Origin of the sequence: Pedobacter lithocola, assembly GCF_042650845.1 — a bacterium.
In the GTDB taxonomy this organism is placed as follows: Bacteria; Bacteroidota; Bacteroidia; order Sphingobacteriales; family Sphingobacteriaceae; genus Pedobacter; species Pedobacter lithocola.
Window position 1 is genome coordinate 1441789 of sequence record NZ_JBHSBW010000007.1, and the last position, 57671, is coordinate 1499459.

The 57671-nt window shown below is 36.1% G+C and carries 46 protein-coding genes (2 of these 46 only partly in view); 23 read left to right on the forward strand and 23 right to left on the reverse strand.

All coding sequences use genetic code 11. From position 1 onward, the window contains the following. From ACFOWA_RS08515 to ACFOWA_RS08560, 10 genes are all read right to left on the reverse strand, one after another. A protein-coding gene (locus tag ACFOWA_RS08515) for a glycoside hydrolase family 35 protein (protein ID WP_378983981.1) crosses the window boundary here: on the reverse strand, positions 1-818 show its start. The gene continues 1021 nt to the left of window position 1, outside the view; 818 of the gene's 1839 nt are visible here — the first part of the coding sequence; it begins with the start codon at positions 816-818; its stop codon lies off the left edge, out of view. Between the two features lie 83 nt (positions 819-901). Then, on the reverse strand, positions 902-2014 hold the full coding sequence (locus ACFOWA_RS08520) for a glycoside hydrolase family 43 protein (RefSeq protein WP_378983983.1): 1113 nt from the start codon (positions 2012-2014) through the stop codon (positions 902-904). A gap of 100 nt (positions 2015-2114) precedes the next feature. Then, positions 2115-3740: a RagB/SusD family nutrient uptake outer membrane protein gene (locus ACFOWA_RS08525; RefSeq protein ID WP_378983985.1), complete on the reverse strand. Its 1626-nt coding sequence runs from the start codon at positions 3738-3740 to the stop codon at positions 2115-2117. 10 nt (positions 3741-3750) lie between these two features. After that, on the reverse strand, positions 3751-6744 hold the full coding sequence (locus ACFOWA_RS08530; protein ID WP_378983988.1) for a SusC/RagA family TonB-linked outer membrane protein: 2994 nt from the start codon (positions 6742-6744) through the stop codon (positions 3751-3753). Positions 6745-7096: 352 nt separating this feature from the next. Then, entirely contained in the window at positions 7097-8350 is a 1254-nt protein-coding gene (locus tag ACFOWA_RS08535; protein WP_378983991.1) for a DUF2264 domain-containing protein, read from the reverse strand. 16 nt (positions 8351-8366) lie between these two features. Next, entirely contained in the window at positions 8367-9491 is a 1125-nt protein-coding gene (locus ACFOWA_RS08540) for a glycoside hydrolase family 88/105 protein (RefSeq protein WP_378983993.1), read from the reverse strand. Further along, complete coding sequence (locus tag ACFOWA_RS08545; RefSeq protein ID WP_378983996.1) at positions 9488-11659, reverse strand: family 43 glycosylhydrolase; 2172 nt, start codon at positions 11657-11659, stop codon at positions 9488-9490. Before ACFOWA_RS08545 ends, ACFOWA_RS08540 begins: the two co-directional genes overlap by 4 nt. A 1-nt stretch (position 11660) precedes the next feature. Continuing rightward, entirely contained in the window at positions 11661-13070 is a 1410-nt protein-coding gene (locus ACFOWA_RS08550) for a BNR repeat-containing protein (RefSeq protein ID WP_378983998.1), read from the reverse strand. Positions 13071-13132: 62 nt separating this feature from the next. Beyond that, complete coding sequence (locus ACFOWA_RS08555; protein ID WP_378984001.1) at positions 13133-14101, reverse strand: glycoside hydrolase family 43 protein; 969 nt, start codon at positions 14099-14101, stop codon at positions 13133-13135. Positions 14102-14187: 86 nt separating this feature from the next. Continuing rightward, positions 14188-18228, reverse strand: coding sequence for a hybrid sensor histidine kinase/response regulator transcription factor (locus ACFOWA_RS08560; RefSeq protein WP_378984004.1), 4041 nt, complete (start codon positions 18226-18228; stop codon positions 14188-14190). Between the two features lie 212 nt (positions 18229-18440). Here ACFOWA_RS08560 and map point away from each other — a divergent pair, with 212 nt between their 5' ends. The 5 genes from map to ACFOWA_RS08585 all read left to right on the forward strand — a co-directional run bounded on the left by map (position 18441) and on the right by ACFOWA_RS08585 (position 24176). Then, complete coding sequence (gene map / locus ACFOWA_RS08565) at positions 18441-19235, forward strand: type I methionyl aminopeptidase (protein WP_378984006.1); 795 nt, start codon at positions 18441-18443, stop codon at positions 19233-19235. 342 nt (positions 19236-19577) lie between these two features. Further along, positions 19578-20666, forward strand: coding sequence for a glycosyltransferase family 4 protein (locus ACFOWA_RS08570; protein WP_378984008.1), 1089 nt, complete (start codon positions 19578-19580; stop codon positions 20664-20666). Next, positions 20663-21802, forward strand: coding sequence for an acyl-CoA dehydrogenase family protein (locus ACFOWA_RS08575; protein ID WP_378984010.1), 1140 nt, complete (start codon positions 20663-20665; stop codon positions 21800-21802). The genes ACFOWA_RS08570 and ACFOWA_RS08575 overlap by 4 nt, the downstream gene beginning before the upstream one ends. Next, entirely contained in the window at positions 21786-23117 is a 1332-nt protein-coding gene (locus ACFOWA_RS08580) for a bifunctional PIG-L family deacetylase/class I SAM-dependent methyltransferase (protein ID WP_378984012.1), read from the forward strand. Before ACFOWA_RS08575 ends, ACFOWA_RS08580 begins: the two co-directional genes overlap by 17 nt. A gap of 3 nt (positions 23118-23120) precedes the next feature. Next, a complete protein-coding gene (locus ACFOWA_RS08585) occupies positions 23121-24176 on the forward strand; it encodes a glycosyltransferase (RefSeq protein ID WP_378984015.1) in 1056 nt (351 codons plus the stop codon). On the opposite strand, the gene ACFOWA_RS08590 is transcribed toward ACFOWA_RS08585, so the two are convergent. Both ACFOWA_RS08590 and ACFOWA_RS08595 read right to left on the reverse strand, forming a co-directional pair. Continuing rightward, positions 24173-24991, reverse strand: coding sequence for a glycosyltransferase (locus ACFOWA_RS08590; protein ID WP_378984018.1), 819 nt, complete (start codon positions 24989-24991; stop codon positions 24173-24175). The two genes, ACFOWA_RS08585 and ACFOWA_RS08590, sit on opposite strands and share 4 nt — an antisense overlap. Positions 24992-24993: 2 nt before the next feature. Beyond that, on the reverse strand, positions 24994-26193 hold the full coding sequence (locus ACFOWA_RS08595) for a glycosyltransferase (RefSeq protein WP_378984020.1): 1200 nt from the start codon (positions 26191-26193) through the stop codon (positions 24994-24996). Between the two features lie 476 nt (positions 26194-26669). On the opposite strand from ACFOWA_RS08595, the gene glf reads away from it, so the two are divergent. Genes glf through ACFOWA_RS08610 form a run of 3 tightly spaced genes read left to right on the forward strand, consistent with a single transcriptional unit; the run spans position 26670 to position 30099 of the window. Then, positions 26670-27791, forward strand: coding sequence for a UDP-galactopyranose mutase (gene glf / locus ACFOWA_RS08600; protein WP_378984022.1), 1122 nt, complete (start codon positions 26670-26672; stop codon positions 27789-27791). A gap of 14 nt (positions 27792-27805) precedes the next feature. Beyond that, a complete protein-coding gene (locus ACFOWA_RS08605; protein WP_378984024.1) occupies positions 27806-28951 on the forward strand; it encodes a glycosyltransferase in 1146 nt (381 codons plus the stop codon). Further along, on the forward strand, positions 28873-30099 hold the full coding sequence (locus tag ACFOWA_RS08610; protein WP_378984026.1) for an amine oxidase: 1227 nt from the start codon (positions 28873-28875) through the stop codon (positions 30097-30099). The genes ACFOWA_RS08605 and ACFOWA_RS08610 overlap by 79 nt, the downstream gene beginning before the upstream one ends. Positions 30100-30147: 48 nt before the next feature. Here ACFOWA_RS08610 and ACFOWA_RS08615 read toward each other — a convergent pair whose 3' ends face one another. Further along, positions 30148-30912: a DUF72 domain-containing protein gene (locus tag ACFOWA_RS08615; RefSeq protein ID WP_378984028.1), complete on the reverse strand. Its 765-nt coding sequence runs from the start codon at positions 30910-30912 to the stop codon at positions 30148-30150. 14 nt (positions 30913-30926) lie between these two features. Further along, complete coding sequence (locus ACFOWA_RS08620) at positions 30927-31574, reverse strand: response regulator (protein WP_378984030.1); 648 nt, start codon at positions 31572-31574, stop codon at positions 30927-30929. A 226-nt stretch (positions 31575-31800) separates the two neighbouring features. Here ACFOWA_RS08620 and ACFOWA_RS08625 point away from each other — a divergent pair, with 226 nt between their 5' ends. Next, positions 31801-32289: a DUF4385 domain-containing protein gene (locus tag ACFOWA_RS08625; protein WP_378984033.1), complete on the forward strand. Its 489-nt coding sequence runs from the start codon at positions 31801-31803 to the stop codon at positions 32287-32289. Positions 32290-32459: 170 nt separating this feature from the next. On the opposite strand, the gene ACFOWA_RS08630 is transcribed toward ACFOWA_RS08625, so the two are convergent. The 4 genes from ACFOWA_RS08630 to ACFOWA_RS08645 form a co-directional block, all read right to left on the reverse strand. After that, a complete protein-coding gene (locus tag ACFOWA_RS08630) occupies positions 32460-33620 on the reverse strand; it encodes a zinc-dependent alcohol dehydrogenase (protein ID WP_378984036.1) in 1161 nt (386 codons plus the stop codon). 61 nt (positions 33621-33681) lie between these two features. Beyond that, positions 33682-33861, reverse strand: a complete 180-nt coding sequence (locus tag ACFOWA_RS08635; RefSeq protein ID WP_378984038.1) for a hypothetical protein — start codon at positions 33859-33861, stop codon at positions 33682-33684. A 281-nt stretch (positions 33862-34142) separates the two neighbouring features. Further along, entirely contained in the window at positions 34143-35432 is a 1290-nt protein-coding gene (locus ACFOWA_RS08640; RefSeq protein WP_378984040.1) for an MFS transporter, read from the reverse strand. A 382-nt stretch (positions 35433-35814) separates the two neighbouring features. Further along, a complete protein-coding gene (locus ACFOWA_RS08645; RefSeq protein WP_378984042.1) occupies positions 35815-36687 on the reverse strand; it encodes an SDR family oxidoreductase in 873 nt (290 codons plus the stop codon). A 105-nt stretch (positions 36688-36792) separates the two neighbouring features. On the opposite strand from ACFOWA_RS08645, the gene ACFOWA_RS08650 reads away from it, so the two are divergent. Beyond that, positions 36793-37149, forward strand: coding sequence for a winged helix-turn-helix transcriptional regulator (locus ACFOWA_RS08650; RefSeq protein ID WP_378984045.1), 357 nt, complete (start codon positions 36793-36795; stop codon positions 37147-37149). Between the two features lie 412 nt (positions 37150-37561). Then, positions 37562-37783: a hypothetical protein gene (locus ACFOWA_RS08655; RefSeq protein ID WP_378984048.1), complete on the forward strand. Its 222-nt coding sequence runs from the start codon at positions 37562-37564 to the stop codon at positions 37781-37783. A 349-nt stretch (positions 37784-38132) separates the two neighbouring features. On the opposite strand, the gene ACFOWA_RS08660 is transcribed toward ACFOWA_RS08655, so the two are convergent. From ACFOWA_RS08660 to ACFOWA_RS08680, 5 genes are all read right to left on the reverse strand, one after another. Continuing rightward, on the reverse strand, positions 38133-39623 hold the full coding sequence (locus tag ACFOWA_RS08660) for a redoxin domain-containing protein (protein WP_378984050.1): 1491 nt from the start codon (positions 39621-39623) through the stop codon (positions 38133-38135). A 36-nt stretch (positions 39624-39659) separates the two neighbouring features. After that, positions 39660-41048, reverse strand: coding sequence for a RagB/SusD family nutrient uptake outer membrane protein (locus ACFOWA_RS08665; protein ID WP_378984052.1), 1389 nt, complete (start codon positions 41046-41048; stop codon positions 39660-39662). A gap of 12 nt (positions 41049-41060) precedes the next feature. Next, positions 41061-44354 carry a SusC/RagA family TonB-linked outer membrane protein gene (locus tag ACFOWA_RS08670; protein WP_378984055.1) on the reverse strand — a complete coding sequence of 1098 codons (3294 nt, stop codon included), beginning with the start codon at positions 44352-44354 and terminating at the stop codon, positions 41061-41063. 280 nt (positions 44355-44634) lie between these two features. Further along, positions 44635-45783 (reverse strand): FecR family protein, encoded by a 1149-nt coding sequence (locus ACFOWA_RS08675; protein WP_378984058.1) that lies wholly within the window; start codon positions 45781-45783, stop codon positions 44635-44637. A gap of 85 nt (positions 45784-45868) precedes the next feature. Further along, positions 45869-46462, reverse strand: a complete 594-nt coding sequence (locus tag ACFOWA_RS08680) for an RNA polymerase sigma factor (protein WP_378984060.1) — start codon at positions 46460-46462, stop codon at positions 45869-45871. Between the two features lie 245 nt (positions 46463-46707). On the opposite strand from ACFOWA_RS08680, the gene ACFOWA_RS08685 reads away from it, so the two are divergent. The 12 genes from ACFOWA_RS08685 to ACFOWA_RS08740 all read left to right on the forward strand — a co-directional run. Continuing rightward, entirely contained in the window at positions 46708-47805 is a 1098-nt protein-coding gene (locus tag ACFOWA_RS08685) for an XdhC family protein (protein WP_378984062.1), read from the forward strand. A gap of 10 nt (positions 47806-47815) precedes the next feature. Continuing rightward, entirely contained in the window at positions 47816-48406 is a 591-nt protein-coding gene (locus ACFOWA_RS08690; RefSeq protein ID WP_378984065.1) for a nucleotidyltransferase family protein, read from the forward strand. Beyond that, a complete protein-coding gene (gene moaA, locus ACFOWA_RS08695) occupies positions 48403-49383 on the forward strand; it encodes a GTP 3',8-cyclase MoaA (RefSeq protein WP_378984067.1) in 981 nt (326 codons plus the stop codon). Before ACFOWA_RS08690 ends, moaA begins: the two co-directional genes overlap by 4 nt. A 4-nt stretch (positions 49384-49387) precedes the next feature. Continuing rightward, a complete protein-coding gene (locus ACFOWA_RS08700; RefSeq protein WP_378984071.1) occupies positions 49388-50566 on the forward strand; it encodes a molybdopterin molybdotransferase MoeA in 1179 nt (392 codons plus the stop codon). Positions 50567-50574: 8 nt separating this feature from the next. Then, positions 50575-51315, forward strand: coding sequence for a sulfite exporter TauE/SafE family protein (locus ACFOWA_RS08705; protein ID WP_378984074.1), 741 nt, complete (start codon positions 50575-50577; stop codon positions 51313-51315). Between the two features lie 30 nt (positions 51316-51345). Continuing rightward, entirely contained in the window at positions 51346-51579 is a 234-nt protein-coding gene (locus tag ACFOWA_RS08710; protein ID WP_378984077.1) for a MoaD/ThiS family protein, read from the forward strand. A 7-nt stretch (positions 51580-51586) separates the two neighbouring features. Next, the gene (locus ACFOWA_RS08715; protein WP_378984078.1) at positions 51587-52702 is read left to right on the forward strand and encodes a ThiF family adenylyltransferase; all 1116 of its coding nucleotides are present in this window, start codon (positions 51587-51589) and stop codon (positions 52700-52702) included. Further along, positions 52699-53142, forward strand: coding sequence for a molybdenum cofactor biosynthesis protein MoaE (locus tag ACFOWA_RS08720; RefSeq protein ID WP_378984081.1), 444 nt, complete (start codon positions 52699-52701; stop codon positions 53140-53142). Before ACFOWA_RS08715 ends, ACFOWA_RS08720 begins: the two co-directional genes overlap by 4 nt. A 1-nt stretch (position 53143) precedes the next feature. Then, positions 53144-54049, forward strand: a complete 906-nt coding sequence (gene moaCB / locus ACFOWA_RS08725; protein WP_378984083.1) for a bifunctional molybdenum cofactor biosynthesis protein MoaC/MoaB — start codon at positions 53144-53146, stop codon at positions 54047-54049. A 111-nt stretch (positions 54050-54160) separates the two neighbouring features. Next, on the forward strand, positions 54161-54940 hold the full coding sequence (locus ACFOWA_RS08730) for a 2Fe-2S iron-sulfur cluster-binding protein (protein ID WP_378984085.1): 780 nt from the start codon (positions 54161-54163) through the stop codon (positions 54938-54940). Between the two features lie 19 nt (positions 54941-54959). Continuing rightward, entirely contained in the window at positions 54960-55973 is a 1014-nt protein-coding gene (locus tag ACFOWA_RS08735) for an FAD binding domain-containing protein (protein ID WP_378984087.1), read from the forward strand. Positions 55974-55989: 16 nt separating this feature from the next. Continuing rightward, positions 55990-57671 carry the 5' portion of a xanthine dehydrogenase family protein molybdopterin-binding subunit gene (locus ACFOWA_RS08740; protein WP_378984088.1) on the forward strand. It continues 445 nt past the right edge of the window, so 1682 of the gene's 2127 nt are visible here — the first part of the coding sequence; the start codon lies at positions 55990-55992; its stop codon lies off the right edge, out of view.

The window sequence follows — 57671 nt, forward strand, 5'->3', positions numbered from 1 at the left end:
TCTGCAGGTACGGTGTGATGTGGTGTTCCCCACCAATCGAACCAGGCCGGGTACCATTCTGCAATAAAATACGGACCTTTACCATTATGGTATTTATCAATCATTGCTTTTACGCGTTGTGGATTATCTTGACCATTAATGGCTGGCAATAAGCCAGATAAGTACCCTCCTTTTATATCAGCTTCTGGGTCGCAGGTGTATAATAAACCATCAAAACCAGCCTCAATAAACATTTTTCTGTTGATATCTAAATATTCTTTATCGGCTGCGTAAGAGCCGTATTCATTTTCTACTTGCACCATAAGCACGTTACCGCCATGGTTTACCTGTAGTGGCGCCAGTTGTTTTCCAACCTCATTTATATACTTTCTGTACTCTTCCAAATACTGAGATTCTTTACTGCGAACCACTAAACCGTTCTCTGTTTGCAACCAGTACGGATAACCGCCAAATTCCCATTCTGCACACACGTAAGGACTTGGCCTTAAGATAACCCACAGTCCTTCTTCCTTTGCAATTTTTACAAATTCTGCAATGTTATTGTTCCCCGAGAAATCAAATTTTCCTTTTTGAGGTTCGTGCAAATTCCAAAAAACATAAGTACCGATGGTATTTAAACCCATGGCTTTAGCCATTTTCATTCTATCTCGCCAGGCTTCTTTAGGTACTCGTGGATAATGAATTTCTCCGGAGATAATTTGAAACGTTTTTCCATCGAGCAAAAAATCATTATTGCCCAATTGAAATGTATGTTTCTGCTGCGTAAATCCGTTTAGTGAAAAACACAGGCAAATAATTAATAATATATTTTTTTTCATTTTGATTTTTAGGTAGCTGATTTTAAGGCAAAGTTTAAACACAACTTTGATATGTTTGCCTTACAATAATGTTGTGCCTTTACTTATTTAAAAACACTCATGTCCCACTTATCTTTCCATTCGATTTTTAACTTGTCATCTTCAAACTGAATTGGTAGCCATAAATACCTTCCGTCTATTGCATTTTTAGGCTCCCATTTATCGGCCATGAAAATAAATGCATTTTTTCTGCCAGGCGCAGGAAGCACATAAGTACTCTGTCCGCCAAACGTTTTATCGGCTCCGGGACCAACACAAGGATTTCCCATATATTCCCATTTACCAAAAAGAGATTTCGCTTTAAACCATCTTGCTGGGTTTGGTGCCCATCCTGTGCATCCCGAACCTACCATATAGTAAGTTCCGTTTTTCTTAAATAAAGCAGGTGCTTCGGTTTGTTCGCCAACGTAAATACGGATAAACTTTCCGGTGTGACCTAAATAATTAGGTGTTAATTCTGCCAGATGCAAAGTAAAATTCTCTTCAGATGAAAATATGTGATAGGCTTTCCCATCATCATCAACAAAAACAGTCATATCTCTGGCCATTTGCCCACCTGGTAAATCGCGACAGAAAAATCCATCGCTTTTATTAGCGGGCTTATCGCAATTAACTTTTTCGGTTTCTGGTGTTTGATCTGAATAGAACGGCATTTTGCCGGCATTTGGGCGATAGCTTTTAATAAAAGTATATGGTCCTGTAACTTTATCGGCTGTGGCTACGCCTGCACGTGCAGCTTCGTAACCTTTGCCTAAAAGTTCTAAATGAAACCACATTACATATTTTTTGGTCTTTTTGTTATAAACAACTTTTGGTCTTTCTAAAATACAGCCCTTAGCAATATCACTTTTTAAATCTTCAGAAACTGAAAGTGCAATGCCTTCATCTTTCCAGTTGTATAAATCTTTTGATGAATAGCAATGCACACCCACTTGTGCTGTGTTGCCTTTTTCGCCTGCTATTTTATGCTCGCCAAACCAATAATAAACACCTTTGCTTTCTACAATACCACCACCGTGGGCATTAATATGAATACCATTATTATCTTTCCAGATTTTACCAGGGGTAAACGCTGTGTAGGTTTCTTGTGAAAAAACCTGAAAACCAATAAAACAATAAATAATTAAAGTGCAGATAAATGGAATAGGCTTGTGCATAAAAACGATTTAAGGATGAATAAAAAATTGAAGATAGCAATTGAGTTTTAAAAAATCGGGTCATCCAAAGACGACCCGAAAAACTAACCATAATATTTTTTTAGTAACCAGGATTTTGTGTTAACACAGCATCCTTATTTAACTGTATTTCACTTAAAGGAATAGGCAACAACAATGCTTTTGATGTTAAACCAGTAATTGGTTTCGACGCATCATTTGAATTTAAACGCAATGCTCTTTCTACCAAAGTACCTGTTCTCATTAAAGTCATACGTCTGTTTTCCTCGCCAATTAGTTCTCTTGCTCTTTCATCAAGAATAAAATCTTTAGTCATTTGAGCAGCTGTTACCTGATCGGCGTTAGCTCTTGTTCTAAGTACATTAATAGTAGCAGCGGCTTCGGCTGTTTTACCTTGGGCAACCTGAGCTTCAGCAAGCAATAGGTATGTTTCGCCCAAACGCATCAAGATAAAATCTTTAATCATTGCGTATCCAAATGTATCATTCGGATCGAATGCACCCCACTTGGTTGTGCTTGGGCAAATATTTATTAACGTATCAGGACCAGTAAACGGAACTTGTTTACCAAATCTCGCAGCATAAATTGGATTTGGGTCGTTGTAATAATATCTTCTACGGATATTGTATTGAGAATTACGCATATCGTTTCCTTTGTACAAACCATACAGCACCCAGTTGCTTAAACGTAACCTACCAACGGAACGACCGCCTAGTGAATCTGCCAAAGCCATACCTGCAATGTTATAATATGCAGCACCAAAAACTCTTCTCTGTTGCGGGCTATCACTTATGCCGCCAACAACACTTGCAGGATTTTCTTGCTCCAAAACCCAAATTGCTTCGGTGTTGCCTTGTACTCTTCTTTGGTTTCCATATTGAAACATATCAGAATAATAATCACCTCGCTGACTGGTTTTAACACCATAACGGTTTCTTATCAAACTAAATTTACCGCTGCTGATAATGGCTTGTGCTTGTTGTTCAGCCAAATCTGGTTTGCCCATTCTTAAATAAACCTCTGCTAATAATTGCATTGCCATAAATTTATTGGCTCTGCCATACATTTTGCCTTTAGTATTTGTTTTTACAGCTTCAATATCAGGAAGATTTGTAACTGCATAAACCAAATCAGATACGATTTGATTGTTGACATCGGCTATTGGTGCTCTAACAAAATCGGTTTTTGGACCAGATAATGCTTGAGTTATTAATGGTACACCGCCAAATAGTGTTGCTAAGTTATTATATGCGTATGCTCTAAAAAATTTAGCTTCGGCACTAACCAATCTTTTACCATTAGCACTTAAAGTAGTAACACTTGGGTTTTCAATGCCATCTACAATGATGTTGGTTAAATTAACCATGATGTAATTTCTGTTCCAGGTACGTGCAGCACCATTGTCAGTAGGCGTTAGTGTTGCGTAATTGTAATAAGGAATTTCTACGCCTTGTTGGTTATTTGTAGCATTTGCAACATCCGTACCAACTTGCCATACGCTTGGCCAACCTTGCTGGTCGGACCATGTAAAAATAGTACTGGTGTGGTTATACAATCCAATTAACGATGCTTCGAACCCTAAAGAATCTGTAAGTGTTAATGGTGTATATGATGAAAATGGTTTCTCATCCAGAAATGCTTTTTTGCATGATGAGAATGCAATAAACAATACGGATAGTGATGCGATTATGGTTATATATTTTTTCATGATGATTATATTAACGTAATGAAACATTTAAACCCAGTACGAATGTTCTTGTTATTGGATAATTATTTACCCAATCGCCCGAACCTCTAGATGAGTAATTATTTTCTGGATCCCAACCTACCCAATTGGTAAACGTATGAAGGTTACGCCCACTTGCATAAACAGTTAGGCTACCTAAATGCAATTTATCAAGAATATTTTGTGAGAACACATAGCTTAAAGTAACATCCTTAATTCTGGTGTAACTCGCATCAGATGCATATCCATAACCCAAAGTATTGTTATAAGACAATGCCGGACGAGTTTGACTCATGTTTTCTGGTGTCCAGTAACCAATTTCTGCAGGGGTATTCCTTCTACCAGTTTCATCACCATAAGTTAAATCCTGGTTATTTTTAGTCATGCCTTGAGCAGTTTGAATAAACACACTTAAGTTGATGTTTTTGTAATGAAAGGTATTGGTTAAACCACCTGTCCATTTAGGATCTATTTGTCCTAAAATAGTTCTATCGTCTGCGGTAATTCTGCCATCACCATTTAAATCTGCAAATTTTAAGCTACCTGGTCTGGCTGTAGGATCTTGCTTAGAAACATCTTCACCTGTTTGCCAAATTCCAGTCATTTGATAATCGTATACAACCCTAATTGGCTTGCCTAAAAACCATCTGTTACCTAAATCATCTTTGCCATCGCCATACAAATCGGTAATTTTATTTTTATTGGTTGCAAAAACTATCATGGTTTCCCAGCGAAAATCTTTCCCAGCGAAGTTTTGAGTATTTAAAGTTATTTCTAAACCTTTGTTGCTTGTTTTACCTATATTTTCAAACACGTTGCTGTAACCTGTAATTATCGGCAGGCTTCTTCTTAATAATAAACCGCTGGTTTTATTTTGATAGGCCTCTACAGTACCAGAAATTCTGTTGTTTAAAATTCCAAAATCTAAACCAATATTTGCGGTTTTTGTAGTTTCCCATAATAATGAAGAGTTACCTAAATTATTAGGAATTACACCAATTGTACTTATACCATTAAAAGGATAGCGTACAGAGCCTTCGGTTGTAATGGTTCTGTAAACATCAACAGCTTCATTACCGGTTTTACCGTATGATAATCTCAATTTTAAATTGTTGATTAGCTTCACATTTTTCATAAAGCTTTCATTGGTAATGTTCCAACCCACTGCAGCCGATGGAAAAACACCATATTTTGTAGTGTTTGCACCAAATACCGATGAACCATCTCTACGAGCTGTTAAGGTTAAAAGATAACGGCTATCATAAGAATAAAATAAACGAATCATTTGCGAATTAAGTCCGTATCTATCTCTATAAGAACCACTAGTTTGTGTTGCTCCAGCACCTATGTTATCTAAACCCAATTCATCATTAATAAAGCCTACAGCGCCTGCAGTAGTTTCATTATATTTCCGTTCTTGTGCACTGTATAGCGCAGTTACATCAAAATGATGCTTTTTTATGTCTTTAGAGTAGGTTAAAATGTTTTCTAATGTGTAGCTATTTGTTGATGCATTAAAGCTTCTTGCTGTACCATTTAAATCATTAGCTAATCGGCCAATATAACTGCCTTCTCTTCTTGGTAAATATGTGTAACCTGCGTTTAACCTGAATTTTAAACCGGTTAACGCTCCGGGGAATTTAATTTCAGCATAGCCATTTCCATTGAGATTTGTAGATCTACTAATTCTTGTAGTAGTTAAACCTAATAATGGATTTGTATATAGTTGCTCAGGCTCCATAGGAAAAATTTTGTATGTGCCGTTTGCATTATATTCTTGTCCGTAAGGACTCATTGCTGTTGCGAACAATAAATTTGCTCTTCCACCATCATCGTTATTACTGGTTAAAAATAAAGATGTACCAACGGTTAAGAAACTAGTTATATTCACATCTAAATTAGAGCGTAAACCAATACGTGTAAAATTGTATCCTTTTATAACACCTTTTTGATCTAAGTAATCGCCAGAGATGAAATATTTAACTTCTGGCGTTCCACCTGAAATACTAACATTATGATCTTGAATAATGCCTTGCTGTGTAGCCTCCTTTACCCAATCGGTAGTTGTACCCGCATTGTAAGCTGGTAACTCGCCAATATTTGGTACTGGGCGTTGTTGTACCTGACCAGTTTGTTTCAGAAAGTCGGCATATTTTTGTGCGTATTCTGGTCCGGTACGTGGCTCTAAAATATTGGCTAAATTATCTATACCTGCATATCCGCTATAACGTATAACAGGCTTACCAGTTGTACCTCTTTTGGTTGTAATTAAGATTACACCATTAGAACCATTTGTACCATAAATTGCGGTAGCACTCGCGTCTTTTAAAATCTCAACCGATGCGATATCATTTGGATTAATATCATTTAAAGAACCGCCTGTTTTGCTTAATGGCACACCATCAACCACTACATATGGTCCGGTACCTGCGGTAATAGAGTTTTGCCCTCTAATTAATGCACTTGGCTGAGAGCCTGGAACAGATGAGGTTGTAGTAACATTTACACCAGCAACAGCACCTTCGATAGATTGTAAAATGTTGGTAACAGGTAGCTGCGATAATCTTGCTTTTGGAACAGAAACAACCGAACCCGTAACATCAGAACGTTTTTGAGTACCGTAACCAATTACAACAACATCGTTTAATGTTTTATTTGGCTCCTCGGCCAGGGATACATTAACCTGTGTTTGGTCGCCCGCAACAACTGTTTTTGAGGTGTAACCTATAAAGCTATACACCAATGTTTCGCCTTTTAAAGCGGCAATTCTATATCGTCCGTTTCCATCGGATATTGCGATTTTTGATGAGGTTTGATTTTTGATGGTTACCCCTGGGATTGGGCCACCTTTTGCATCTAATATAACACCTGTTACATCAGTATTTGCTGTTTGTGCATACAAGTGATTTGGGTTTATTTCAGCAATAAGAAATACTGCAATTAATACCAGAATGCACCTTAATGGTGATAGTAAATTTTTTAGCATAATAGTTATTTGGTTAGTTTGTTCTATACTTTGCGGATTGATTTCCTAAATCAATCTATTTTTAAAACCTTTCAGGTTTTAAAAATTATTGGCCATGAATGGCATCGGTAGTTATGGATGACTTTCTTTGCTCATAGGCTTATTTTATAATTTGGTTAAAACAAATAACAATAAATTATCTGCTTTGAATGAGGGGTAATACGGTAATTAATAGGGGTATAATTGTTATTTTACAGCACAAATTGACATTTAAAGACAATATTGATTAATAAGTTGCAAATTTTAAACGTAAAAAACACGTTTATTTAATTGGCTAAAATAGCTTCATCAATCGAAAAATTGAGAGATGAATTTATCTTAAATCGGCGCTGTGATCGTTAGGAAAATCTTCACCTGCCCAGATTTTTTGCGAACTCCATTTTGCTGGTGGATTTGCCCAAAAAGCATCTGTTGATGGCAAACCTAAGGGAAGAAAAATATTTGTGCAGATGTATGGACTCCCTTGGTTATTATAAAAATCGCCCAAATCTGGTTGGGAACCGTACAAGCCAATGGTTAGCCATCCGTTTTTATAGGTTGTAGGACTTTCTAAAGTCTTTTTAATTACTGCAGTTAAAGCACAACGAACTTGCTCAAGACTAAGCTGCTTTGGTAAAACCTTTCTTAAAGCCATATCTGCTAAATGATGAAATGCACCACCGCGATGCACTATTGAACGCCCGGTTGCCGGGTAAGTCCCATCCGTATTGATTAATCGCTCTTGAATAATTGCATAACGTTCATTCCGTTTTCTGATTTTTTCAAACAGGTTGTTATAATCTTTGGTTTTGCTTCCTATAATCGCAGCTATGCCAGCCAAATATGGATGAATTACATAACTATTGTAGTAATCAAATGCATAAGTGCTGCCATCTTTATACATGCCATCGCCAACATACCATTGTTCCATTTGTTGCATGGCGTAATCAACACGCATAGGATCCCAAGTGTAGCCAAACTTTGCCAAGAATGCTTCGTTCATTGCAGAAAACAATAACCAATTGCTAAACACTGGTTTAAATTTTCTGGTAGTAACGATAGATTTCATCATTAGCTCCTGATTTTTTTTATCCAAATTTTCCCAAAGCCATGGTGCACGAATAAATGCCAGTGCAACATAAGAGGCATCTACCAACTGCTGACCACCAATATCATAGTTCATAAAATCTTTTGCGTTCGAATCCAACGAATTTTTTAAACCCTGAATTACCCACTGTCTGTATTGATTTCTTAAGGCAACTTCAGCAGCATCTCCACCTTCTAACTGTAGCCAGGGTGCAATTCCGCTTAAAACCCTACCTAAAACCTCAACATACTGAACTTTAATTCTATGCTCTTTGTTATCAATATGGATTGATGTAACCTTTGGCATATTTATGCGTAAACTATCTTTTGCTAGATTATACAAAACGGGTTTCACCATTTTATCCATCTGTTGCAGCCAGAATTGCCTATCGCTTAAAACTGCTGTCTTTTTACTGGTTTTCTTTTGCTGAGCAAATACAGATATTGAACAGCAAGCAAGCATCAATATGGTAAGCGATAATTTCTTTATAGGGATATTCATGAGTATTTTAGTTCGGTTATTTTTTTAAGTACCTGTACATCTCGCAGTTGGCCAAAAGAAAAGCACCAACGCCAAAATTTGCAGTTGAGTTAGCATCTACAATTTGTCCGGGTATCGCCTTTTCTCCAATCGGTTGAACGTAGCCAACTTTTCCATTATCTTGTAGAGCTGTTTTTGTTAAATAATTCCAACCTTCTAATGCAGCTGGTAAATAGGTTTTTTTATCTAAATGGCCATTGTTTATTCCCCATAATAATCCATAGGTAAAGAATGCCGTTCCGCTGGTTTCACGCCCTGGAGCATGCTCAGCATCTAGCATACTTCGTGTCCAATAACCTTCTTTCTGTTGGCTTTTTAAAATGGCATCGGCCATGCCTTTGTATTTTGCTATATACTCATTTCTGTGCCTATCCGATTTTGGCAAATCTTTAAGCACTTTGGCTAAACCTGCAAATACCCAACCATCGCCTCGGGCCCAAAAATCTTTCTTACCATTTGTGCTCTTATGTTGCGGATAAACATATTTAGCATCCCGATAGTAAAGTTTCGCTTCCGCATCGTACATGATGCTGTTCGCATAGGTAAAATATTCATAAAGTTTATCCAAATACAAAGTGTTGCCTGTGGTTTTGTACAGTTTTGTCATAACCGGCATCACCATGTACAAGCCATCCGCCCACCACCAATAATCGTTTTGCGGAGTACTCATTTCATATTCCATCACTTCTTTTGCCCTGGCAATTTTATACGCTTCGGGTTTTAAATGGTATAAATCGATGTAAGTTTGAAAGCATATTTGCCAATCGCCAAATAAAACGTGTTCATCGGTTTCGCCGTATTTATATTTCCATACACCTTTATCGGTCGATTTTGCACCCATCCATTGGTTATGTATGGCCCAATCTTCTGAGTATTTGCGATACGTTTCATTTTTGGTTAATGCAACAACTTCCATATTGCCAGTATGATAAGCTGCGTTATCCCAAAAAGAACGAACTTGGGCTTTATTATTGGCTTGCCAATAGGTATTTACTTTATCAATAATGTTAAGCACTTCTTTTTTCGACGGCAGTTTTTGAGCATTTGATGCTATGGCTACAAAGAGTAGCATCAAAAAGCTGATGGAGGATGTTATCTTCATTTATTTATAGGTGTAATTCCGGTAAGTGTTGGTATAATTTTTTTGATGCTTCCATCTGCATTGAATTCTAATTTATCGATACAAACTTCTCTATTAAAACCCGCAGCACTACCCATTTTAATTCCGTTTGGACGAGTAAACCGATGGTAAATCATGTACCATTCATCTTTGCCTGGTACTTGAATCACACTATTATGTCCTGTTCCGTAAATACCATTATCCACATCTTTTGCTAAAATCAGATTGTTATCGGGCATGGTGATTTTACCTGTTGGCGAATCAGAATAGCCATATCTAACCCTGTAGTTTTCGCTTCTTGTATCATCTTCCGACCATAGAAAATAGTATTTACCATTGCGATAAAAAACCTCCGTACCTTCTCTAAAATCTTTATTTGGTGTGATTATTTTTATAGCATTTGTATCGATAGAAATCATATCAGCATTGAGTGGCGCAACCGCCATATAACCATTGCCCCAATACAAATAACTTTTATTGGTATTTGGATCGGTAAAAACATCAGGGTCTATCTCCTGTCCGCCTTTTATACCAGCAGGTTTTGAGGCAATTAATGCTTTTCCAGTATCTTTAAACGGACCGATAGGATTATCAGCTACTGCCACTCCTACTTTTTGTGCAGCGGTAAAGTAGTAGAAATATTTATACGCACCATTTATTTTTTGCTCGGTAATGGTTGGCGCCCAGGCGTTTCGTTTTCCCCAACTAACATCTTTAACCAAATCTAAAATTACACCTTCATCTTTCCAGTTAACCAAATCTGGTGATGAAAATGTTTTAAAATAGGTACCACTCCAATTCGTAAATCCATCGCTGGTTGGGTATAAATAATACTTTTTCGTTTTTTGAGCATATAAAATTTCAGGGTCTGCATAGAAACCTGTTAATACCGGATTATTATTTACAACGGCAGATACCTCATAAACTACACTTGGTTGCCCGGTAATTTCAACCGTTATTTTCTGCGTACCTTTTGTAAAATCTAACTTCCCTTTCGGGCTAATTGCTATTCCTGGATAGGTAGCAAACTCTGGGTCGAAGCTTTTTAAATTTGTACCACAATTTACAGGCAGGAATAATTTTTTATTAACGCTATCTACAACGATGTTATTCTTTTTGATGAATGTAGATTGTGCAGATTTAAATACCGATTTAGCATTGTACCACTTGGCAACCAAGCTTTCCATCTCCGAACCGGTAATTGGCAGTACTGTTCCGTGCCTTGGATGGAAATCCATTGTTACCTCATTATCAACAACTTTAAAGGTTTCTAAATCTTTGCTTTTTGTAAATTGATATTTGCCTTTCATGTACACATCGTACATCAAAATGTAATCATCGCTATTATTTAATTTAAAAACACCAGCACCTTCTACAGCTTCTGTTGTTTGTTGCAAATATCTATCCTGTAAAACATAACCTTTAGTTAATTCACTTGAAACGGCTTTTTTTATGCCATTACCATTGCCTTCGGTTTTAAAAAATAGGTTATATTTTCCGTTCTGATAAATGATATCGCCATCAATACAAGAACCATTCGTCGGACTAAAAAACAATTGTTTTGGTTCGGTTTCTAAATCAGTAAAATCGGCGTTTGCATAAGCATAATAGATTTTATCGGGGTCTTTGCCATGTTTCATAGACCAATACACCATATATTTTTTCTGCTTACTATCGTAAATGGTTTGCGGTGCCCAAACACGAAGCAAATTCTCGTTATTAGGAAATCGGTTCTGAATGTTAATAACAGAGGAAGTCCAGTTTATTAAATCGGTCGATTTTAGCAACACCATTGCCCGGTTAGAATCCCATCCTTTAGCCGAAACCATATCGGTAACCACCATATAAAATGTTTTTCCATCATCACCACGCAAAATATGCGGATCGCGAACACCACCTGTAGAGCTTATTTTTTCTGAAGAAATAATCGCTTCATCATTATTTAGAGCATTAAAAGAGTATCCATTTTTGCTTATAGCGTAATGTACTGCTTCTTCTTTTTTATCATTTCCAGTGAAATAAACAAAAAGATAGCCTGAGTTTTTATCGGTATTGCTTGCTGCTTTTTGAGCAAAAGATTGAAACGAAAAAAAGCAAAAAAACAAACTAAATATGATGTTAGCATGCTTTCGTATGGTTGGTCTGTTCATGTTATTTCTTCAATATTGGTTTCCATTGTAAAACTTTAACGGCGGTAGGTTTTGATGCTGCTTTGCCTTCTCCATCAATTTGAATTACATTTTGAAGATAGAGGTTTAATATGGTTTTATTTTTCCATAATTCGGTGTCGTAACTTGGTTCCCAATCACCTACGCTTTCTGTTATAAAATCTTTAATTTGCCAATTATTTGATATAATATCTTGGTTTATAGCAATTGAAGCCTTGTTCGCACGTTCGGCATCTCTAAAAATTATACCCGCAGCAAAACGGTTTTTGTTAGGCCAAACGATAATCTGCGGTCGTGAGATTGGAATTTTTTTAGTGCCACCACCGCTTAAACTAAAAGGTGTTTTTCGGAAAGATAAATTGTTTACTTTCCAGTTATTTCCATCATTAAAAACAATATGGTATTGAGGTATTGAATCTTGATTTTCCCGCCAATAGCCAGCTATAAAAACCTTTCCGTTGGCATCGGCATACATCGATGTTTGATTAATCAATTCACTTTTTTGCGGAATTTTTAAAGCGTATTCTGCATTAGATTCTACTATTGGTAGTTTATATTTTTCTCCTGTTGATTTTTGCCAGGTTAAGCCACCATCAAGAGATTTTGCATAGCATAAATCATGATTGCTGGCTACATCCGGACTTTCTCTCCAAACCCAAGATAGGTGAATTGCACCTTTGGTATCAATTGCAACTTGCCAATAAGCGTTTCGTTTTCCTTCACCATCAATCATTCCATCCTGAATGCGCTGCCACGATTTGCTTTTAACAGCGTAACGGTTTATCATTAAGTTACCGTTTCCAGAACCACCATCGCGATAAAAAAACAATAAATCTCCGGCAGGAAGTTTATAAAATTCAGGATAACTGACTTTGACCTCTTTATTGCGAACCATTACTAATTTTTCGCCTAATGTAAGCGAGCCCGCAGAAATCCCTTTAGCGTAGTTTAACGAATTATTGTGCTGACCCCAAGCTACATGCAAAAAGCCCAAACCATCAACAATTATACTTATCGATTTATGTGCATCAGTTGCATCACCTTTATATTGCGTTCTATTTACACTCCAATTATTCGAGCCATTTTTCCTTTTAGCCAAAACAACAAATTGCTTTGAATCATAATATGCAGCATATTGATAGTTTTTAAAAGTTACCAGAGAATTTTTTCTGAAAATAACCGCGTTGACCGAATTATTTGCCCATCCATTTTCTGCAATGGTGCTAGTTGAAATTTCTTGCGCTCTTAAAAAAATCGGAAAAAGTGAAAATAATGATACAGATAAAATCAGCTTGAAAGCATTTGTTCTTTTGAAAATTAGATTAATCAACGTTTTATATTTGGTTAATCGAAGTACCGAATTTATCCAATTTTGTATAGGGGGTGAAATCATATTTAAAAGGGGGCGTTTTGAGATTCGAAGATAAGAATACGGTCAGACTGGATTAAAATAAATTATTTGGCTTTTTTAATCCCTTCGGATGTCATCACAATTCTTTTCATGGTTCCATCATTGTTGTAATGTAAATAATCGATGCAAACTGAACGCCTGTAACTACCACCATCGGTGTTAATTGCTCCATTGTGGTAAATAAAATATGATTTGCCTTTAAAATCAATAATAGCTTGATGATTGGTGTTTGAGTTACCGGCAATCTCGTTCAAAACTCCTTTGTATTCCCATGGTCCGTTTACATTTTTGCTCATGGCATAAACAATCTTTTCCGGGAAACCCGTTGCATAAGAAAGGTAATACCAATTCTTTCTTTTATGAATCCAGGGTGCTTCAGTAAATTCGGGGATGTTGATGGTTTTTATTGGTCCATCAAGCTCAATCATATTTCTTTTAAGTTTTGCATAATAACATTTTTGATTGCCCCAAAAAAGATAGGCTTGTCCGTCGTTATCTATAATAACCGATGGGTCGATATCATCCCAGGTAATGTTTACATCGGTAGTCATATTATTGGTAATCAATGCTTTTCCTAGCGCATCTTTAAATGGCCCTCTCGGATTATCAGCTACAGCAACACCAATTGATTTTCCACGAATTGTTGCATGTTCTGTAGCTACATACCAATAAAACTTACCATCTCTTTCTATAACCTGCGAAGCCCATGCATCATCTTTTGCCCATTTAAAATCTTTTACATTTAGCGGAGATGGATGCGCTTTCCAGGTTATCATATCTGCAGATGAATAGCAAAGCCAATCATGCATTTCGTAATTGTTTTTAGATTTCGGAGCAACATCATGCCCAGTATAGAGGTAAACGGAATCGCCGGAAACAAAAGCAGCCGGATCGGCAGTGTACTTATCAGTAATAATTGGGTTTCCTTTAGCCACAATAATATTATCCTGCGCTTTAGCATGTATGGTGAGCAGCAATACAGATAAGATTAACAAGGTCGTTTTATATAACATTTTCTTTAATTTAAATTGATGTGAAATGGTTGAGATTGCTTCATATCTTAAAATAACGACCGACTAAAACAAACCACATCTTCACTCTAATTCATTGCATTTATGTTGTAATATTTATGAAAAGTTCTACGGTGTTTTTTTATAAAATCGGATGGTGTGAGCTTAAATAGCTTTTGAAATTGCTCTCTAAAATATTTTATATCGTTAATGCCAACCCTAAACGCAGCTTCATTAATATTTAAATTTGTATTAATCAGCAATTCTGCGGCCTTGCGTAACCGTATAAAGCGTACAAAACCATTAATCGACTGACCTGAAGTAGCTTTGATTTTTTTGTATAAATTAGAATGGCTCATACCTAAATCTGCTGCCAGCGTTTTAACATTAAAACTATCTTCAGTAAGGTTGCTTTCTATAATATTTATACATTGTTGCAAAAAGCCTCTATCTTCTTGCGATACTTTGTGTGTATCAGATTTTAGCGTTATTTCATTATAAAAATACGATTGCAGATTTGTTCTGTTTTTTATAATTCCATTAATTTTAGCAGTAAATAACTCTTTATCAAATGGTTTACTAATAAAATCATAAGCGCCAACTTCAATTCCTTGCAGCCTGATTTCGGCACTCGGGTCGGCTGTTAATAAAATTACTGGAATATGGCTTAAAGCAGAATCTTCTTTAATGGCTTTACAAAGTTCAATTCCGTTAAGTCCGCCCATATTAACATCAGAAATTACAACATCAGGAAGAAATTCTTTGCAAAGTTCGAAACCTTCGATGCCGTTCGTTGCCCTGTAAATTTTAAAATTATCTTTAAAAATTTGGTTGATGTAATCTATAATTTCTGTGTTATCATCTACAACAAGTATAGAATGTAAATCGGATATTAATAAAGCTAGGTTTCCAATGTTTTCTTTTCCTGCCAATTCATTTTCTAGTTCTTCCTCTGCAATTAATTCATTAACATAGGTAAGTTCTGTTTCCATCGGCTTATCATCAGCCAAACTTGTTGGTTCGCCAACAGGCATTTCAATAAAAAAACTTGTACCAATACCATTATTGGTTACATAATATATCTTGCCTTTGTGCAATTCAACAAAATTTTTAACCAGATAAAGTCCTATTCCAAAACCCATTTTTAACGAGGTTTTATTTCTCACTTTATAAAATTTATCAAAAAGTTTTTCACCAACTCCATCCGGAATGCCTGGTCCGCTATCACTCACTTCAATCTTAATTTCATTATCATCAGAAGTAATTTTAAAATCTACAAAGCCACCGTTTGGTGTAAACTTTAAGGCATTTGATAAAAGGTTAAAAAATATAATTTCAAGTTTATCTCTATCTGCGAAGATATTTATCTCTTCATCATCACATTTAAAAGTATAATCGATTTGGTTATTTTTTGCCAAGTAACTAAAGCATAAAAAGATCTCTTTTGCAAAGCGATACAAATTAATTTTTACAATGTTTAGCGTATCGTTTTCACTTTCTGTTTTTCTAAATAGCAACAATTGATCTACCAAACTAAGCAACCTACGCGAGTTGCGATACACCACATTTAAATCGTTTTTCTCCTGACCAGATTCTTTTCCATTTAAAATGTCTTTTATAGGATTTACAATTAAAGTTAGCGGCGTTCTTAATTCGTGAGATATATTGGTGAAAAAGTTTAATTTTTTTTCATTTAAATCCTTTTCACGTTCCATTTTAAGGTTGGTTAAGGCTACCTCGTGTTTAAGGTTTCGTTGCTTGTTGCGATAGGTTTGCAGCACATAATAACCTGCCAAAAATAAGATTAGGTAAATTCCATAAGCCCACCAACTGCGGTACCACGGTGGAAGAATTTTTATAACGATTACCTTTTCGTTGTTACTCCAAACACCTTCTGTATCCGTACTTTTTATGTGTAGCTTATATTCCCCTTCACTTAACCTGGAGTAAAAAGCGGTTGTTAGTTTATTTACATTATTCCAGCCTCTATCCCATCCTTCTAAATAATAAGCATATGATATTTGCTCCTGAAATGAAAATTCGATGGCGGCATAATTAATGGATAAGGAAGAGTTGTATGGAACTGAAATTTGCTGCAAATCAACTATAGATACATTCCTATAAGTAGAATCCAAATCGAGCGGAATATTATTTATTCTAAAATCGGTTAATACGATTTTTGGAATGCGTTTGTTTTCTTTAATACTATCTGGGTAAAATAAGTTGAAGCCGTTAATTCCGCCAAATAAAAAGGCACCATCTTTAAGTTTTAACGCTGCATTGTAATTAAACTGATTGCTTTGTAAACCATCAGAAGTATAGTAGTTTTTGAACGTTCCGTTTTTAACATCAAACTTCGATAAACCATTGTAAGTGCTGCACCATAGATTATCTTTCGAATCGATCAGAATATTTAAGATAGAACTGCTTGGTAAACCATCTTGCTCGGTATATTTCTTTATGCTTTTTGTAGATGGATTGAACTGTAATAAACCACCATCTTCGGTTCCAATCCACAAACGCTGTTGTGAATCTTGATTAATTGTCCTTACCGCCATATTAATATCGGTAAACTGGTGTTGTTTTTTTATCGGATCTATTTTTATCAATGCGGTATAATTACCCGCCCATAGGTTGCCTGCTGCATCTTGAAATAGTGCGTGTATATCTTTTAGGTTATTATCAAAAAGTTCAAATTTATTGGTTTGTAGGTTGTATTTATAGAGTGCTCCGCCCCTGGTTGTACCAGCCCAAATGTTTTTACGCTTATCTTGAAAAAGCTTCCAGATGTTAACTTCTTCTACACCTTTTACATTGTTGTAGCAAGTGTAGTGAATAAATTTTTGCGTTTTTTTATCAAGCCTATCTATGCCACCGCTAAAACTTGCAACCCAAATGTTATTATCAGCATCGTTTAAAATGCTGGTTATAAAGTTACTTTTGAGCGAGCCCGGTTCATTCGTTTGTACATAATTGGTAAATGTATTTTGCTTACGGTTCCATTTGCTTAAACCACCACCGTCTGTTCCAATCCATATATTTTGTTGCTCATCTTCGCTAAAAGATAGAACGAAATTGTTGACCAAAGAATTGCTTTTTAAGGCATCATTTTTTATGGTTCTAAATTGAGTACTTTGCTGGTCTATTAAATTTATGCCACCTCGTAAAGTTGCAATCCATTTTCTTGATTCTCTGTCTTCGTACACTTCTGCTACAGAATTGCTACTTAGCAAACCTTTCTCCTTGCCTGCAGATAAATGATTAAAGTTATTGTTTCTGATATCTAAAACATAAATTCCTGAGCCATCAGTAGATACCCAAAGTTTTCTTTGCTTATCTAACATTAGGTTCATAATGTTATCATTGTTTAGATAATTTTGCGGTTTGGCAAGGGTTTTAGTGTGCCTATCAAATTTATAAAGCCCTGATTCGGTACCAATCCACAGTATATTTTGCTCTCCTTCAATAATTTTAGTTACATTTTTTACATCAGGTTTTATAAGTTTTAACTCGGTACTTAAAGGGTTATAATTGCATAAACCTAAATCTTTAACATAAAACCATAACTGTCCATCATTTGTTAAACAAAGTGCCTTTACTGCATCGTATCGCTTTTTTAACAAAACTTTATATGCAACAGCGCTTCCTTTTTTTAGCACATAAAGTCCATTTTCATCGGTAGCTATATAAACCGTTGCATTTTTATCTATTGCTATTGAATTAACAGAAGCCGTTAAATCAATTTGCTTCCCATGTTCATTTATTTTTAATTTATGGAATTTGGAATCTGCATAACTATAATAAGAAACGCCCTTTTGTGTACCAATCCAAATGCGATTTTGCTCATCACCATTTAAAACAGTTATGTGATTGTTTATAAGAGAATTATCTACTTTTTGATTGTTCCTGAAAACTTTAAAATTGTAGCCATCATATCGGTTCAAACCATCGTAAGTGCCCATCCACATAAATCCAAAACGATCTAAATAAAGAGAATTAACAATGTTGTTTGATAAACCACTTTCTACACCGATGTACTTTATTAATGGTTGAGCCTGCGAAAAACATAAGTTTATGCTGAGCAGAAAACACGTTGCAAAACCGATTAATATCTTGTAAGCAGATGGCATAAATTATACAGAAGAATGATATTTGGTATTAACGAATATACAGTTTTTAGCGAAGCATATCCAGTTATAACAAATAAACGTATTATTAACGCTAATAAAAAAATTAATTAAGTTGATGGTTAATATTCGAGCATTTAATATGAAAAAACGGAGGTTGGTTTTAAATGTATTGCCAGAAAATACTTTTAAATATTATTAGTAATTTTGCGCTAATGATTTTTTACAAAACTGATGAACAAGTAGAACTGATGCGAATCAGTGCGTTGTTGGTAAGCGAAACTCTTTCTGAAATCGCTAAAATTTTACGCCCCGGTTTGGCTACCATAGAGATTGATAAATTAGCAAATGAATTTATTTTAGACAATGGTGCTGTACCCTCTTTTTATAACTATAATGGTTTTCCTCATCACATCATTACCTCTGTAAATGATGTTGTTGTGCATGGTTTCCCAAGTAAGGAAACCTTAAAAGATGGTGATATTATTTCTGTTGATGTTGGTGTAATTAAGAATGAATACCATGGCGACCATGCCTACACTTTTGTAATTGGAGACGCTAGCGAAGAAATTTTAAAGTTGGTTAGAACAACTAAAGAATCTCTCTTTGTAGGTATAAACGAAGCTATTGTGGGTAGAAGATTAGGAGATATAGGTTTCGCTATCCAAAATCATAACGAAAAACAAGGTTATGGTGTTGTACGTGATTTTGTAGGTCACGGACTTGGAAAAAGCATGCATGAAGACCCGCAAGTACCTAACTATGGCAAACGTGGTTCGGGATTAATGCTTAAAGAAAACCTTGTTTTGGCAATAGAACCGATGATTAACCTTGGTAAAAAAGAGGTGTACATTGAAAGAGATGGGTGGACGGTTAGAACGAAAGATGGTAAACCTTCCGTTCATTTTGAACATGATGTATGCGTTAAAAAAGGTAAAGCTTTAATTTTATCGGATTACACACCTATTGAATTAGCAGAAAAAAATAATATTAATTTAAAAGCAGTATAAGTAATACACTTTTAAAAGTCGTTATTGAGAAAGTTCCCGGGTCGGTTAATGATTCTTCCTTAGGTTTAGGCTTTATACTAGCAGCTTGTAATGTTTAGAAAGCTGATAAGATTATGCCTCCAAAAATGATGCTAACCTCGCCTATACATCCATACATACGGATTTTCTTGACTTTTTTTTTAATATCGCAAGCGGCTATAGAAGACTTACGAGGTTTCCTCTGCTCTTTGCCTGTTAAACTTCGTAAGTCTAGCAGGTGCGAAATCTAATTTTTTTTCGAATTAAAAAACTTAGCGGTTGTTTTAATTGTCATAGATGGTGTAAACTAAATGCTCATCGTATATGAAGATTGGAATCATCTCCCACTTAAAACATCCTATTGCCGCTCCATTTGCTGGTGGATTAGAGGTTTTTACTCATCAAATCACCAAATTGCTTTGTGAACGTGGTCATGATGTGATTTTATTTGCAAGTTCTAATTCCGATGCCTCACTACCTGTAGAATCCATCTTATCGGATGTTGATTATGATAAACAAACAGGTGTTAGAATCAAAAGAAAAGACCTTCCTTCAGAATATATTGCCGAACATCATGCCTATTTTACTTTGATGACCTCTATTGATGAGTATGAACTTGATGTAATTTTCAATAATTCATTGCATTATGTTCCTATAACGATGGCAAACACAGTTCAAACCCCAGTGCTTACCGTACTGCACACGCCTCCTTTTTACGAATTAGAGCTGGCCATCCGGTCTGAAAGAAAAAATCCGGTAATAGATTATGTTACTGTTTCCAAACAAAGTGCGCAAAACTGGCAAATGCAAATAGAAAATTGCTCGGTAATAGCCAATGGAATTGTTTTAGAAGATTGGATTTCTTATCCGGATAACAACACAGATGTGTATGCCGTTTGGTTTGGAAGAATACACCCTGATAAGGGATTACACCTGGCTATAGAAGCTTGTAAAAAGGCTGGAATAAAACTTAAAGTAGCTGGTGCAATAGCCGACCAACGGTACTACGATAGCAAAGTAGCTCCTTTAATTGATGAAACCATCGAAATTTTAGGCTTATTAAATCACCAGGAATTAAATGAATTAATTGGTAAGGCACAAGTTTGCTTAATTACACCATGTTGGCAAGAACCATTTGGGCTAGTTGTTGCCGAGGCTATGGCATGCGGAACACCAATAGTGGGTTTCAAAATGGGTGCACTTCCAGAACTTATTGATGAGGATTGTGGGGTTTTGGTAGATTTTGCTGATACGGATGCACTTGCACAGGCCATTCAGTCTGCTTCTAATCTCGACAGAAAGCTGGTAGCAAAATCTGCTTCAAGGTTTGATATTCATAAAATGATTGATAAGTACGAGCAAATGCTCGAAAATATAATAAAACAACATCCAGTTAAACAAGCATACCAATGATAGAAACTATAAACGAAACTTTTAATCAAATTAGCTTTCAAAATACGCTTACCGAAATAGAGCAAATGGCAGCTGTTTCAGAGCATCATCCTGAAGGATTGAAAAAAGAATTCGACTTGCTTCGTGAAATTGGTGCGTTAAAAATTGTATTACCTGGCGAACATCTCGATTTTAACAAACCAAATATGCCCGCCTTATTAACGCTTTTAAAAGATGTTGGTAAGGCAAATTTATCAGTTGGTAGAATTTTCGAGGGTCATATTAACACCTTATACCTTATTCATTTGTATGCTAATGAAGAGCAAAAAAATAACTGGTTTGAAGGTGTTAAAGAATACGGCCATTTGTTTGGGGTTTGGAACACACAAGCACAAAATGGAATAGAATTTAAGCTGGTTAATGATAAATTAATTATAAGTGGAAATAAAACATTTTGCTCTGGCGTTGGCTTAGTTAACCGAGCATTAATTACTGGAAATATAAATTATGGTGAAAGAGTTGGCTGGCAAATGTCAATCGTTGATATGGCTAAAATTACCGATGATAAAATAAATAAAGAAACCTGGAAACCCTTAGGAATGAAGGCTTCAGGAAGTTATACGGTTGATTTTTCTGGTTATGAATTAACTGACGATGAACTGCTTTATAAACCTGGCATTTACCTGAAACAGCCTTATTTTAGTGGTGGTGCAATTCGCTTTGCTGCCGTACATTTAGGTGGTGCAGAAGCCGTTGCTCACAATACTATAAAATATTTAAAAGAGTTAAACCGAACCGAAGATCCGATTCAAAGAATGCGAATTGCTAATATTATGTCTCAACTCGTGGCTGGGCAATTGTGGCTCGAAAAGGCGGGAGAGAATTATGATAAATGGCTTGAAAATAAAGAATTTGAACAGAATCTTATCGCTTTTGCAAATATGACACGCACAACCATAGAAGATATATGCCTTCGTATTATGGATGAAAGCAATAAATGCGTTGGTGCAAGAGGATTGATGGCTCCGTATACTTTAGAACGCATATTTAGAGATTTAACATTTTACCTGCGCCAACCAGCGCCTGATGCAACCCGATTAAACATTGCCGTTTTTTTTATCAATAAAAACAATGTTTCTTATGGTACAAATATTTAATCAAGAGGCTTTCAAAAATTCGGCAACAGCTATTCAGATTGATGATTTGAAAACTGTTAAACGATGCATGATTTTAGTACCTCATCCTGATGATGAATCTTTAGCTTGTGCCGGCTTAATTTGTTTGCTAAAGGAAAGTGGTACTCAATTTAAAATAATTTTAACTACCGATGGTAGTCGATCTCATCCGAATTCTTTAACATATCCATCAGAAAAACTTGCTGCATTGCGTAAGTTGGAGTTAGAGCAGGTACTTCAGGTGCTTGATTTAAATCCTAATGTATTAGCCTGTTACAATAGTGCGGATTCTGCAATGCCTGCAAAAGGTGAAACCGGTTTTAATGAACTTGCTTCAAAATTGACTAATGACATTACTTCTTTTCAACCAGATTTGGTGCTGGTTCCTTACGAGTTAGACCCACATCGAGACCACCGAGCAACATGGCAACTTTTGATGGCCGCTTTGGAAAAAGGCAACACGCAGCGACCAAAAATATGGGAATACCCAATTTGGTTGTATGAAAATGCGGCAGAAAGTGACATTCCTAAACTTAGTGAACAGGAGTTAAAGTTAATTGATGTAACTAAATACATCGAAATTAAGCGAAATTGTATTGCTGCTCATGCATCTCAAACTACCAACTTAATTGATGATGACCCTACCGGATTTATGCTCAGCGAAGAAATGATGTCTAACTTTACCAACGGCAGGGAATATTTTATGGAGCGTAAGAAAATAAATCCTTCTTCAACATTAACAGAAGATTATTTTGATACGCTTTACAGCGGCAACGGCGACCCATGGAATTTTGAAAAAAGTGAATATGAGCAGAAAAAGTATCGTAACTCAATAGCTTCAATACCTAGTAAAACTTATAATAATGCATTAGAAATAGGTTGTTCCATTGGTGTTTTTACAGCTATGCTTCTGCAATATTGCAACAATTTATTGGCTATGGATATTAGTTCTACCGCACTTGCAAAGGCAAAAGAACGCTTAGCAAATAATCCGAAAGTAGAATTTCTTTTAGGTTCGATTCCAAGTGATTTTCCTAATAAAATGTTCGATCTAATTGTTATGAGTGAGGTTGGATATTATCTCGCAAAAGATGATTTACTAACCACGAGAACTTTAATCCTAAATCAGCTAAATGTAGATGGCATTTTATTATTGGTACATTGGACACATTTTGTTGTAGATTATCCAATTTCTGGCGATGATGTACATGAATGTTTTAAAGAATTACCATTGAAACATTTAAATCATTTTAGAAATGAAGACTACAGAATTGATGTATTTCAAAAGCAATCCTAATAGATGAGTTTTACGATCGCATTTTATATTCATCACCATGGTTCTGGTCATCTGATGCGTACTCTGCAAATAGTTAAGGCGCTAAAAAATCATCAGGTAATATTGATGGGCAGTGGATTAAAAGCTTTAACTGAATTACCTTCAAATATAAAAGTCGCTCATTTACCCCTGGATATTGCTGATGAAAATGAAAACACATCTGTTGGGAATATAAAATCAATGGCATTTCATTATGCACCAATCGGCATTAAAGGTATTCGCAATCGGGTAGCCTTAATGACTGAAGTTTTTCAAAAAAATTATCCGCTAATTTTGGTTATAGATGTTTCTGTAGAAGTTGCATTATTAGCTCGGTTGGCAGGCATCCCGACTATAATAATGCGGCAACATGGTAATCGTACTGATTTACCGCATCAACTCGCTTATGATAGTGCAGAATTACTTATTGCTCCGTTCTCCAATGAAATGTACGTGGGCGAAAAAGATAATGCATATAAAAAAACAGTTTTTACTGGCGGTTTTTCCAGATTCGATTCTGTAGAAAATAATGTAAATATTAATCAAAATACCGTTTGCATATTGGTTGGAAATGGCGGTACTTCCATAACAGAAATGTTTATTAAAAGCATCGCCTTATCTTGCAATAAATTTCATTTCAAAGTACTAGGTTTAGAACAAAACAAGAGTAATCGTTTAGCTAATCTAGAATTTTTAGGGCAAGTAGTTAATCCTGCTGAAACAATAAAAGAAGCAAATATCATTATTGGCAATACCGGACACAACACGGTTATGGAAGCTGCAAGTTTAAATAAACGTTTTGTAGGAATACCAGAAAACCGACCATTTGATGAGCAAATAGAAAAAGCCAAATCAATTCAAAACCGAGCAGGAATTAAAATTGTATCGCCCAATGAATTGCTAAAAACAGATTGGTTGTTGCTACTTGAAAATATTAAAGGTGAGCAAGTAGATTGGAAAGGTGTAATTGCACCAAAAGCTGTAGAAATACTGGCTGAAACAATCGTAAAAACAGGCGAAAAACTCTTTAAAATTAATTAATCTTTTAACGCTGCTTCAACCTCAGCACCACTCGGATAACGTAAAATTTCAATGTGATCTGCGTTTTTAGAAATCAAACCCATATCTATAAATTGTTTTAGCCAGCCTTCCATTGGCCAAATATTCCACTTCATAAAAAACCTTTCTGCATTTAAAACGATATCTTTAAAATGGTTAAGCGGCGGTGAATAACTCGGGTGGTATTGATGATATGCGCAAGCGTCAACCATTTTTAATTTAACGTGTTTCCGCCTTGCTGCAAAACTAAAATCCGTGTCTTCTGCACCATAACCTTGAAAGTTTTCATCAAAACCACCAATACAATCATAATCAATTTTATGGCAAGCAAAATTTAGCGACCAAAATAGTTCGTAAGGTATTTCGTATAAATCACTTCTAATGGGATCTGGTTTACTTAGCAATTCTAATTTAGCTAAAAACTCATCTTGTTCTGTAGCGCCATTATTTAAATAGCGAACCGTCCCAACCAATAATTTTTGTGATTCAAAACTTTTGGCGTAAGTAGAAATTAATGTTTTTGACGGAATGCAATCAACATCCAGAAAAATAAGCAAATTATTTTGGGCTGCTTTTGCGGCTTTGTTCCTTGCGGCGGCAAGCGGAATTTTATTTTCATGAAATATTTGAAAGCACCTCACCAAAAAAGGCATTTCTGGTAAATCGCATATTGGCTCGTTCATAAAAACGATCACCAATTCATCAGGCAGTTGTGTGCTGGTTTTTAATCCTGAAAGAAAGTTTTTAAGCGCCTCTTTCCTACCATAAACTAAGGTTAGTACAGAAATTTTATCCATAACTACCCAGCCAAAGCACCTGCATCTAAAACTAACTCCGTACTCAACACTTTGATATTTAATTCGCTTCTCTGATTAAAATACAAACGCATTTCAGAGATTACCAGATTAATTGGTTCGAATTTTAATATGTCTTTATCCTCTCCGTGAAGCAACTGCTCTATTTTTTCCCAAAGAGATTCGAAATATATGCTGGTATTAAAAATATTAATTAAGGTTGCAACTTCAAAGCCCGACCAATCAGCAACTTGCGTTAAAGTTAGTGCATTGGTTTGTTTTGACTCAGCATTCCATATTTTCCTCAGTTTATTTTTAAATTCAAACTTGAAAATTAAAGTATCCAACGATTCTACCAATTGCTCTTCACTTCTTAAGCTCATTTCCGACCAATGTTTAAGCTGAACCGAAAATCCAAATTTTACTCTTCCATCAAGTCTGCCAGAAGTATAAATACGAACATGTGGCGAGTGACGAATCTTTGCATCGACCCTATTTAAGGCTTTCCTAAATTCTTCGTCTTCTAAAAAAGGGATAATCGGCAAGCGCCCGGCACGCTCATACATTTCGCAAGTTACTGCTAAACTTGGTCCATAACATTGAAAATGGCGGGGCCATGGATTTGAATCGGATGGATCAATCAACGATTCTAAACGGCTTTTCAAAAATCGATAGGTAACATCTCTTAAATGATGTTTTCTGCTAATCTTAGGAGTATCTCGCGGTAAAATTCTGCCACCAACAACATCAGCACCAGTTGCTATTTCCTTCAAAATATGGTAAATCCAATCTGGTGCAACTTCACTATCAGCATCAGTAGAAACAATAATCCCTTTTAAACCGGTTACACTTGTCAATCTGCGGTAAGCAGCATCCATCAGTAATCTTCTGGCTGTGCCAATGTGTGCATGTTTTTGTTCAAACTGGATGCACTCTACATGCAAATGAAAGGTTCTGTAGCGCTGCTGATATTTCTTACAAATTTCATAAGTATCATCATTACAATTATTGGCCAACACTAAAACTTCATACAAACCAGAATCAATAGCTATGCCCAAATCGTTAAGCTGAATGCGAAGTGCATCGAGTGTTTTAACGATAAAGTCAGATTCATCTTTAGCCGGAACAATCACAGATAGTTTTAGTGAAGGATGTACTTTTCCTCGGAATAAAAATTTGGCTTCTTTAGGTAAACTTTGATTCATATAAGTTGATTAAACCGTTGCTTTGATAAGTTCTAAAGGATGAATGTTTCTCTTGATGCATGTATGTTAGTTGCAGTAGAGATCACAGTTATGTTTTTAATGTTTGCGTTTTTATACTGAACTACTATTTCACAACATCAAATTTCAATCATTTGTTTAGTTTATTTCATTCCCGCTCTGCTATAATCAATAACCACAATATCATTCCTTTATTTACAGGATTAACATCTTAAAACGATATAACTACTTGCCAATAAAAGCGGAATACCTGAATGTTTTAATCTGGTAAACAAAGGCGAAAAAAACGAGTTCTATAAACACCGTTTCCACAACTAACAGGCTGATTTCTGAACCATTCTTATTGATAATTTTCATTAAGAATAGTGGGAGAAAAATAGAAATCAACTCGTGAGATTTCAATAAAATTTCTCAATCGCACAGAAACAAAATGTTTATAAAGTACAGGCTTAACAAATATGATAGAAAAGAAAAAATATGATTATTTAATAGTTGGAAGCGGACTGTATGGAAGTGTATTTGCCCATGAAGCGATAAAAAGAGGTAAAAAATGTTTAATTATTGATAAGAGAAATCATGTTGGTGGAAATGTTTATTGCGAAAAAATTGAGGATATAAACGTACATAAATATGGTGCACATATTTTTCATACCAACGATAAAGATATCTGGGATTATGTAAATTCTTTCGTAGAATTTAATCGATATACGAATAGTCCGCTGGCGAATTACAAAGGGCAACTTTATAATCTGCCTTTTAACATGAATACGTTTTACCAGCTCTGGGGTGTAAAAACGCCAAATGAAGCTCGTGAAATTATTAAATCACAGATAGACCAAGCCTTGATAACTGTGCCTTCCAATTTGCAAGAGCAAGCACTTTCTTTGGTTGGTAAAGACATTTACGAAAAACTAATCAAAGGTTACACCGAAAAACAATGGGGCAGACCAGCCAATGAGTTACCAGCGTTTATAATAAAGCGGTTGCCTGTTCGCTTCACTTATGATAACAATTATTTTAATGATAAATATCAAGGCATACCAATTGGTGGTTACAACAAACTTATCGATGGCCTTTTAGGCGATTGCGAAGTTAAAACCGGGGCAGATTTTTTTGAAAACAGAGCTGATTGGACAGCAATGGCCGAGCATGTAATATTTACAGGAAATATCGATCAGTTTTATGGTTATCAATTTGGCAGGTTAGAATACAGAAGCTTACGATTTGAACACGAAATAGTTAACGAAGAAAACCACCAGGGCAATGCCGTAGTTAATTATACCGAACGTAATATTCCCTACACCAGAATTATAGAACACAAGCATTTCGAATTTGGTACACAGCCCAAAACTGTTGTAACAAAAGAATTTCCTGAAGATTGGACACCAGAAAAGGAAGCTTACTATCCCATTAACGACAAGCATAATAATGCGTTATTCGAAAAATATAAATCATTAAGCAAAAAAGAGAAAAATGTAATTTTTGGCGGCCGACTGGCTACTTATCAATACTATGATATGCATCAAATAATTGGCTCAGCCTTAAAAGCAACTGCTACACATTTTAATTCTACAAACTAATACATCAAACTAAAATGAATATACAAAAACCTATTTTACCTAAAAATTTACTTTGTTTCTCTCACCTACGTTGGGATTTTGTTTTTCAGCGCCCTCAACATTTAATGAGCCGGTTTGCCAGAGAAATGAACGTATTTATACTTGAGGAACCAATTTTCGAAGATCATGTATCCGATCATTTATCATTTGATAACCGTAATCATCAACTTACCATAATTACTCCCCGTTTGCAACATGGTAAAAATCAGGATGAGGAAAAACTAGTTATGCGTAAACTGTTAAGCGAATTTTTAGGTGATGCGGACATGGCAGATTGGATTTTTTGGTACTACACACCTATGGCGCTTCAATTTTCTGATCAGCATGCCGCAGCATTAACCATATTCGATTGCATGGATGAACTTTCTGCATTTGATTTTGCACCGAAAGAATTGGTGTTAATGGAAAAAGCTTTGCTTAAAACGGCCGATGTTGTTTTTACAGGCGGCTATTCTTTACATGAGGCAAAAAAAGAGCATCATAACAATATACATGTTTTTCCAAGCAGTATCGATAAAGAGCATTTTAGCAAGGCTCGCAAGGTTGAAACAGAACCTGCAGACCAGGCTCAAATTAACGGAGTTAAACTTGGTTTTATTGGTGTTATTGATGAAAGATTTGATGCAGAGTTAATTAGAGCTGTTGCCGAAAAACGCCCAGATTGGCAAATCGTATTGTTAGGTCCTGTAGTTAAAGTATCTTTTGATAGTTTACCAGCGGGTGAAAATTTGCATTACTTAGGTCAGAAGAACTACCAGGACCTGCCTGCTTACCTTTCTGGATGGGATGTTGCACTAATTCCATTCGCAATTAACAATTCTACAAGATTTATTAGCCCAACAAAAACGCCTGAATACCTTGCAGCGGGTTTAAGGGTTGTTTCTACTCCCATTCGCGATGTGGTTAAACCGTATGGAATTGAAAAATTGGTAAGTATTGCATCCAATGCTGATGAATTTATAGAGGCTATTGAATATTCACTTGCAGCAAAAAATGAAGTAACCTGGAAGAAAAACGTTGATGCATTTTTGGAAGATAAATCGTGGGAAAATACTTACGAGGAAATGAAAAAGAAAATACTTTGGACATTATTCGAAACCGACAAATTACTTGCCAGTTAATGGTAGATGAATATCCATTTAAAACCTTTTGGATGGCTGGTTTTGAATGTTCAGATCAGCTAAACCATTATGGCAATCGTGTTGATTTATTAACGGAAACCGGTCACATAACAAACATCCATAACGATTACAAACTGATTAATGGTATCGGAATAAATACCGTTAGAGAAGGCATTCGTTGGAGCCATGTAGAAGTTAAACCATACCAATATGATTTTTCTACGGTAGCAAAAATGATCGACGCAGCAAGGATTGGCAATATTCAACAAATCTGGGATATTTGCCACTTTGGCTATCCGGATGATTTATCTCCATTGCATCCACATTTTGCTGATCGTTTTGTTGGAGTTTGTATAGCCTTTACAAATTTTTACAAAGAATATTGCCCCGGCGAAAGCATGATTGTGACGCCGATAAATGAAGTAGGTTTTATTTCGTGGCTGGGCGGCGACCATGCAAGTACAACACCTTACGCCAGAGGTATGGGTTGGGATGTAAAATATGCCTTAGTTCGAGCTTATATTCTGGCTATCAGAGCGATTAAAGGTATTAATCCAGAGGCTAAAATCATGAGTACAGAACCCATTGTGAATATTGTACCTTCATTAGATGCAACAATGGAGATGATTTTACAAGCTGAAGAAGCACATTTTGTTCAATATCAGGCAACTGATATGCTAACCGGATTGATGTGTCCTGAATTAGGCGGCTCGAAAGATTTGATTGATTTTATGGGTTTTAATTTCTATTACAACAACCAATGGGTAGCAAGTGATTTTTCACAATTGCCTTGGGCAAATTTAGAACCAGATCCAAGGTGGAGAGGACTTTCATCATTGTTTCTCGAAGCTTATCATCGCTATGGATTACCCATTGTACTTGCAGAAACCAGCCATCCTGGTGAGCATCGTCCGAATTGGTTAGAATTGATTACCAAAGAATGTATTAAAGCACTAAAACTTGGTGTACCACTTAAAGGCATTTGTTTATACCCCATTATCGATCGCCCGGATTGGGATCACCTGCATTACTGGCATCATTCGGGTTTGTGGGATGCCGATGCAGAAAATCCATTTTCGAGAAAGCTTTATTTACCCTATGCAGAAGAAATTATTAAATCGATGCAGGTTTTAAATTTTAAACCATAATGTAAAGCGTATTTTTTAACGAATTTATATCTTCAATAAAAACACTTTCTATTCCATACCTTCTTTAACCATGCTTTGCAACATGTTTAAATTACCATGTGCATCGCCCATGGTATTATTAAAGTATGTAAAAACAGTTTTGCCTTCTTCCATCCAATCTTTAATATAGCTGGCATATTCTGCAAGTAATGCATCCGAATAACTGCCTTTGTAATTTCCGCCCGGCCCGTGAAACCGCAAATAAACAAAAGGAGATTCATCTAAATGCATCGGGCTCGAAGCATTGCCTTTATCATGAATAACAGAAGCCAGATTATACTCGGTAAGTAATTCAGTTATTTCTTCGGTGTAAAGAGATGTATGCCTAAATTCTAAAGCAATTTTCCACTGATTTGATGGATCACAATCTCGTAATGATGCCATTAGATTTTGTAATTGAGTAAAATGAGAGATGCGAACACTTGGTGGAAACTGAACTAAAACGCAAGCTTTTTTATGCCCTACATTCGCAATTACATCGAAAAATTTAGAAAGTTCGGCAGCATCGAAGTTTAAACCAGGTTGATGTGTTATGCCTTTGAAAAGTTTAAATGTAAATTTAAAATCATCGGGAACCTCTGTAAACCATTTTTTTAGGGTTGCTGCTTGCGGAATTTTATAAAAAGAACTATTTATTTCGATGCTGTTTAACAAAGAACTATAATAGCATAACCTCGAACGATCTTGAAATTCTGTTGGATAATGAGTTTTATTCGGAACAGGCAAAAGTAAGCCGCTTATTCCCGAATAGTATTGCGAAACTGAAATATCCATAGTTAGGAATTTTTTTATTCGATAATTCCGTTTACGTAAGCATATCGCATTAATACAGCTGTATTTTTAGAGCCCGTTTTATCAATTAAACTTTGTCTATGTCCTTCTACTGTACGTTTGCTAATAAAAAGTTTATCGGCCATTTCCATATTGGTAAGGCCTTGACCAATAAGTTGTAAAATCTCTATTTCTCGTGATGAAAAATCAGTATTATCTACTTTTGAACCAGATGCCAATTCTCTATCAATTACCTGATCTACAATTGGTATTACTAAACTAGCACAAATATAACGCTCGCCCATTATTAACCTGTTAACGGCAAAGAAAAGTTCTTCAGCATCAACTGCCTTAGTTAAAAAACCTTTCGCTCCAACTTTTATGGTTTGATATAAACTGGTATAGTTTTCCATCATCGACATAATAAGAACCGGCACTTTAGGATGCGATTGATTGAGTTGCCCAATCATAGTTACGCCATCCATTTCAGGCATGCCAATATCGGAAATAATCAGGTCAGGAATCAAACCTCTATCCAATGCATCGATAACCTCCTGTCCGTTACTAGCTTCGAATAGAACTTGGTACTGGTTAGTGGATTCCAGTAACATTTTGACGCCGTTTCTAATTACTTTGTGATCTTCGGCCAATATGATTTGCTTCATTTGTTTTTTGTTGCTGACCTTGTCTTCCTTAACATAAAAGTTGAATAAAGATCAGCTACATTACTAACACCAGATATTCCAGATGGTTTTAAATTTCGCATAATCCTGTTAATAGTTATTAATTTATTGCTTAACAAATTTTGAATTAATGTGTTGTTGCGGTTCATCAAATTTCACTAAGTAATTATTGGGAAAAACTTTACCGTAGCAATATCGTTATCCATTTATGCCATCAAACCAAAAGCCATCTTACCTTAATTTTGAGATTGACGTTTATCCGTGGAAACCAGATATCGATTACAGAGCACACCCCGAAAAGTATAGAGTTGGTAAAGGTGAACAGGGTGTATTAATTTGCGAGCCATATAAATCGGAGATTGGACAATTTTGGCGATTTAAAACTCCTGAAATTGCCACAGAAAGTAGTAGGAAAATTTCCGAAATGTTTACCAAATATGTAGAAGCTGATGATTTCGTTGGTGCGGATATGGCAAGAAAATATCTTCAGATGGGCTACACCCGAGCCAGAAGATATGCAAATTATAAAGGTGGAAAGAAGTATGATAAAGAGCATGATTATAAAGCATTAGAACGAGGAACAGGCTCAGAAGAAAAGGCAAAATCTGCCGAGATTTTTTACCAGGCCTATAAAAACGCCGAAGCTAATTCAACTTACGCCAACATGAAAAGAGAATGGAGAAAACTTATTGGCTAAAAATTTAAGTAATGAATTAAAGTTTTATAAAAATTGAGGATTGTTTCGTACCTATCTATAACGACTGCCTTACCGTCATACCGAGGAACGAAGCAATCTCTATTGCAATTAGTAATACTTTAAAACAAACTTAGGCTGCCGTAAACACTTACGACAGCCTAAATTCAAACTTAAAAAGGTTTCAAAACCACTTTAACACAATCTTCTTGCTTCTCATCAAATATTTTATAACCATGAGCTGCATCTTCTAAAGGTAGCGTATGGGTAATAATATCATCCAAAACAACTTTTCCTTCGTCAACCAAACCGATAAGTTTATCGATATAATTCACAACAGGCGCTTGCCCTTGTTTAATGGTTATGCCCTTATCAAACATCCTAAATAGCGGAAAATTATCATATGGAGAACCGTAAACACCAACAATCGAAACGGTACCCATTCTTCTAACAGATTCGAAACACATTTCTAATACCTTCATAGAACCCTTTTCGAAGTTGAATGTGGCTTTAACTTTATCCATTAAACTACGCTCAGGTTCGAAACCTACTGCATCAACACAAACATCGGCACCACGGCCACCAGTTATTTCTCTTATTGCCTCAACAACATCAACTTTATGTGGATTTAATGTTTCTACATTGTTTGCCATTCGGGCCTTTTCTAAACGATAATCTAACGGATCGATTGCAATAACCCTTGCTGCTCCATTAATCCATGCTGCCTTTTGCGCCATTAAACCAACCGGACCAGAACCAAAAATAGCTACCGTTTCGCCACCTTTTAATTGTGCCCAATCTATGGCAGACCAACCTGTAGGGAAAATATCTGTAAGAAAAAGCGCCTGGTCGTCGCTAAGGTGTTCGGGTACAACCCTCGGACTAACATCTGCGTACGGAACACGTACATATTGAGCCTGACCCCCAGAATAACCGCCATATAAATCGGTATAACCGAAAAGCGCCCCACCTTTTTGGTCGGCCACATTACCTGCCGGGCCATAATTTTTGTAGTTAGATTCTTCGCAAGCTGGAGATGCTTCATGAGTACAAAAGAAGCATTTTCCGCATGAAATTGGGAAAGGAACAACTACCCTATCTCCAACTTTAAGGTTTGTAATTGCCGAACCAACTTCTTCTACAATGCCCATAAATTCATGACCCATAACCATTGGGTCTTTCTGAGACACTGCGCCACTTAAAATGTGCAAATCGCTACCACAAATTGCTGTCGAAGTAACTTTTAAAATGATATCTCTTGGATCTAAAATTTCCGGATCCGGAACGGTATCAACGCGGATATCGCCAGGTTTGTGAAATACTGCTGCTTTCATGTAGGTAGATTTTAATCAGGCTTTCGCCCATTCAATTTATTATGTATTATTATTTTATAGCTTAACTATCAGCATCGCTGCCTGGAGGTGTATCGGTTTTTTTTGGGTCAACCTCCTCAACCTGAGGTTTTGCGAAATCTCCGTTTTCATCATAAGCTTTATCGGCATCACTACCTTCAATTTCCTCGGTAGGTATTACACCAACTTTACCTTTCTCTTCTTCTTTCTTGCTGTTTTCCATTTTATTTATCCCTATCTATTTCCTTTTTTACTAAAGGCATTTATTAGTCCAACATAATTTTTTACACATTGTTCCTAAAATCTCCTATTAGTTTTTATGTAGGTTTTATAACGGTAAGGTTTAATAAATTTTGCTTTGAAGAATGCTATTAATATAAACTATAATAATTTAGCAGTAAATATCTTGCAGTAAATCAATAACTTATAGAATTATGGATTATCATGGAGTAAATGCATAGCATCATCGAATCGTAAAGAATAAAGTGGATAGACTTTATCAACCTAGATATCAGAAGGCGAATTATTAGCCTGTTTTTGCCGATAAAAAAGGATTACCGACAGAATGGTAAGCCCGCAAGCTACCCCAATTTGAGATGCAGAGGCAAAGGTCATTGCCCAACCAGAAAAGTAAGAACCCAATACATCACAAAAGTTTACCATAGCCATATAAGCTGTAAATTGCGAGCCTTCTATCCGCTTTCTGCAAAGCAGCATTAATACAGGCATTGCAGCAACACTAAACATTGGATCGGCAAAATTAAATAGCAATAAACCGGTTATGCTGATGGATTTGATATACCAAAAACTCCCTAAAAGTGAAAAAGTGATTAGAAATAAAGCAATAACTATCATCACCTTCCGCTGGAGTTTTGCTGCCCCAATTTTATCGGCAATATATCCTCCTGATAAGGTAACTGTAAGTGTGGCTATGGTTCCCCAACCGCCTTGTAAAACCGATACCGCATTATTTGCCCAATGCAAATTATGAATTAAATGATAGGAAAAACCTCTGATGAATATACTCAAACAGGTATATACCAATGCAATTTGTAAAAAGGTTTTAATGCTGGTTTTCTCTGTTACGGCCTTATACAATTGGGTAAATAACCATTTTAATTTTGGGTTATCATTTTGATTAGCTTCATTACAAATAGGTTTTGGTTTAAAAACAGGAAGGTAATTATCTGTAGAATCGAGTTTAATAATGAATGTTAATACCGTAAAGAACAGCAAAAGTGCCGATTGAGTAGCCGCTGCATAAAAGAACCCGTAGTGATTTAAAATGGTAGATAAACCTGCAGAACCTGCCGCAATACCCAACAAATATCCACCTCTCATAAATGCATTAACACGTCCTCTTTCTTCCTCGGGCACTATAGAAATGGAAATGGCATCTACACTTGCATCCTGAACACTGGCAAAGTTGCTGTGGATAAAAAACAGTAATGATAAAAGTGAAATTTGCTTTACCGGATCGCTTACCATAAGCAATCCCAATGAAGCAATAAATGCCAGGATTTGAGTTAGCACAACCCAATGTTTTCGATGACCGATTACAGAGAATTGATACCTATCTATTATTGGTCCCCAGATAAACTGCAGCACCCATGGCAAACCCACAATAGCGATAAATGAACCAACCGAATAAGACGATAGACCCTTTGCAGCAAGAAAATTTGCCACAGCCGTAAGTGCAAAACCCGAAGGGATGCCCTGCATGATATACAAATAGAAGAAACTAAAATACCTTAAGGTTTTACTTTCTTTTAATACGGGAAGGTTGCTTAACAATTTAGGATGATGAAATTAGTTTCCAATTCTAAAAATGAATATAAAATCAACAGTAATTGTAGCAGATTGTTCAGCGGTTTTTGAAATTATTTTAGATAAATTAAAATTCTTTGTGCATAGAGATAGGGATGTCTATATATCCCAAAACCGGAGCGAAGCATAAAGTATGTTTTATCATTTACCTTAAAGTGAATTTCATGAAATGTTTTGGTTAGAAGGCGCAGAACATACTAGAAGTTGAATGCGAAACAATTCTTAAGGTGTGAAGAACAAATTTTTCGCCTTTTTACCTCAATCGCATTTAAACTAGGTCAAGTTTATATGGCCTTTATATAGCTAACTTTCAAAATTGTTCGCTATATAAAGAGCATATACAAAAATGTTATTTAGTGCCGTAAACTTCTTTTAGAAACGCTTTAGCAGTCAATGGTTTTCTACCTAAAAGATTTTCTAAATCTGTTTTCTCAGATGAAAATTCTCCTTGCTTAATGGTCTCGGCAAAACTTGCAAACATACCAACATATTGAGCAGGAACCCCCGCTTTTGTTAATGTTTCTACGTAAACATCTTGTGGTGGACTTACATAATTAATATCTCTATCAACGATTTCACTTAAATTTTGAGCTATTTCTTGTAATGATATATTTTCGGTATTGCTCAATGAATATTCTTTGTTTTCGTGTCCTTCACTTGCTAATACATTAGCAGTAGCTTCAGTCATATCATCACGCAAAGCAAATGCAGATTTTGTATCCCCGGCAGGAAACAAGATTCCAGTATCCAAAACTTGTTCGCCAAAAAACATCGGTAACACATCCAGATAGAGATTGTTTCTAAAAATGGTGTAAGTCAATCCGCTTTCTTTAATTAATTTTTCTGTTTCGAGATGCGATTTCGCAAGAAAATAAATCGGTGAAGTTTCGCTTTCATTTTTTCGCTCGAAACTGGTGTATAAAATATGTTTCACACCCGCTTCTTTTGCAGCTTTCACTACATTTTTATGCTGTTCTGTACGATTAACAAGGTCGGTGCCCGATACCAATAATAACTTATCTACTCCCTTAAATGCTTCTACCAATCCGGCATAATTGTCGTAATCGCCAACTTTTAAGCTAATCCCCTTCGCTTTCAAATCTTCCGCCTTTGCTGCATCTCTAACTAAAGCCGAAATAATACTTGCCGATATACCTTTGTTCAATAAAGCGTTAATGGTTGACTTACCATAATTTCCTGTTGCTCCTGTTACTAAAATCATAATTTCTAATTTTTAAAGATTGTGAAGCGAAGATATAGTATCTTTACTTCTTAAAGTATAGTGATATACTTAAGTATAGCGACAGCTTTTTATAATTAAGGAAACATGGAAAGTATTAAAACCTTCAAATCTTGTCCAGGTCAGTATGTAATACACATCAATGACACCATGAATGTTATTAGTGGAAAATGGCGTTTGGCAATTATAGCCTCCGTTCTTTTTGGCAAAAAGCGCTTTACCGAAATACAGCGCAATATTCCAAAAATAACACCAAGAATGTTAAGCAAAGAGCTAAAGGAATTGGAACTGAATGGAATGCTTGTTCGAAATGTTTACGACACTATACCTGTAACCGTTGAATACGAATTATCTAATTCAGGAAAATCGATTACAGATGTTATGGATAAGATGATCGAATGGGGAATAGAACATAGATTGTCTGTGCTCAAAAAATCAACATAAAATAAATATGACATCAACTACCCATAGCCTCAAAGTAATAAAGACTTTAAGAAATTACTTACTTTATTATAAACTACAATTTCTCAAAAAATCATCGCTTTCATCGAGGACGGTGCAATAACCTTCTGGCGGGATTATTTCGAATCGGCCACAGCGGCGCAGTAACAGGAGCATCTTTTACATTTACACACATAGCAAACTACTAATGTGTCAGCTTATGGAATTTGTATTGATGAACAGAATAATTTGCTATTAAGTCAAAATAATATTCAATTTGCTTTTCCCTTAGTCTCCATCCGTAGATGAAGCGTAGTTGAAGCGTAGATGATCCGCTGTTAAGGGCTTAACTCGGTAAATCAAAATTATAAAGCTATGGCACCTCCCAACTCGTTGCGGTTTAACCAAACAACACATGAAAAGAGTATGTATTTATCCGAAGGATGTTAGCATCTTAACTGGAAAAAGTTTAGCGCAAGCACAAAGGGTGCTTAGAAATTTAAGATTTGTACTCAATAAGCGTAAAGATCAATACATTACATTTGATGAATACGCCAATTTTTGTGGCATTGATGTAGAATTGATTCAGAAAATTTGTTTAATGCTGTCTTTGGCTTGTACTTTAGCCGTCAGTTAAGAAACAAAACCCGCCCCACGTCCCCGGGTTTTGTTATGATTATCCTAAATCGTTTGATACCACAAAGAGACATTTTTAACCTTCGATTATTAATTTTTCTTCATCTGATTAATAACTTGCTTTTCTTTAGTTTACGAAAGCCTGAATTCATTTCAGGGTCTTTTTTTGGAGGTAAGATGCTGAAATAAATTCAGCAAGACGTGGCTACAAGCAATATGGCGATAAAACAGCAGAATATTAAATTTAAGAAACGAATTCAGGTTAAAAGAAAAAACGAGATGCTTTTGCTAGTTCATTTTATCCAGCAAAAGCACCTCGCTTTCAATAAAATATTTATCAGAAAATCCGGTTAAGATTTTGCTTTAGCCATGTCAATCATCATGGTCAATTCATCAACGGCGGCTTCATTACTCCCATCAAAACCGGTAAGTTTAAACCTTACATCTCCGTTGCCATCTATTACAAATTTGGCCGGAATACCAGAAACATTATAGCTGCTAACAACTTTATTCTTTTTAGTTTGAGCATCTTTAATATCCATTAAAACTTCGAAATTATACTTTGCGCCAGCAATAAATGCCTTCGCATCTTCCGTAGGATTTGCCACATTTTCCCAAGTATGGATAAATAAGAACTTAACATTAGCATCGTCTTTAAATTTATTTACTGCCATCTGCATCGCCGGGAAAGAAGCTTTACATGGCCCACACCAGGTTGCCCAAAAATCTAAAATCACAATTTTGCCTTTATAATCTGCCAAAGCAACTTGCTTACCATCTAAATCAGTTAAAGTGAAGCCAGCAGCTGGTTCTTTTACCATGTCTTTAGTTAATTTTTTACTCAAGGCTTCAAGGTAACTTTTTCTAATAGCCGCAGCGTAAGCATCAAAACCTACATCACTTCCCTTAACTTTTATGTACAGCTTTTTAAAATCTTCTGCCATTTTAGGGTTAGCTTTTCCGGCTTTCACAACTTCCTCCAATTTATCGTAAGCTTCTTGATTTCTATTCAAACCCATTAAAATTTGAGCATAGCGATAGTTTAACTGCGGATTTAAAGTTGTAGTTTTTTGATAAGCCATCTCCGAATATTTTAATGCTTCGGTAAATTTTTTCCTTTCGAATAAAATATTAGCATACGTACTGGTTAAACCCGGATAACCTGATGCAGAAAACTTAGCATAGTTCTCATTTCCCTTTTTTCCATCGAGATATGAAAATGCATTATCCATTGCCATTTTAGCATACATTTCTGCATTTTCCAAGTCGCCATTTTTATAAAAAGCTGTTGCTAAACCCGAGTATGCGTTACCTTTCCAAAAATCAACCTCAAGCATTTTGGCATAAGCATTGGCTTTTGCAACGTTTTTCTCTGCCGCGAATTTGTTTGCTATCATAGAGCGCACATAATCATAATCCAAACGGTCTGGCACTTCTTTGTTTTCATAATTTTCTGGCGGAAACTTTTTAATCCAAGCTTTGTAAGCAGCTTCTGCCTCTGCAGCAGTTTTCATTTCATAAAAACCCTTTGATGCTTCTCCCCTAGCTTGAGTACCTAAAGGAAAACGGGCTGGTAATTCTTTGTACAGCTTTTCAGATTGCTTTGCATCGCCAATTTTATAATAATAATTGGCTGCCGTCATAACCTGCTTTTCTGTTTTAGCAGTAGATAAAGCTGCTAATTTGCTCCTCAAAATTTGTTTATCAGCCGAATCTTTAGACAAAACCAATTTATCTAAATATTTAATTGTGGTATCAGCAACTGGTTTATTTTGGGCATTTGCTACATTACATATTGCAATAAGCAATAAGAATGTACAAGTTGATTTAATTAATTTCATATTATGTTTTTTATTGGTTTTAATAGCCTTAAGAATTTAATTATATCCCGGATTTTGGGTTAAAGTATTGTTTAAAACGATTTGTGCTAAAGGAATTGGATACAACTGCGCAGTTGTTTTATAGGTAGATTTTAGTGGACCTAAAACAGCATCGGCAGTACCTGTACGCTTCAAATCGAACCATCGGTTAGCAAATTCTCCGAATAACTCTAATTTTCTTTCTTTGGCAATTGCAGTAAGCAATGTTGATTGGGTTGAAGCAGATGTATTTGCCAATCCTGCCCTTGTTCTAATCACGTTTAAATCACTTTGTGAGCCTGCTACATTTGCTTGTTGCGCTCGGGCTTCTGCTCGTATCAAATACAATTCTCCAAGGCGAAAAAGTACAGTATATTCATTACCTAATGTTGCAGCCGTTGCCGTTTGAACTTTATACTTATTAATTCTATAATATTTTACCGCATTAAATGTTGTAGAATCTATCCAACTGGTTTTACGGCTATCATTTAACTCAAAATCCTTAGTAAAATTATTAAACAATACATATTGTGGTGGCGCTACATTATTCGCCGAGCTAGTTGTACGGTACAATGTAAAACCAGAAGCACCAAATTGTGTAGATAATTGTAAAATGGTTTCAGGACTTGTATTTACAAATGCATTCGCTACTGTTGCCATGCTGTAGGTACCAGAACCAATTACTTTAGTTGCTTCTGCCTCTGCATTTACATAATCTTTATTATACAAATAAACCTTTGCCAATAAAGCGGTAGCTGCCCATTTATTTGCCCTCACTTTTAACGTGGCTGTACCAACATAATTGGTGGGCAATAAATTTTGAGCATCTTTTAAATCAGCTAGAATTTGCGCATAAGTTTCAGCGACAGATGCTCTTGGCTTAAAAGCATTATTTAATTCGATAACATCCGAACTAATTGGCACACCACCAAAATAATTAACCATATTGAAATACATTAAAGCCCTAAAAAATTTAGCTTCGCCTGTTAGTTGATTTTTGGCATTTGCTGATACACCCGTAGATTTATTCACACCATCTATAATCAGATTACATTCTCTAATCACCTGATAAGGATAATCCCATAAATAAGATGATGAATATGAGTTGTTCGATGGAATTACATTCTGAGAAAACTGAATCAAATCAGAAGTGGAGGTTGTATTTTGCAACTCATCTGCCGAAAGGCCACCAAGCCAGGTAACATACTGAAGCGAATTGACCGTGGGAAAGTAAGAATATAATGCAAGTGTAGCACTTGTTGCTGAAGCATCTGTAGCAAAAGCATTTTCCCGTGAAATTAGGTTTGTTGCCAAATCGGCTTCTACAAATTTCTTACAAGAAGCAAAGGAAAAAGCAACAAATGCAAGCAACATAATCCTTTTAAAAAACATATAATTAATTTTCATGATTTTGATAAATTAAAATGAACAGTTTAAACCAAAAACAATTGTACGCACTTGTGGCGCTGCGATATACTGACCTGTGCCTAATGCCGAACCAGTGCCCGGAACGGTAGACTCAGGATCGTAAGTATATTTTTGCTTCGCCCAGGTGTACAGGTTTTGCCCCTGAACATATACTGTTAAATTGGATAAGTTAAGTTTACTGATAACCGATTTTGGCAAGGCATAATTTAAGCTTACGGTTTTTAATTTCAGGTAAGATGCATCGCCCCAGTTCACATCTGATGAAGAAAGATTGCCATATGATGGATCATTAACTGTTGATGCCGCGGGGAAAAGTGCCGTATCGCCTACTGCTCCCCATCTATCAAGCAATGCTGTACTTAAATTACTGTAGTTTATACCTGCCGGACTAGAGCTAAGTGTAGAATTTAAAATTCCGTAACGATGATTATACTGAAACATAAAATCGAGTGATAAACCTTTATAGCTTATGCTATTGTTAACCCCACCAAAATATGGATGTCCATAGTAGCCGATATACCTGTCGCCCGCGAAGCTAATTATACCATCACCATTCAAATCTTTATAAGTTGGTAATCCTGTAGCGGGATTTACACCTGTGTAATTGTAAAATCTTCTAATATCAGTTGGTTCACCTACAACATAAGTACTTGCATAAAAAGTGTTAGCTAGGTTATCAAACTCCAAAAGCTTATTTCTCATTATGGTTAGGTTGATATTGGTTGTCCATCTGAAATCACCACTGGCAATATTTACAGTATTTAATTCAAATTCAAAACCCTTATTCTGCACCGTGGCATCTAAATTAGCGGTATAACCCGTACTTCCCGTTTGCGAGGCAATTGTAATGGTGTTTAACAAATCCGAAACGCGGTTGCGGAAATAATCAGCTTTTAAGAATATCCTATCGCTAAAAAAGCCCAATTCTAATGCTATATCTAATTTTTTATTGGTTTCCCATTTTAAATCAGGGTTTTCAATATTTGATGGTATAATTACTGTAGAACCATCGTAATTAGAGCCAGAACCTGCAGTTGCATATAATCCAAGGTATTGATAATTAGGAATTTGGTCGTTACCGGTAACGCCGTAACTTGCTCTTAACTTACCAAAACTTAGAAACGATAAGTCTTTCATAAAATCTTCCTGCGTGAATATCCATGAAGCTCCAACAGCACCAAAATTTCCAAACTTATTATTGTCGCCAAAACGTGATGAACCATCTCTTCTAAAAGTTCCATCTATAATGTATTTGCCTTTCCAATTGTAATTTAAGCGACCAAAAAATGCATTGTACTTATACATACTGTTTGCATTTGCAGAAGTTGTAACAGCCGATGCACCTGTTAAAGAATACAGTAATCCTTCGTTATTATATCCGGTACCTAATAATGAAATACCTGTTGCATTGGTTTTTTGAAAGGTTGTTCCAAGCAAAGCTTCTAAATTTCCTTCACCAAGTTTTACGTTATAAACGGCTTGTGGTTCGATAATATAATTGTCGTTGTTATTATCTGCGTATCGCAATGTACTTATCTGTGAAGTTGCAGGGTTTTGCGAACTTGCAGGGTTGATTTGCTGCTGTTTTAACCGCGTTGTGGTATATCCTAAATTTGCTCTAAGCGTTAAATTTTCCAAAACTTTGTAGGAAAGATTTAGGTTAGAAAACAAATTGGTAGTTTGTGCATCAGTCCGCTTTGGGTCGTAAGATAACGGACTGGTTGATGTCCAATTTACCGTTCCGTTTGCATTATAAAGCGGATAATTTGGAGCCAAGGCATAAATGCTACTTAAATCGGTATTGGGCAATAGATTTTTCATGTAGGCATAATTTACCGATGCATCGATGCTAAATCTGCCATCTAAACTTTTATGCCCTGCATTTAACCTGCTAGAGAATGTTGTTGCGCCAAAATCGCTTCCGTAAATGGTTCCTTGTTTTCGATACGTAGATGAAAATAGAAATGAATTCTGTGCGTTTCCACCCGAAACCGAACCTGTTAAATTGGTTGTATGTGCGGTATGACCAATAAAATATTTCTGCCAATCTGTGTATGCATTTTGGTCCCAGCTTACCAAATCTAATGCATTTGCAGTAGTAGGTGTAACGCCCGACCTCGCAAAAGCTGCTCTCCGGGTTGCCAAATATTCTTGCGTATTCATCATTGGTATATAATTAGCCACATCAGATATACCAGTGTTTAAATTAAAGTTATAGCTTGTTTTGCCTTTGCTACCCTTTTTGGTGGTAATTAATACCACACCATTCGAACCGCGTGAACCATAAATTGCAGTTGCATCTGCATCTTTTAAAATGTCAATGCGTTCTATATCTTCAGGGGCTATTACACTAAAAGGACTTATTGCTCCATTCGCAGCTGAAATTCCATTGGCATTCAGGTTATCAGCAGCAGGTTGTGTACCGTTAAAAAGCGTAAAAGGAACACCATCAATTACATATAATGGAATAAATCCAGCGCCAGAGAGACCTGTGTAAGCTCCACGAATATTCATTCTAACACCTGCTCCGGGCAAACCATTATCTTGAGTAATTTGAACACCCGAAATCCTCCCTTGCAAAGCTAACAATGGGTTTTCGATGGTTTGCTTGCCAATTTCTGCAGCCGTAATAGAACTTACAGCGCCTGTATTATTTCGTTTTGTGGTAGTTCCGTAGCCAATTACCTGAACCTGGTCTAACGAGGAAGCTGAAATGTTAAGTTTGATATCTAACAAGCTTGCTACTCCACTTTGCAAAATGCCCTGTGTTATTCTCAGTTCCTTAGTTTCGTATCCAATGTAAGAGATTACTAAAACATCATTGGCTTCTAAATCGAGTACAAAACTACCGGTTGAGCCGCTTATAGCATATTTTTTGGTTCCTTTTACCGTTACACTAGCACCAACCAAGGGATTGTTATTTTCGTCAACCACTCTTCCGTTAAATCGAGAAGCGGTAAATACTGATGTAATTTTATCTAAAAAGCTAGGCTCTTCTTTTTTAATCAGGATGGTATTTTGTTCTATAGTATAAGTAAGTGATTTATCTTTTAATATACTATTTAAAACCTGCTCAAGCGGTGCAGCTTTAAAGTTTACCGTAATTTTGGCATCATCATTTAAAATGCTTGTTGCGTATAATATTCTATAATGAGTTTGTTGTTCAATTGCTTTAAATAGATTATCAACCGTAACATTTCTACCAGAAAAAGTTAGTTTCTGAGCGAAACTGCTGGCACTAGCATGTATGATAATGGTCATCATAATCATAACGGTGAGTTTCATAATTAACAAGATTTTTTTGGGCAGGCACGAGGAATGCCTTCCTTGATGAAAAGGATTAAAATTCATATTTTTGTTTGTTTGGGTTAATGCGTAAATGGACCTAAGAATTCGTTTTTATAGGGTTAACTCAGATATTTATCCATGGATGTGCTGGTAACACGTTCATGGTTTTTTTCTTTTAAACCTGTTCTCCTTAACGCTGCTGATGTAGTTTTTTCTTCATGTTTGGTTTTATTTAGTTGATATTATTTATTAATTCGGGATGGTTAAGCCCGAAATGTTATGGCTTTACTATTATGTTTTTTCCTTTTATATAGAATTTTATGTCGCCGGTTTCTTCAAGCATCTTAAGCACCACAGAAATTTGATCGAAGCGTGATACCGAACCCGAAAATGCCGGTAGTTTATCAACACCTTTTTCTACAACAAATTCTACTTGGTACCATCTGGATAGCTTGCGCAGGATACTTTCTAATCCTTCATCTTTAAATCTAAATTCACCGTTTTTCCAATCAATTGCAATCGAAGGGTCGATTTGTTCTACATCAAAGTAGTTGTTTCTCCAGGTAATTTGTTCTCCAGGAACGATGGTTTTTTCAGAAATCGAATTGAAAACTTTTACAGAACCTTCTAATAAAGTAGTTTTTACAAATGGTTCGTTGCTATAACTATTTACATTAAAATGTGTTCCTAAAACTTCAACTTGTTGTGCATTGCTACTTACCAAAAATGGGTGATTTTTATCTTTCGCAACTTCAAAATAGGCTTCTCCAGAAAGCTCAACCTTCCTTTTTGCATCGGTAAAACGATCGGGAAACGTTAACTTTGTACCCGAATTCAGCCAAACTTTTGTTCCATCGGGTAAGTTTATTTGATACTGTCCGCCTAATGGCGTTTCAATCGTATTAAAATTTATTTTACGGTTTGGCTCAGCATTTAAAACTGAAAACACCAACAATCCATCGGCTGCTTTCTTAATACTAATCCCGTTTAGTTTTGCCAGCTCGCCATTATTGCTGTTATTTAAATCTATTTTTTGGCCGTTGCTAAGGGTTAAAATTGCCTGGTTTTTACCTGGAAGAACATCATTTGCGTATCGTTCAGATGTAGATTGATTTCTTGTATTGAAGAAATACAATCCGGCAACAAATAGAACTGCTATCATCGCAGCTGCAGAGAAGTACCATAGTTTAATAAACTTCGGTTTCTTTACCAATAAAGTTGCGTCCTGATTTTTTTGGTGATGCATCTGGGTGTGCAAACGACTTTTTACTTTTTGAGCAAAAATTTTTCTTTCATCTTCAGATGCTTCCCAAGTATGCGATAAGAGTTGTTCTTCTACAAAAGCATCTACTAAATGCTGTTCCTTCGGACTTACATTTTCATTAAGATACCTCTGTAATAGTTCTTTGGCTTGCTCAGTTTTCATAAATCATCAACATGTTGAGTGTGTTAACACTATGATGTTCCAAAAACATAAACTTGGTGGTAGATTTATTTTAAAATAATTGATATTATTTTAAAAACTGCAGTAATAATGCATAGCTAAACACAGAAAGTTTGCCTTTTAACGAATTACTGATAATTTTAAGCGCATTACTGATTTGCTTTTTAACTGTACCTTCAGATATGTTTAGCTTTTTTGATATTTCACGGTAAGATAATTGCTCATCTCTACTTAATAAATAAATCGTGAGCATTTTTTTGGGAATTTTAGCTACTGCATTATCAATTTCGAGCTGCAATTCTTTAACTGAAATGTTTTCTTCAATATCCTGCGAATTATCTGCAATAAATTCGGCAAGCTTTTCTACAAATTCTGTTGAATGATTGTTTCTTTGAATGTACCGGAGCGATAAATTTTTTGCGCTTTTAATTAAATATGCTGCTAAACTTCCATTAATGGTTAATGCTTCTCGTCTATTCCATATAGAAATAAATATTTCTTGCACAATATCTGCAGATTCTTCTTCAGATTTTGTTAATCCTATAGAATATGAAGCTAATCTTTCCCAGTAACGGTTGAAAATTTCAGAAAAAGCCGCTTCATCTCCCTTTTGTAATAATTGAAGCAATTCTTTATCCGATAAATATTCTAAAGGCAACATAATTTGTAAGCATACGAATATAATTACAAAATGGCGTTATTGGTAATCGCAATATGCAATGGTTTAAATATCTGATTAAGAAATTGATTTATGATTATATTCCTATAGTAAACCTACAATAAATCTTTCTATCTCACATTTGCAAGTAATTTATTTAACACACCAACACATAAAAGCCTTCAGTCTGTTATCTTTGAATAGGCTGAACAATTCAAACTAGGTTTTCAAGCCAAATAAAATTCCCTATGAAAGAAATCGTTGATATTCTTAACGCTTACAAAAAAGCATCATCAAGTGGTAAAAAATCTGCATTGGCAACAGTTGTTAATGTTGAGGGTTCATCTTACCGCAGGCCGGGAGCCAGAATGTTGGTAACGGATGATGGGATGTTAACCGGTGCGATAAGCGGTGGTTGCCTGGAAGGTGATGCATTAAGAAAAGCGCTATCTGCAATTCATCAAGGTGAAAATAAACTTGTTACCTATGATACAACCGATGAAGATGATGCTAAATTTGGTGTTCAGCTAGGTTGCAATGGCATTGTACACATTCTGTTCGAACCCATTTTTGCTGAAGATGCACTTAATCCCATCGAGTTATTAAAAGCTGCTAATTCCAATCGCGAAAACTGTGTGTTTGCTACGCTTTTTTCTATGAAAGATAAACATCAGCCAGGTTCTGTGATGTTGTTCAGGGAAAAAAGTTTTATAGAAAAACTCGATGAAGAAATCGCTGGCGCTGTTAAAAATGATGCCTTTGATGTATTAAAACTTAAACTTTCACGAATTGAAACATATACCGTTAACGGAGTAGAATTTGATGCTTTATTAGAGTTCATTCCGCCGCCAATACAACTTGTTATTGCTGGCGCCGGCAATGACGCACAACCCTTGGCAGAAATAGCCAACATCTTGGGTTGGGAAGTAATTGTTGTTGATGGAAGGCAAACGCACTGCACAACACAAAGATTTCCAAATGTGAAGAAAACACTGGTATCTAAACCAAATCAAATATTTACCCAATTGGCCATTGACGAGCAAACTGCTTTTGTGCTAATGACACACAATTATAATTACGATCTCGAATTGCTTGAGATTTTATTAAAAACAGATGCAAATTACATCGGCACTTTAGGTCCGAAAAAGAAATTGGTTAGAATGTTGGATGAATTAAATCAAAATGAAAGTTTATTGAGGGTGTACGGACCAATTGGTTTAGATATTGGTGCCGAAACGCCAGAAGAAATTGCAGTTTCTATTGTTGCAGAAATTAAAACTGTCTTCACCGGTGCATCGGCCATGATGCTAAAAGAAAAGAAAAACCCTATCCATTTCTACGATTAAAAAACGATTAATGAATACCGCAATTATCATTTTAGCAGCCGGGAATTCGAGCAGGCTGGGTAAACCAAAACAACTGTTAAAATACAAAGAGCAAACGCTGTTGCAAATAGTTACAGAAGCTGCATTGACGACACAATTTCATCCTGTTATAGTCGTTCTTGGTGCTTACGCGAATGAAATTAAAGCTTTGCACAATCATCCGGATGTTATTTACATTCTAAATGAACAGTGGGAAAGTGGTATGTCATCAAGCATTGGAATAGGCATAAATGAAGTTTTAAAAGATTTCCCAGATACAGAAAATGCAATTATAACCGTAGCCGACCAAGCGCACATTACGGCAGATGTTTTTACAGCGCTATATAAAAAACACCAAACGGATAATAAAAGTATTGTTACCTCTTCTTATTCGAAAACAACAGGTACGCCAACGTTGTTCAATAAAAAGTACTTTAGTAAATTGGTAAATTTGCAAGGCTCGGTTGGAGCTAAAGATTTAATAAAACAAAATATTGATGATACTGCTTCGGTTCCTTTTGAATTGGGCAGCATTGATATTGATACAGAAAGTGACTATAAAAATTTAATAAACCATAAATGATAGCAGATTCGTTTGGAAGAGTGCATGATTATTTACGCATATCGTTAACAGATAATTGTAATTTCCGCTGCTTTTATTGCATGCCAGAAGAAGATTACGATTTTACACCTGCATCACGATTAATGCAACCAAACGAAATTTTAGCAATTGCTAAAACATTTGTAGAGCAAGGTGTAAAAAAAATCAGACTTACAGGTGGTGAACCTTTGGTAAGAAAAGATGCTGCAGAAATTATTTTAGGTCTTGGAAAATTACCTGTAGAACTGGTAATTACGACCAATGGCACACGCATTTCAGAAATGCTACCAGTTTTGTTAGAAGCTGGAATTAAGACCGTTAATATCAGTTTAGATACACTCCAACCCGAAAAGTTTTTTATGATAACCAGGCGGGATGTTTTCCATCAGGTTAGAAGTAATATCGAACTATTGCTTCAACATAAAATTACGGTAAAGGTAAACATGGTTGTGATGAAAGGTTTAAATGATGGCGAAATAAAAGACTTTATCAACTGGACAAAGCACAACCCGATTCAAATCAGGTTTATAGAATTTATGCCTTTTACTGGCAACAAATGGACAAGCAATAAAATGTTTTCGCTTGATGAAATACTAAAAACCGTTGAACTGGATTTTATTGCTTTGCCAGTAAAATCGGCTCCAAATGATACGGCTAAAGGCTTTATGATTCCCGGACATGAAGGTTCATTCGCGATTATTAGCACCATGACGGCCCCGTTTTGCAGCACTTGCAACAGAATGCGGTTAACCGCAGATGGCAAATTAAAAAACTGTTTATTCTCTGTTGGTGAAACTGATTTATTAACTGCGTATCGTGCCGGAGAGGAAATTTTGCCTTTGATAAAAGCATCAATATGGGCAAAAGAAAAAGAACTTGGCGGTCAGTTAGGTAAACATTTCGAAAACCTTGATGCAGATACACTTACCAACAGAAGTATGATTACCATTGGCGGCTAAATTGATGATAACGGTACAAGAAGCAAAACAATTAATTGTTGAGCATACATTAAAATGCTCACCAATTATTCAGCATATTTCTGCGTCACATCAGCACGTTTTGGCAGCCGATGTTTATGCGATTTGCAACATTCCTGCTTTTAAACAATCCTCTATGGATGGTTACGCCATAAAGTTCTCTGATAAGGATTTGCCTCTCGAATTGGTTGGCGAAATGGCGGCCGGAACCTCACAAAATCTTGAAATTACAGCAGGACAAGCCTGCCGAATTTTTACGGGAGCACCTTTGCCACATGGAGCCGATACGGTGGTGATGCAAGAAAAAATATCTTTAGAAAATGGCAAACTCATCATTCAAGATAACAATCTTTCTTTGGGTTTAAATACAAGAGATGAAGGTTCGGAAATAGAAATTGGTGCGCTTGCGATGCAAGAAGGAAACTACCTAACTGCCGCAGCAATTGGTTTTTTAGCAGGTGTAGGGGTTACTGAAGTTTTAGTTTATCCTTTACCAAAAGTTTCGATAATTCTTACCGGAAAAGAACTTACCAAACCTGGTTTCCCTTTATTGTTCGGGCAAGTTTATGAATCCAATTCTTACTCCCTAACCGCTGCTTTAAATCAGGCTGGAATAACAGATGTAGCGGTACTTGAAGCTGATGATGATTTAGAAATTTTAACTCAGGTTATTCAGAAGGTATTATCGCAAAGCGATATTATTATTTTAACCGGTGGTGTAAGTGTTGGCGATTATGATTTCGTTTTAGAGGCTTCCAGATTATGCAACATCGAACAAATTTTTCATAAGGTTAAGCAGAAACCCGGCAAACCATTATTCTTCGGTAAGCTAAATCAGAAACTAATATTTGGTTTACCTGGTAACCCTTCATCAGTTTTAAGCTGCTTTTATAACTATGTATTGCCGGCCATATCTTTGTTTTCGGGCAAGCAAAATCCAGTAAAAGAAATTAAGGCAGAATTGTTAAATGATTATAAAAAACCAATCGGACTAACACATTTTTTAAAAGGAAATTATAATGATGGAAAAGCAGCTGCTCTTGGTGCTCAAGATTCGTATAGATTAAGTTCTTTTGCACAAGCTAACTGCCTGATTATGTTAGAGGAAGGAGAAGAACATTTTGCAAAGGGTGATGTGGTTAACGTTTTATTAATACCAGAATAGCGTAAATAATGCAGGCAGAACTTTTACTATTTTTCGGACTTTTATTTATCGTTGCGTTTTTATATTCTTCTGTTGGGCATGGCGGCGCAAGTGGTTATTTGGCTTTAATGGCAATTTTTGCCATTTCGCCGTTAATTATGAAACCTACAGCACTCCTACTCAATCTGTTTGTTTCTTCTGTTTCATTCATTCAGTTTTATCGTGGCGGGCATTTTAAATGGAAAATATTTTGGCCCTTTGCTTTAACTTCTGTACCACTTTCTTTTGTTGGCGGCACTATGGCAATAGATAGCAACATTTACAAAAAAATACTTGGCGCATTGCTATTGATACCTGTAGCACGTTTCTTCTTTTTTAAAAATACAGAACCTAAAGATTTTAAACCTGCTAATTTTGCACTATCACTGCTTATCGGTGGCATTATCGGCTTACTTTCAGGCATGATTGGCATTGGTGGCGGTATCATTCTATCTCCAATCCTATTACTGTTAAAATGGACAGACCAAAAGCAAACCGCAGCTATAAGCGCTGCCTTTATCTTCGTAAATTCAGTTGCAGGGCTTGGCGGTCAGCTAGTTAAAGGAATTACTTTTAACAATGACATGATTGCATACGTAGTTGTTGCTTTTGTTGGTGGATTATGTGGTGCATACTTTGGTGCTTTGAAATTCCCACAAACCATTTTAAAAAATGTTTTAGCATGCGTTTTAGCGCTTGCAGCGTATAAACTTCTTTTTACTTATGCTTAAAAATGAATATTCATCTGGTAAATTAGCAACATGGAAATCAACATTTTAAGTTTCGGCAAAATTGCTGAATTTATTACCATTAATAGTTTACATGTGGATGAGATTTTTGATACCGATAGCTTGAAACAGCATCTTGAAAAAACATATCCAAAGCTTAAAGAAATTAAATATAAATTGGCCTTAAACAAGCAAATTGTACAACAAAACCATAAACTTTTATCGGGTGATGTTGTTGCAATTATGCCACCTTTCTCTGGGGGATAAATAATTAATGAGCGAGAGATACAACAGACAAGTTATATTAAATGGCTTCGGCACAATCGGTCAGGAAAAACTTGCTAATGCAAAGGTTTTAGTTATCGGTGTTGGCGGTTTGGGTTGCCCTGCGCTACAATATCTTGCAGCCGCTGGTGTTGGTACTTTAGGCTTTATCGATGGTGATGTGGTATCATTGAGTAATCTTCATCGCCAATTATTATTTACCACAAATGATGTTGGGAAGTTAAAAGTTGATGTTGCCACTGAAAATCTTTCTGCATTAAATCCTGAAATTTCGTTAAAAGCCTATCCATTTTTTATTGGCCAAACCAACATTCTAAATATTTTAAAAGAATACGATGTAATAATCGACGGGACAGATAATTTTGAAACAAGATATCTTATAAACGATGCTTGTGTTTTATTAAAAAAGCCCTTAATATTTGCTGCAGTTTCCGCCTATGAGGGTCAGCTGGCAATTTTTAACATACTTGATGATAGTGGAATAACGACAAACTATCGTGATATTTTTCCAATCCCCCCTGAGAAGGGAGAAATTCCAAATTGTTCTGAAAATGGCGTTATTGGTGTTTTACCCGGCATAATCGGCACCATGCAAGCTGCTGAAGCGATAAAAATCTTGACGGGAATTGGCAAACCTTTAATAAATAAATTGTTGAATTATAACTTGTTGCAGCAATCGTTTTACGAGATTGAACTTTTTCCTGGATTGATAAACAGTTACGAAATACCAAAAGATGAAAACTCATTTTTAAACACCAAATTTGGGTATTTTATGGATGAAAAAATTTACAAGGTGATAGAAATAGATATTGATGAACTGCAAAACATCAAGACAAATAATGATACCGTACTTATTGATGTGCGTGAAGTATACGAAATACCGCAGTTAAATCAGGAAAACTATAAACAGTTTCCAATGTCGAATTTTGAAAAGCTGATGAACGAAAATCTCGTAGAAACGAATATTGTATTAGTTTGCCAACACGGCATAAGAAGTTTAGCAGCTGCAGAACAACTTCACGAGAAATACGGAACCGCTAAAAACATTTATAGCCTCAAAGGCGGAATTGCCCGTTGGAAGCACTTTTTTACATCCCAAAAATGACAGATAAAAAAATTAAAAATATTTTTGTTCAGGGTGCAATAAGCCCCACCTTTATCGCCGATAGTATTGCAAAACATAGTTCTAAAAAAGAAATTGGTGGCCATAGTATTTTTTTAGGTCAGGTACGGGCCGATGAAATTGACGGAAAAATGGTTTCAGCAATCGACTATACGGCTTATGAAGAAACTGCCTTATCGCAAATGCATGAAATTAGGGAAGACATATTCAATAAATATCCTTTAACCTGCATGCATATTTACCAATCTTTAGGCACCATAAAAGCAGGTGAAATTTGTCTTTTTGTATTTACTTCATCGGCACATCGAAAACCGGCAATCGCTGCTTGTGAGGAAATTGTAGAACGATTAAAAGCAGAACTTCCAATTTGGGGCAAAGAAATTTTTGAAGACGGAACACATCAATGGAAAGAAAATAAATAATATGGTTAACATCACTCATAAATCTAATACGCTCCGCATTGCCATTGCAACGGCAACCGTAAAAGTGTCAAAAAAAGAAACCATAGAAGCTGTAGAACAACGTAAAGTACCTAAAGGAGATGTGTTTGAATTTGCCAGGGCAGCAGGTTTGCTTGGCGTAAAAAAAACCAGTGATGTTATACCCGATTGCCACCCATTACCCGTAGAATTTACCGCAATAACCTACGATATTAAAGATTTATCCATAATAATTTCGGTTGAAGTACATACCATTTATAAAACTGGCGTGGAGGTAGAAGCTATGCACGGCGCATCGGTTACGGCATTAACCATGTACGATATGCTTAAACCGATAGATAAAGGTGTGGAAATTGAATCTATTAAACTGCTTAAAAAATCGGGAGGTAAAACAGATTTTAACAAATTAGATTTTATTGATTTAAAAGCAGCAGTAATTGTTTGCTCAGATACCATTTCGGCTGGTAATGGAACAGATAAATCAGGTAAAGTTATCGTATCCAAACTCGAAGCTTTAGGTATTCAGACCGAAATTTATGAAGTAATTGCTGATGATTTTGATACCATCCAAACAAAAGCCAAAACATTAGCACAAAAAGTTGATCTTCTAATTTTTACAGGCGGCACCGGACTTTCTCCTCGTGATGTTACCAGTGATGCTATTGCGCCATTAATAGAAAAATCGATAGATGGTATCATGGAAACCGCAAGGCGATACGGACAAGAAAGGATGCCTTATGCAATGTTATCAAGAAGTGTTAGTGGATTAATTAACAATACTTTGGTGTTAACATTTCCCGGTTCAGTTAAAGGCGCTCAGGAAAGCATGGATGCTCTTTTCCCTCAGGTATTACATGTTTTTAAAGTAATAAAAGGCGAAAGACATTAAATTCTGTAATATTTCTGATTCCATAAAACCTTAGCTCGCCTCCGCTGTTCTTCCAAAGTATATCTGTTAATCAAATTGTTAGCAAATATTAAAAACCAGCAGAACAAAAGCATGAATCAGAATAAAACTCAACTCACAGAAGAGGAAATAAAACTTTTCGGCGACCTCATGCCCGAAGAATTAGCAGAAATTGCACAATCGGGACTAAACAGAAGGCATTTCATGAAATTGGTAGGCTTGGCTTCGGCAGGTTTACTGGCAAGCCACCTGATTGGTGCAGAGCAACTTTTTGCCCGAGCCATTGATATGGAAATTGAAGATTTACCTGCAATTGCCATTGAAAATGGTGTAACCGTAAATTTCAAAGTAAATGCTTCCAACAAGAAAGTTCTTATCGATTCGCGAAGTACACTACTTGATACTTTGAGAGAAAGATTAGGCCTAACTGGTTCTAAAAAAGGTTGCGACCACGGTCAGTGTGGTGCTTGTACCGTTATTGTTGACGGAAATCGTGTGCTTTCATGCCTTACACTTGCAGCAACATGCGAAGGAAAATCAGTAATAACGATTGAAGGTTTAGCCAAAGACAACGAATTAAACCCAATGCAAGCCGCATTTTTGAAACATGATGGTTTTCAATGTGGTTTTTGCACTCCGGGACAAATCTGTTCGGCAGTTGCACTTATGAAAGAGGCAAAAGATGGCCAGGCCAGTTACATTACAAAAGATATAAGAGCAAGTAAATCATCCGTAATACTTTCTGATGATGAAATAGCGGAAAGAATGTCGGGCAATATTTGCCGATGTGGTGCTTACCCAAATATTGTAGCTGCAATTAAAGAGGCTCAAACAGGAAAAGATGTTGAACAAAACTGGCTTTTTGCAGGTTAAATTTAATCGATACTAAATTATGAGACCATTTAAATATACCAGCACCAACAGCACGTCTAACGCAACAAATCTTTTGGTAAAAAATCCAAACGCACACTTTTTAGCTGGCGGAACAAATCTAATTGATTTAATGAAGGAGGACGTAGAAAGACCTGATGAATTAATTGATTTAACTCGATTAGATTTAACATCAATTTCAGCACTTACAACAGGATTGGCCACGGGTGGAGTTTCCATTGGTGCTATCGGAAAAAATACAGATGCTGCAAACCACCCTATTATCCGCCAAAATTTTCCTTTGTTAAGTAAAGCCATTTTAGCAGGGGCATCTGCCCAAATTAGAAATATGGCTACAAATGGTGGCAACTTAGTGCAAAGAACCCGCTGCTCCTATTTTTATGATACAGCGATGCCCTGTAATAAACGTTCGCCAGGTACGGGTTGCGCAGCAAAAGAAGGTATTAACAGGATGCATGCGATATTTGGCTGGTCGGAAGATTGTGTTGCAGTTTACCCTTCAGATATGGCCATTGCACTATCTGCTTTGGATGCAAATGTAAAAGTGATGCAGGCGGATGGCAAAGTTCGCATCATTCCGATAAACGATTTTCACAGGTTACCGGGCAAACATCCTGAAAAAGACAACAACCTAACTAGAGGAGATTTAATCACATCAATTGAAATTCCGAAGAACAAATTTGCATCAAATTCGGCCTACGTAAAAGTTCGCGACCGTAATTCTTATGCATTTGCATTGGTATCTGTCGCAGCAGGTTTGGTTCTTGATGGAAATAAAATTGTATCTGCCCATATATCAATGGGTGGAGTTGCACACAAACCTTGGCGTGCTTTAAAAGCAGAAGATTTGCTAAAAGGCAAAATGGCAACAACAGCAAACTTTAAAGCTGCAGCAGAAGCAGAAATGGCCGATGCTAAACCCCTATCGCACAATAAATTCAAGGTTGATTTGGGTAAAAACACAATGGTTAGCGCCTTAGAAATAGCGTTAAGAGGAACGGATAGTAAAGCATAGTTTACAATTTATCATCATGGAAGAAAAAAATAAATCGATTGGTAAAGCCGTTAACAGGATTGATGGAATTTTAAAAATAACAGGCAAGGCAACTTACGCTACCGATTACCCGGCTAAAAATATGGCCTTTGCGGTAATTTTTAAAAGTACGATAGCAGCTGGAACCATTACGAACATCGATACAACATTAGCCGAGAAAGCTAAAGGTGTATTAACCGTTATCACACATAAAAATGCTCCAAAACTTAACGAGAAAGGCGGAATACGTGGCGGAGCCTTGTTGCAAAGTCCGGAAATTCTTTTCTACGGCCAAAATATAGGTGTGGTAGTTGCCGAAACTTTTGAACAGGCAACGCATGCAGCTCATTTAATTAAGGTTGATTACCAAAAGAAAGAGGGTAAAACTGATTTTGAAAAATTAGCGCCATCTGCAACAACACCGAAAGGAAAAGAACTTGCAGATTTAGTTCGTGGCGATGCTAAAGGAATGTTAAATACTGCTGCAGTTAAGGTTGAAGAAGTTTATGAAACACCAATAGAACACCATCACCCGATGGAGCCACACTCAACCATTGCGGTTTGGGAAGGTGACAAAGTTATATTATACAATGGCTCTCAAATCATCAATGGTGCACAAACTGCTGCAGCCGAAACACTAAATTTAAAAGCCGAACAAGTTAGAATTGTATCTCCATTTATTGGTGGAGGTTTCGGTTCAAAAGGTGGGCAGTGGGCAAACCTAATACTTACTGCGGTTGCGGCCAAGGCAGTAAACCGCCCTGTAAAACTGGCTTTAACACGCCAACAGATGTTTAATTCGGTTGGTTTAAGGCAACAAAATATTCAAAAAATTAGTTTAGGCGCTACAAAAGATGGTAAATTCATTAGTCTTGCACACGAAACCACAACACAAACAGCAATAGATAATGAATTTTTAGAGCCTTGTGGAGATTGCTCTAAAGTTATGTATGAGGTACCAAATTCTTTGATTTCTTACAAGGTGGCACCTATGAATATTATTCTGCCAACTTACACCCGTGGACCAGGAAAATCGACAGGAAGTTTTGCTTTAGAATCTGCTATGGATGAATTGGCTTATAAATTAAAAATGGATCCAATCGAATTGAGGTTAAAAAACGAACCTCAAAAAGATCCATCAAATGGCAAACCATGGTCATCAAGGAAAACAGTTGAATGTTTAAAAGAAGGCGCAAAAGCTTTTGGATGGGAAAAAAGAAAACCTACACCCGGAACCAATAAAATTGGCGATGATTTAATTGGCTATGGTGTTGCTTGCGGCACTTATCCGGCTAGACAAAGAGATAGTTCTGCAATAATCAAGTTAACAAAATCGGGAAATAATGTTTTGGCAACAGTAGAAATTGCAGCATCAGATTTAGGAACAGGAACCAATACAATTTTAGCACAAACTGCAGCCGATGGATTAGGAATTTCTTTAGAATACATTACAGTAAAGCTGGGCGACTCTAACCTACCTCCTGCTGCAGGTTCTGTCGGCTCTGTAGGAGCGGCAAGTTTCGCAAATGCCGTAAACGATGCCTGTACTAAAATAACCGATGAACTTTTGGTTAAATCGGGCAAACAGTTTTTTGTTCGTCCGACAGCCTACCAATTAATGGTTTCAGAAAACTTGAGCGAGTTTCAAACCCGGGTTGATGCAAAACCTCCTAAAGAAGC

Excerpts from the sequence above, each read along its gene's own strand:
- ACFOWA_RS08520 (WP_378983983.1), bottom strand. The coding sequence starts at position 2,014 with ATGCACAAGCCTATTCCATTTATCTGCACTTTAATTATTTATTGTTTT.
- ACFOWA_RS08525 (WP_378983985.1), bottom strand. The coding sequence starts at position 3,740 with ATGAAAAAATATATAACCATAATCGCATCACTATCCGTATTGTTTATT.
- ACFOWA_RS08530 (WP_378983988.1), bottom strand. The coding sequence starts at position 6,744 with ATGCTAAAAAATTTACTATCACCATTAAGGTGCATTCTGGTATTAATT.
- ACFOWA_RS08535 (WP_378983991.1), bottom strand. The coding sequence starts at position 8,350 with ATGAATATCCCTATAAAGAAATTATCGCTTACCATATTGATGCTTGCT.
- ACFOWA_RS08540 (WP_378983993.1), bottom strand. The coding sequence starts at position 9,491 with ATGAAGATAACATCCTCCATCAGCTTTTTGATGCTACTCTTTGTAGCC.
- ACFOWA_RS08545 (WP_378983996.1), bottom strand. The coding sequence starts at position 11,659 with ATGAACAGACCAACCATACGAAAGCATGCTAACATCATATTTAGTTTG.
- ACFOWA_RS08550 (WP_378983998.1), bottom strand. The coding sequence starts at position 13,070 with ATGATTTCACCCCCTATACAAAATTGGATAAATTCGGTACTTCGATTA.
- ACFOWA_RS08555 (WP_378984001.1), bottom strand. The coding sequence starts at position 14,101 with ATGTTATATAAAACGACCTTGTTAATCTTATCTGTATTGCTGCTCACC.
- ACFOWA_RS08560 (WP_378984004.1), bottom strand. The coding sequence starts at position 18,228 with ATGCCATCTGCTTACAAGATATTAATCGGTTTTGCAACGTGTTTTCTG.
- map (WP_378984006.1), top strand. The coding sequence starts at position 18,441 with ATGATTTTTTACAAAACTGATGAACAAGTAGAACTGATGCGAATCAGT.
- ACFOWA_RS08570 (WP_378984008.1), top strand. The coding sequence starts at position 19,578 with ATGAAGATTGGAATCATCTCCCACTTAAAACATCCTATTGCCGCTCCA.
- ACFOWA_RS08575 (WP_378984010.1), top strand. The coding sequence starts at position 20,663 with ATGATAGAAACTATAAACGAAACTTTTAATCAAATTAGCTTTCAAAAT.
- ACFOWA_RS08580 (WP_378984012.1), top strand. The coding sequence starts at position 21,786 with ATGGTACAAATATTTAATCAAGAGGCTTTCAAAAATTCGGCAACAGCT.
- ACFOWA_RS08585 (WP_378984015.1), top strand. The coding sequence starts at position 23,121 with ATGAGTTTTACGATCGCATTTTATATTCATCACCATGGTTCTGGTCAT.
- ACFOWA_RS08590 (WP_378984018.1), bottom strand. The coding sequence starts at position 24,991 with ATGGATAAAATTTCTGTACTAACCTTAGTTTATGGTAGGAAAGAGGCG.
- ACFOWA_RS08595 (WP_378984020.1), bottom strand. The coding sequence starts at position 26,193 with ATGAATCAAAGTTTACCTAAAGAAGCCAAATTTTTATTCCGAGGAAAA.
- glf (WP_378984022.1), top strand. The coding sequence starts at position 26,670 with ATGATAGAAAAGAAAAAATATGATTATTTAATAGTTGGAAGCGGACTG.
- ACFOWA_RS08605 (WP_378984024.1), top strand. The coding sequence starts at position 27,806 with ATGAATATACAAAAACCTATTTTACCTAAAAATTTACTTTGTTTCTCT.
- ACFOWA_RS08615 (WP_378984028.1), bottom strand. The coding sequence starts at position 30,912 with ATGGATATTTCAGTTTCGCAATACTATTCGGGAATAAGCGGCTTACTT.
- ACFOWA_RS08620 (WP_378984030.1), bottom strand. The coding sequence starts at position 31,574 with ATGAAGCAAATCATATTGGCCGAAGATCACAAAGTAATTAGAAACGGC.
- ACFOWA_RS08625 (WP_378984033.1), top strand. The coding sequence starts at position 31,801 with ATGCCATCAAACCAAAAGCCATCTTACCTTAATTTTGAGATTGACGTT.
- ACFOWA_RS08630 (WP_378984036.1), bottom strand. The coding sequence starts at position 33,620 with ATGAAAGCAGCAGTATTTCACAAACCTGGCGATATCCGCGTTGATACC.
- ACFOWA_RS08635 (WP_378984038.1), bottom strand. The coding sequence starts at position 33,861 with ATGGAAAACAGCAAGAAAGAAGAAGAGAAAGGTAAAGTTGGTGTAATA.
- ACFOWA_RS08645 (WP_378984042.1), bottom strand. The coding sequence starts at position 36,687 with ATGATTTTAGTAACAGGAGCAACAGGAAATTATGGTAAGTCAACCATT.
- ACFOWA_RS08650 (WP_378984045.1), top strand. The coding sequence starts at position 36,793 with ATGGAAAGTATTAAAACCTTCAAATCTTGTCCAGGTCAGTATGTAATA.
- ACFOWA_RS08655 (WP_378984048.1), top strand. The coding sequence starts at position 37,562 with ATGAAAAGAGTATGTATTTATCCGAAGGATGTTAGCATCTTAACTGGA.
- ACFOWA_RS08660 (WP_378984050.1), bottom strand. The coding sequence starts at position 39,623 with ATGAAATTAATTAAATCAACTTGTACATTCTTATTGCTTATTGCAATA.
- ACFOWA_RS08665 (WP_378984052.1), bottom strand. The coding sequence starts at position 41,048 with ATGAAAATTAATTATATGTTTTTTAAAAGGATTATGTTGCTTGCATTT.
- ACFOWA_RS08670 (WP_378984055.1), bottom strand. The coding sequence starts at position 44,354 with ATGAAACTCACCGTTATGATTATGATGACCATTATCATACATGCTAGT.
- ACFOWA_RS08675 (WP_378984058.1), bottom strand. The coding sequence starts at position 45,783 with ATGAAAACTGAGCAAGCCAAAGAACTATTACAGAGGTATCTTAATGAA.
- ACFOWA_RS08680 (WP_378984060.1), bottom strand. The coding sequence starts at position 46,462 with ATGTTGCCTTTAGAATATTTATCGGATAAAGAATTGCTTCAATTATTA.
- ACFOWA_RS08685 (WP_378984062.1), top strand. The coding sequence starts at position 46,708 with ATGAAAGAAATCGTTGATATTCTTAACGCTTACAAAAAAGCATCATCA.
- ACFOWA_RS08690 (WP_378984065.1), top strand. The coding sequence starts at position 47,816 with ATGAATACCGCAATTATCATTTTAGCAGCCGGGAATTCGAGCAGGCTG.
- moaA (WP_378984067.1), top strand. The coding sequence starts at position 48,403 with ATGATAGCAGATTCGTTTGGAAGAGTGCATGATTATTTACGCATATCG.
- ACFOWA_RS08700 (WP_378984071.1), top strand. The coding sequence starts at position 49,388 with ATGATAACGGTACAAGAAGCAAAACAATTAATTGTTGAGCATACATTA.
- ACFOWA_RS08705 (WP_378984074.1), top strand. The coding sequence starts at position 50,575 with ATGCAGGCAGAACTTTTACTATTTTTCGGACTTTTATTTATCGTTGCG.
- ACFOWA_RS08710 (WP_378984077.1), top strand. The coding sequence starts at position 51,346 with ATGGAAATCAACATTTTAAGTTTCGGCAAAATTGCTGAATTTATTACC.
- ACFOWA_RS08715 (WP_378984078.1), top strand. The coding sequence starts at position 51,587 with ATGAGCGAGAGATACAACAGACAAGTTATATTAAATGGCTTCGGCACA.
- ACFOWA_RS08720 (WP_378984081.1), top strand. The coding sequence starts at position 52,699 with ATGACAGATAAAAAAATTAAAAATATTTTTGTTCAGGGTGCAATAAGC.
- moaCB (WP_378984083.1), top strand. The coding sequence starts at position 53,144 with ATGGTTAACATCACTCATAAATCTAATACGCTCCGCATTGCCATTGCA.
- ACFOWA_RS08730 (WP_378984085.1), top strand. The coding sequence starts at position 54,161 with ATGAATCAGAATAAAACTCAACTCACAGAAGAGGAAATAAAACTTTTC.
- ACFOWA_RS08735 (WP_378984087.1), top strand. The coding sequence starts at position 54,960 with ATGAGACCATTTAAATATACCAGCACCAACAGCACGTCTAACGCAACA.